This is a genomic window from Modestobacter caceresii, from assembly GCF_000761485.1.
Taxonomy (GTDB): domain Bacteria; phylum Actinomycetota; class Actinomycetes; order Mycobacteriales; family Geodermatophilaceae; genus Modestobacter; species Modestobacter caceresii.
In genome coordinates this window covers 1-57671 of sequence record NZ_JPMX01000030.1, presented here as the reverse complement: position 1 = coordinate 57671, position 57671 = coordinate 1, and the positions used below count along the sequence as shown (strand labels likewise).

The following is a 57671-nucleotide window of genomic DNA, read 5'->3' as shown; positions in this document are numbered from 1 at the left end:
GTAGGCCGACAGCGCCAGCCCGGCGACGGCCGGCCGGCCCTCCGCGTCGGCGAAGCCCACCACGACGACGTCCATCGCCCCGAACACCGCGCCCATGGCCAGGTAGGTGACCGCGACGGCGATCAGCCCCGCGGTGAGCACCCGGATCCGCACGTGCGGCTGCCCGGCCACCCGGGGGGTGACCGGCGGCGCGGTCGCCTCCAGCCGGGACATGACCAGGCCGCCGATGACCCCGACCAGCAGCCCGGTCAGGAAGCCGGCGGGCGGGGAGACCAGCGCGGCCAGGAAGGTGACCAGCGGCGGTGCGGTGACGAAGACGACCTCGTCGGCGACCGACTCGAAGGCGAAGGCCGTCTGCCGCTGGGCCGGGTCGTCCAGCGCGTGCGCCCAGCGGCTGCGGACCACCGAGCCGATGCTGGTGCCGCTCGCCCCGGCCAGCACGGCCAGCGCGAACCACGTCCAGACCGGGGCGCCGGACACCACCACCCCGACGAACGACAGCCCCAGCAGGAGGTAGGCCAGCGCCGTCCAGCGCAGCACCTGGCTCTGGCCGTACCGGTCCATCACCCGGGCCCACTGCGGGCTGGCGACGGCGAAGGCGAGCGACAGGGTGCCGGCGATGGCCCCGGCGAGGGCGTAGCTGCCCGACTCCGCCTGGACGAGCAGCACCGAGCCGAGGCCCACGGTGGCCATCGGCACCCGGGCGAACCAGCCGGCGAGGGAGAAGGCCCGGGCCCCGGGGACGGTGAAGAGCCGGGCGTAGGGGGTGAAGACGGCGTGGGGTGACACGGCTGCTCGCGCTTCCTGGCCACAGGCGAGTGCGGGGGTGCCCGCCGGACCCTCGGGTGGCCCCGCGAACGTAGCAGCCGCCGTCCGGTCGAGACGGCGTCCGCCACGACCGCGCCCAGCTGCCCTTCCGGCACTACATTCGGGCCGTGACGACTCCCAGCCCCCTCCCCGACCCGCGGGTGCCCCCGCAGGTGACCCCGGGCAGCGGCGGGCTCGTCGACCGGCACGGGCGCACCGCCACCGACCTGCGGGTCTCGCTGACCGACCGGTGCAACCTGCGCTGCACCTACTGCATGCCCCCCGAGGGGCTCCAGTGGCTGCCCAAGGTCGAGCAGCTGACCGACGACGAGGTCGTCCGGCTGGTCCGGATCGGCGTGGAGCACCTCGGCATCCAGGAGGTCCGGTTCACCGGCGGTGAGCCGCTGCTGCGGCCCGGGCTGCCCGGCATCGTCGCGGCGACCACGGCGCTGCGCCCCCGCCCGGAGGTCAGCCTGACCACGAACGCCATCGGGCTGTCCCGGATGGCACCGGCGCTCGCGGCCGCCGGCCTCGACCGGATCAACGTCAGCCTGGACACCCTGGACCGGGAGCGGTTCAAGCAGATCACCCACCGCGACCGGCTGCCGGACGTGCTGGCCGGCATGCAGGCGGCCCGGGACGCCGGCCTGACGCCGGTCAAGGTCAACGCCGTCCTGATGCGCGGGATCAACGAGGACGACGCCGTCCCGCTGCTGGAGTACTGCCTGGAGCACGGCTACGAGCTGCGCTTCATCGAGCAGATGCCGCTGGACGCCCACCACGCCTGGACGCGCGGGGAGATGGTGACCGCCGAGGACATCCTGGCCCGGCTCACCGCCACGCACGCGCTGACGCCGGACGTCGAGGAGCGGGGCGCCGCCCCGGCCGAGCGCTGGCTGGTCGACGACACCGGGCTGACCGTCGGCGTCATCGCCTCGGTGACCCGGTCGTTCTGCGGCGCCTGCGACCGGACCCGGCTCACCGCCGACGGGCAGATCCGCAACTGCCTGTTCGCCCGCGAGGAGTCCGACCTGCGCAGCGCCCTGCGCGGCGGGGCCGACGACGCGGAGATCGCCGACCGCTGGCGGATCGCGACGCTGTCCAAGCTGCCCGGACACGGCATCGACGACCCGAGCTTCCTGCAGCCCGCCCGCCCGATGTCCGCGATCGGGGGCTGATCGTGCCGGTCACCGTGCGGTACTTCGCCGGCGCTCGCGCCGCGGTCGGCGTGGACACCGAGACCCGGGAGGCCGGCACCCTGGCCGAGCTCGTCGGCCAGCTCGCCGACGCCCACGGCGAACGGCTGGAACGGGTGCTGCCCGCCTGCTCCTTCCTGATCGACGGAACCTCCACCCGGGATCGCGCGTTGGTGCTGGCGCCCGGCTCGGTGGTGGACGTCCTGCCCCCGTTCGCCGGCGGATGAGGAGGCTCCGATGAGCGTGTTCGACAAGGCCAAGGCGAAGGCCGAGGAGCTGTTCGGCCGCGCCGAACAGGTCTACGGCGAGTCGCACGGCGATGCCGCGGCCACCATCGACGGCGAGGCCCGCCAGCTGGAGGCCGAGGCCGAGGAGGAGCGTGCCGAGCGCGAGCGCCGTGGCCGGGACGACGACGGACTGGCCGGCGCCGGCGCGCACTGACGCGACCGGCCGGCCAGCCGGTCGCTATCCGCGCAGGCGGATGGCGACCAGGGCGACGTCGTCCTCGGGCTGGCCGTGCACGAGCCGGTCGAGCAGCTCGTCGCAGAGCTCGTCCAGTGATCTGTCGGCCAGCTCCGCCGCGGCCGTCCGCAGCCGGGCCATGCCCTGGTCCAGGTCGCCGCCGCGGCTCTCGATGAGCCCGTCGGTGAACAGCAGCACCGTCGTCCCGCCGTCCAGCGTCACCACCGACTCCCCGCGGGAGGTCTCGGCGTCGACGCCGAGCAGCAGCTCGCCCCGCCAGTCGGCCAGCGCGGCCAGGGTGCCGTCGGGGTTGATCACCAGCGGCGGCAGGTGCCCGGCGTTGCTCCAGCGCATCCGGGTGACCCCGCGAGTCAGCTCGTCGGGGGTCTGCTCGAACCGCGCCACCGCCGCGGTGGCGTAGGTGCCGACGTCCAGCTGGGCCATCGACGCGTCCAGGCCGCGCAGCACCTCACCCGGCCCCGCGTCGCTGTAGGTCGCGATGCCGCGCAGCAGCGAACGCAGCTGGCCCATCGCCGCGGCCGCCGCGGTGTCGTGGCCGACGACGTCGCCGATGACCAGCATCGTCGCCCCGCACGGCTGCAGGAAGGCGTCGTACCAGTCGCCGCCCACCCGGGCCGCCTCGGCGGCCGGGGTGTAGCGGACGACGACCTCGGCCTGGTCGTGGGTGAAGGCCCCGGTGAGCAGGCTGCGCTGCAGTTCCTCGGCCAGCTGCCGCTGCTGGGAGAACAGCCGCACGTTGTCCAGCGCCAGGCCCGCCCGGTCGGCCACCTCCTGGGCGGTGGCCAGGTCGGCCTCCTCCATGACGCGGTCGCCGTCGAAGTACAGCGTCAGCGCACCGAGCGTCCGCCCCCGCCCGCGCAGCGGGAGCGTCACCCCGGAGTGCGGCCCGAGCAGCCCCAGCAGGTCCCGGGCCTCACCCTCGGGCATCAGCGCAGCCACGTCACCGGCGGCGGCGACGACGGTCTCGCCGAGCAGCGCCCGCACCACGGGGGAGGTGACCGGCATCGAGGTCAGCCGCACGGCGGCGTAGCGCTCCACCAGGGCACGGCGGGACGGGTCGACGTGCCACCAGCCGACGTCCCGGGGGCGGCCGTCGTCGTCCAGCACGGTCAGCACGCACCAGTCGCCCAGCACCGGGACGATCAGCCGTGGGATGCGGGCGGCCGCGGAGTCGACGTCCAGGGTGCCGGCCAGCTCGGCGCTGACCCGGGCCATCATCGCCAGCCGCTCCCGGCCGGTGCGGCGGTCGGTGACGTCGGAGAAGTAGCAGAGCAGACCACCCTCGGCCGGGATCGCCTGCACCTCGAACCAGCGGTTCAGCGGCGCCGGGTAGAAGCCCTCCACGCTGACCGGCTCGCCGGTGGCGACCGCGCGCCGGTAGGCCCGGCCGAACTCGTTGTCCAGGTTGGCCGGGAAGACCTCCCAGAAGTCCCGGCCGATCAGCTCTTCGCGGGAGAGGCCGAGGATCGCCACCCCGGCCTGGTTCACGTAGGTGATCCGCCAGTCGGCGTCCATGGACAGGAAGCCGGAGGGCATCGCCTCGACGACACGTTCACCAGCCCGCCAGGGCATGTGGGACCTCCCGGTCATTCCGCCACCCGCGGCACACCGGAGGAGCACTCGCCCCGTGCTTGGAGTCGAGTCGGTCAGTTATGCCATGCCGGTGGCCGGCGGGCAAGGAGCGACGTCACAGCCGACCCACCCGTCACGGGCAGGCGACCCACTCTTCCTCGCCGTCGGAGAAGACCTGCCGCTTCCAGATCGGCAGCCGCGCCTTCACCTCGTCGACGAGCTCCGCGCAGGCGGTGAACGCCTGGCCGCGGTGTGCGGCGCTGACCGCGCAGGCCAGCGCGACGTCGCCGATGCCCAGCAGGCCGATCCGGTGGGAGACGGCGACCGCCTGCACCTCCGGCCGGGCGGCGAACTCGGCGGCGATCTCGGCGATCAGCTCCGGCGCGGTCGGGTGCCCGGTGTACTCCAGCTCGGTGACCGAGCGGCCACCGTCGTGGTCGCGGACCACTCCGGCGAAGGAGACCACCGCACCGGCCGCCTTGTCAGCAACGGCCGCCTCGTGCTCGGCGACCGACAGTGGCTCCTCGGTCACCCGGGCCAGGATCGTCTCCACGGCCGCGAAGGTACTCGTCGGCCGGGCCCGGGCGGGCGGTCACGCCGTCGGCGGGACGTCCAGGTCGGTGGGGTCGGCCAGCCCGGTGCAGTCGACCTCGGTGACGTCGTGGGCGGCCAGGTAGGCGCGGGCGCCCTCGTCGCCGGACGCCGTCCCGGCCACCCCCGCCCAGTGCTCGCGGCCGAGCAGCACCGGGTGGCCGCGGACGCCGTCGTAGCTGGCGACGGCCAGGGCGTCGGGGGCCGCGAGCTCGGCCAGCCGGGCCAGCGCCGCCGGCGTCATCCCCGGCATGTCGACCAACTGCACCAGCACGGCGTCGACCCGACCGGGCCAGCCGCGCAACCCGTCGAGCCCGGTGCGCAGGCTCGAGGCCATCCCGGTCTCCCAGTCGCGGTTGGCCAGCACGGTCGCACCGGTCAGGTCGGCGGTGCGCCAGACGTCGACCGCCTGCGCGCCGAGGACGACGAGCACCGGGTCGCAGACCGCGGCCGCCGTCCGCACCGCCCGTTCGACCAGCAGGGTGCCCTCGTACTCGACCAGGGCCTTCGGCATGCCGTACCGGCGGCCACCACCGGCGGCGAGCACGAGCCCGGCAACGGGCGCATCCGACGTCACTCCCCCACTCTCTCAGCGCGGGTAGACGGTGAGCTCGCTGGCCTTGACCGACGCCCACACCTCGGCGCCGGGGGCCAGCCCCAGCTCGGCGAAGGACGTCGCCGTGACGTCGGCGGTCAGCGGCACCTCCCCGGCCAGGTCGCAGCGCACGACCGAGCCGTGCGGGGTGGCCGCCGCCAGCCGCAGCGGCCAGACGTTGCGTGGACTGCCGACCGGCCGCTGCAGGTAGAGCGCCACCGACTCGGGCCGGACGGCGACGAACACCGGCCCGCCGACGTCCTCGGCGACCGCGACCGTCCCTCCGCCGTCCAGCGCGACCTGGGTCCCGGCGCCCTGCCCGGCCAGCAGCACGAGCCCGACCAGCCGGGCCACGTAGTCGGTGCGCGGCCGGCGGGCGACCTCGGCCGGGGTGCCGGCCTGCACGACCCGTCCCTCCTCGATGACGACGACCCGGTCGGCCAGCGCCATCGCGTCGACCGGGTCGTGGGTGACCAGCACCGCGCTGCCGGGGTAGTCGCCGAGGTGCCGGTGCAGCTCGGCGCGCACGGTGAGCCGGGTGCGGGCGTCGAGCGCGGACAGCGGCTCGTCGAGCAGCAGCAGCTGCGGCCGGCCGACCAGGGCCCGGGCGAGCGCGGCGCGCTGCGCCTGCCCACCCGAGAGCTGTCCGGGACGCCGGTCGCCGAGCCCGGCCAGCCCGACCCGTGCCAGCCAGTCCTCCGCCGCGGCCCGGGCCGCCGGCCGGGAGGTGCCGCGGGTGCGGGGCCCGAAGGCCACGTTCTCGGTGACCGAGAGGTGCGGGAACAGCAGGTGGTCCTGGAACACCATGCCCAGCGACCGCTCGTGTGCGGGCAGGTGCGCGTCGGGGGAGTTCCAGACCTCGTCGTCGACCTCCACGCGGCCGCCGTCCGGGCGCAGCAGGCCGGCCAGCACCCGCAAGACGGTGGACTTGCCGGCGCCGTTCGGCCCGAGGACGGTGAGCACCTCGCCGTCGGCCACGGCCAGCTCCACATCCAGCGCCAGCGTCCCGCGCCGGACGACGACGTGCGCGACCAGGCTCACGTGACCGCCCCCCGCCCCAGCCAGCGGTCGCGCAGCAGCAGCAGGGTGGCCAGGGAGACACCGAGCAGCACCAGGCTCAGCACGATCGCCGCCTCCGGGTCGCGCTGCAGGGTCAGGTAGACCGCCAGCGGCATGGTCTGCGTCGTCCCCGGGAAGTTGCCGGCGAAGGTGATCGTGGCGCCGAACTCCCCCAGGGCGCGCGCCCAGCACAGCACCGCGCCGGCGGCGATCCCGGGTGCGACCAGGGGCAGGGTGACCCGGCGGAACGTCGTCCACCGGTCGGCGCCGAGGGTGGCGGCGGCGTCCTCGAAGCGGGCGTCGGCGGCGCGCAGGGCGCCCTCCACGCTGATCACCAGGAACGGCATCGCCACGAACGTCTCGGCGACGACCACCGCGGCGGTGGTGAACGGCAGCGAGAGACCGGTGGCCTCGAACAACCAGCGACCGATGATCCCCTGCCGGCCCAGCACCAGGAACAGCGCGACCCCGCCGACGACCGGCGGCAGCACCAGCGGCACGGTCACCAGCGCGCGCAGCACCGACCGGCCACGCAGCTGCGACCGGGCCAGCACCCAGGCCAGTGGGACGCCGAGCAGCAGCGAGACGACGGTGGCCAGGGTGGCCGAGACGAGCGACAGCCGCAGCGCCTCACCGACGCCCGGCCGGGCCAGCTGCGGGCCGAGGTCGGACCAGGGCGCGCGCACCAGCAGCCCGAGCAGCGGCAGCACCAGGAACGCCACCCCGAGCAGCGCCGGCACCAGCAGCGGCGCCGGCACCCCACCGCCCCGCCCTCGCCCCCCTCTCCGCCACCAAGATGGCCATCTCGGTGGCGCTGGGTGGGTCACGGGAGGCGGAAGCCGGCGTCGGCGAGGGCCTGGCGGCCGGTGTCCGAGCGCACCAGGTCGACGAAGAGCTCTGCCGCCGCCGGGTTGCGAGCCGCCGCCAGCACCGCCAGCGGGTAGCGGTTCACCACGTCGGCGGCCTCCGGGACCTCGATCGCCTCCACCGCAGAGCCGGCCGCCGCGACGTCGGTCGCGTAGACCAGCGCGGCGTCGACCTCGCCGAGCTGCACCTTGGTCAGCGCCGCCCGCACGTCCTGCTCCAGGGTGTCCGGCGCGGGGGTCAGGCCGGCGGCGTCGAACACCCGCGCGGCCGCCGCCCCGCACGGCACCTCGGCGGCGCACAGGGCGATGCTCTTCCCCGGGTCGGCGAGGTCGGCCAGCCCGCGCACGTCGGCCGGGTTGCCCGCCGGGACGGCGATGAGCAGCGTGTTCTCCGCGAAGACGGCGGGGTCGCCGGCGACCAGGTCGGCGACGGCGTCCAGCTGCTCCTCGTCGGCGGAGGCGAGGACGTCGGCCGGCGCCCCCTGCACCACCTGCGTCGCCAGCGCGGAGCTGCCGGCGAAGTTGAACTGCACGTCCAGTCCCGGGTGCTCGGCCGTGAGCTGGTCGCCCAGGTCGGTGAAGACGTCGGTCAGCGAGGCCGCCGCGAAGACGGTGAGCGTGCCGGAGACCTCGCCGTCCGTCTCGGTCGCCCGCCCGCCGTCGTCGACCCCGCAACCAGCCAAGGCCAGCAGCAGGGCGCCGGCGACCAGCTGCCTCACGGCACGAGGCCTCTGGCGATGCGCGCTCGCTCCGCTCCTCGCTCGCTGGCGCTCGCTGCGATGCTCACTCACGGCACGTCCACGCTGACCTGGGTGGCCTTGACCGTGGCCACCGCCCGGACGCCGGGCTCCAGCCCCAGCTCGTCGGCGGCCTCGCGGGACATCAACGAGACCAGCCGGAACGGCCCGGCCTGGATCTCCACCTGCGCCATCACGGTGTCCCGCACCACCCGGGTGACGATCCCGGCGAGCCGGTTGCGGGCCGAGGACGAGCGGGTGGTGCCGGGCGGGGGCGTCTCGTGCAGCTCGGTGGCGACCCGGGCCAGCTCCGCGCCGTCGACCTGCGCCGGGCCCCCGTCGCGGGTGGCGGACAGCCGATCGCCGTCGATCCAGCGGCGAACCGTGTCGTCACTGACGCCGAGCAGCGCAGCTGCCTCGGCGATCCGGTAGGAGGTGGACACGCCGGCACCCTAGTTCCGCAGCTGCGGACGGACAACCCGCCGATGACCCGCAGTCGCGGACCAAGAGGTGATCAGGCGGCGACCCGGTGAACCAGCCGCTCGCCGCCCGTGGCCGCCGGCCGCACCGCCGCAGGCGTGGGGCGCCGCGTGGTCAGCGCCCAGGCGGTGACCCGGACCATCGCCTCCCGGATGATCCGCGAGCTCATCTTGCTCTCGCCGAACTCCCGGTTGACGAAGAGGATCGGCACCTCCACCAGCCGCAGGCCCCGTGCCCACACCTGCCGGGTCATGTCGATCTGGAAGCAGTAGCCCTCGCTCTGGACGGCGTCGAGCTCCAGCCGCTCCAGCGTGTGCCGGCGGAAGGCCCGGAAACCCCCGGTGGCATCACCCACCGGCAGTCTCAGCGCAGCCCGCACGTACCGGTTGGCGGTGCGGCTGAGCAGTTCCCGACTGCGCGGCCAGTCGGCGACGGCACCGCCCGGCACCCAGCGCGAGCCCAGCACGGCGTCGGCTCCGGCCAGGGCGGCCAGCAGCCGGGGCAGGTCCTCGGGGCGGTGCGACCCGTCGGCGTCCATCTGCGCCACCACGTCGAAGCCCTCGGCCAGCGCCCAGCGGAAGCCGGCGATGTAGGCCGGCCCCAGCCCCTCCTTGCCCGGGCGGTGAAGCACGTGCACCCGCGGGTCGTCGGCGGCCAGCCGGTCGGCCAGCTCGCCCGTGCCGTCGGGGCTGTTGTCGTCGATCACCAGCACGAGGGCATCCGGGACGGCGCGCAGCACCCCGGCGAGCGTGCGCGGCAGGCTCTCCCGCTCCTGGTAGGTGGGGATGCAGACGCACGTGGACCGAGGATTCACCGTCCCGCCATTACCGGCCCCGACCTCTCGGACACCCCGTTCTTCAACATTGTTTGGCGACACTCGCCGTTACCGGATCGTTGTGCGATTCACTTGCCGAGAGACAATTCATCTCTGTGACCTGATCGTTATGCCCGCTTGGTGTGTGAGGGCGGGGATATGCGGTCATGCCTTTCCGTGACCGTTCACCCGAACTCAGGAGCACCCCATGAACAAGCTCGTCCGCGGCGTCTCTGCCGCCACCTTCTCCAGCCTCATGATCTTCGGTGTCGCCGCCTGCGGTGACGAGGCCGGCGAGGTCGAGGTCACCGAGACCGAGGAGATCACCGAGACCGAGGAGCTCGAGACCGAGGTCACCGAGACCCTCGAGCCGACCGAGACCGAGACCGAGGTCGAGGAAGAGGTCGTCGAGACCGAGACCGAGGTCGACACCGAGACCGAGACCGAGTTCAGCACCGAGACCGAGGGCTGAGTCCCCGGGTGACCGCTGGGGCACGCGACCAGTGAGCGCAACCGCATCCACGGTCGCGCAGCGAGAGACGGGCGGCGCCTCCGGGCGCCGCCCGTCGTCGGTTCGGCGTCTGTCACCGGGGGTCGTGCAGTGGGGCGTGCCACTGGCGCTGCTGGGCCTCGCCGCCGCCATCCGGCTGTGGGACCTCGGCGACCCGGACCGCCTCTACTTCGACGAGAAGTACTACGCCGTCGACGCCTCCGACTACCTGGCCCGAGGTGTCGAGGAGGGTCGCCCGGCGCACCCGCCCATGGGCAAGTGGGTGATCGCCGCCGGGCTGGAGCTGTTCGGTTCCACCCCGTTCGGCTGGCGGGTCGGCGTGGCCGTCGCCGGCTCGATCACCGTGCTGCTGACCTACCTGAGCGGGCTCCGCCTGTTCCGCCGCACCGCGCCGGCCGCACTGGCCGCCGTGCTCGTCGCCCTGGACGGCCTCGCGGTGACGGCCAGCCGGATCGCGATGCTCGACGCGGTCCTCGCCCTGTTCGTCGTCGCCGCGTTCTCGCTCGTGCTGCTCGACCGGGACGCCCGCCTCCGCACCCGCGAGGCCGGGGAGGGGCTGCGCCGGTCCCTCGTCGGCTCCCGCTACCGCTGGCTGGCCGGGGTCACCCTGGGGTTCGCGGTGGCCACCAAGTGGTCCGGCCTGCTCGCCGTCGGCCTGGCCGGGTTGCTGGTGCTGGGCACCGAGCTCAGCGGCCGGGGTGAGCCGTTCCGCCAGGCCACCCGCCGCGCCGTGGCGGTCACCGGCGGCGCCGTGCTGAGCCTGCTGATGGTCCCCGCGGTCGTCTACCTGGCCACCTTCACGGGCTGGTTCGCCAACTACTCGGAGAGCTACGCCGCACAGCAGGCCTGCGAGGCCGGGGACTGCGGCACCTCGGTGGGCGACCGGCTGGGGACCTGGGCGCAGAGCCAGGTCGACCTGGTCGACTACCACGTGGGCCTGGAGGCGAGCCATCCCTATCGCTCGAGCCCGCTCGGCTGGCCCTGGCTGGAGCGGCCGGTGCTGGTCTACGCCGAGAGCTGCACCACCGCACAGCAGGAGGCCGGGGAGTGCGAGGTGCCGCCGGACACCCGGGCGCGCATCGTCATGCTCGGCAACCCCGGCCTGTGGTGGCCGGCCCTGCTGGCCTACCCGGTGCTGCTCTGGCGGGCGGTCGCCCGCCGGGACGGCGTCGCGGCCACCATCCTGGTCCCGCTGGCACTGCTGTGGGTTCCCTGGCTGGCCGCGAACAAGCCCGGCTACTTCTTCTACATGGTGCCGGTGGTGCCGTTCATCGCCCTGGGCCTGGCCCGCGCGGTGCAGGCGACCCGCCGGCCGCGGCTGCTCGGTGCGGTGGCGCTCGCCCTGTCCGCGGCCGGGTTCGCCTTCTTCGCCCCGGTCTGGCTGGGGCTCCCGCTGGAGTCCGACGCGCTGGACCTGCGGTTCTGGCTGGACTCCTGGAACTGACGGCACCGCCACGGACGGCGCCGTGCGGCCTGCGGGTCGTTTGTCGATCTCGGGGGTCGGGAAGTCGCGCTCGGTGACCCAGACCGCCCAGCGCTCCGCCCCCGCCACGACCGCCGCCGGGGGGTCGGCCTCGGTACGCACCCGGCGGATCCGGGAGACCGCCCGGGAGGTGCTCGGGTTCGACGAGTTCCGCCCCGGCCAGGAGGACGCCATGAAGGCGGTCGCGGCCGGCCGCGACACCCTCGCCGTGCTGCCCTCCGGGGCGGGCAAGTCCGCCGTCTACACCGTCACGGGGTTGCTGCTGGACGGCCCGGTCGTCATCGTCTCCCCGCTCATCGCCCTGCAGCGCGACCAGGTCCAGCGCCTGGCGGAGCTGGGTGAGGAGCGGGTCGGCCGGGCGGCGGTGCTCAACTCGGGGCTGTCCGCGCAGGAGCACCGGGACGTGCTGGACGGCGTGGGTGACGGAACGGTCCGCTACTGCTTCCTCGCGCCCGAGCAGCTGGCCAAGCCGGAGGTGGTCCAGGCGCTGCGGGCGGCGTCGCCGGCGCTGTTCGTCGTCGACGAGGCGCACTGCGTCTCCGCCTGGGGGCACGACTTCCGCCCCGACTACCTGCGCTTGGGCGGGGTCGTCCAGCAGCTGGGCCACCCGACGGTGCTGGCGCTGACCGCGACCGCCGCGCCCCCGGTCCGGGCCGAGATCGTGGCACGGCTGGAGATGACCGACCCGGAGGTCGTCGTGGCCGGGTTCGACCGTCCGGAGATCCGGCTGGAGGTCGAGCAGCACGCCGATGCGCACGCCAAGCACACCGCCGTCCTGGACCGGGTCACCGCGCTGACCGAGCGGGGCAGCGGGATCCTCTACAGCGCCACCCGCCGCAGCACCGAGGAGCTCGCCGAGGCGCTCGCCGACCGTGGGCTGCGCTCCCGGGCGTACCACGCCGGGCTGCGGAAGAGCGACCGTGCGGAGGTGCAGCGGCAGTTCATGGCCGACGAGCTCGACGTCGTCGTCGCCACCACCGCCTTCGGCATGGGCATCGACAAGCCGGAGACCCGGTTCGTCGTGCACGCCGAACCGGCCGACTCGGTCGACAGCTACTACCAGGAGATCGGCCGGGCCGGCCGCGACGGCGAGCCGGCGGTGGCGGTGCTCATGTACCGCCAGGAGGACCTCGGGCTGCGCAGGTTCTTCGCGGCCGGCGCCCCGGCCGAGGAGGAGCTGCAGCAGGTCGCCGGGCTGGTGCAGGCCGGGGCGGCTGCCGGGATGGACGGCGTGGACGTCCGCGACCTGCGCGAGGAGACCGGCCGCCCCGCGACCCCGCTGGTCCGCGACCTCAACCTGCTGGAACAGGCGGGCGCCATCGTCCTGGACGAGGAGGGGACGGCGTCACCGGCCCCCGACGCACCGCGTCCCGGCCAGGCCGCCGCTGCCGCGCGAGAGCTCGCCGAGCACCAGGTCAGAGTCGACGAGAGCCGGATCGAGATGATGCGCGGCTACGCCGAGACCACCGGTTGCCGGCGGCAGTTCCTGCTCGGCTACTTCGGCGAGCAGCTGGTCCACCCGTGCGGGAACTGCGACAACTGCAGCGCCGGGCTCTCCCAGGAGCACGCCTCCGACGCGGACCACCCGTTCCCGGTCGACGTGCCCGTCGAGCACACCGAGTGGGGCCCCGGCGTCGTCATGCGGCACGAGGACGACCGCATCGTCGTCCTGTTCGAGGAGGTCGGCTACAAGACCCTCGCCCTGCAGGCGGTGGTCGACCACGGCCTGCTGCACCAGCGCGCCAGCGGCTGACCGGCCCGGGCTCGGACGAGGCCGCAACCGCGCTGCTCGGCGAGGACGCACGGGTGGGTGATCCGTGCCGCTCACCGTGCGGCGCCCGACCTCCGGCGTGATCATGAACGGGGACCGGGCCGCTGGAGCCCGGCCGGGAGGAGTGCACGTGAAGGTCCTGGGCATCAACGCGATCTACCACGACCCGTCGGCGGCGCTGGTCGTCGACGGGGAGGTCGTCGCCGCAGCGGAGGAGGAGCGGTTCAGCCGGCGCAAGCACGGCAAGCGCCCGCTGCCCTGGAGCGCCTGGGAACTGCCCGAGCTGTCCGCGGCCTGGTGCCTGCGGGAGGCCGGCATCCGTCCCGAGGAGCTGGACGCGGTCGCCTACTCCTTCGACCCGGCGCTGATGGGCACCCCGGAGGAGTCGGGGTTGTTCGACGACGGCGACGTCATGCGCAAGAAGTACGCCGAGATGGCCCCGGACTTCCTGGCCCACGCCCTGCCCGGCCTCGACCCGGCGAAGGTCCGCTTCGTCAAGCACCACGTCGCGCACGCGGCGTCGGCCGGGCTGGCCGCCCCGCAGCGGGACAACGCGGTGCTGGTGCTCGACGGTCGTGGTGAGGCGCACAGCCACTTGGCCGGCCGCTACGTCGACGGGCAGCTGGAGGTGCTCGCCGGCCAGGCGCTCCCGCACTCCCTGGGCCTGATGTACGAGGACCTCACCGACCACCTGGGCTTCCTGCGCAGCTCCGACGAGTTCAAGGTCATGGCAATGGCCAGCTACGGCAAGCCGCGCTTCGTCGGCGAACTGGCCGAGCTGATCCGGGCCACCGACGACGGCGGGTTCCGCACCGAGGCGATCGACTACACCGAGTTCGCCCCCCGCCTGGGCAAGGGCGACCAGTGGACCTCCGACCACGCCGACCTGGCCGCCAGCGTCCAGCGGCGGCTGGAGGAGGTGCTGATCGACCTGGCCCGCTGGGTGCACGAGCAGACCGGGGAGAAGACCCTCACCCTGGCCGGCGGCACCGCACTCAACTGCGTGGCCAACACCCGGATCCTGGCCGAGAGCCCGTTCGAGCAGGTCTGGGTGCAGCCGGCCGCCGGGGACTCCGGGACGGCGCTGGGTGCCGCCCTGCACGTGGCCCGCGAACTCGGCGAGGACACCCAGCCGATGCCCGGCGCCGCACTCGGCCGGGGCTGGTCCGACGACGAGATCGAGCAGGTGCTCATCACCGCGGCCATCGACTACGAGCGCCCGGACGACGTGGCCGAGGCCGTGGCCGAGGTGCTGGCCGACAACGGCATCGTCGCCTGGTTCCAGGGTCGCAGCGAGTACGGCCCGCGCGCGCTGGGGCACCGCTCGCTCATCGCCCACCCCGGCTTCGAGGCCAACTTGGAGCGAATGAACGACGTCAAGGGACGGGAGCAGTTCCGCCCGGTGGCCCCGATGGTGCTGCTGGAGAAGGCGCCGGAGATCTTCAGCCGCGGGCCGATCCCCTCGCCGTACATGCTCTTCGTGCACGACGTGGCCCCCGAGTGGCGCGAGCGCATCCCCACGGTCACCCACGTCGACGGGACGGCCCGGATCCAGACCATCGACCCGGAGACGTCCCCGCTGGTGCACCGGATGATCTCGGCGTTCGAGCGGCGCACCGGGCTTCCGGTCGTGGTCAACACCAGCCTGAACACCGCCGGCCGGCCGATGGTGGACGACCCGCGGGACGCGCTGGAGTGCTTCGGCTCGGCGCCGGTCGACCTGCTGGCGATCGGCCCGTTCGTCGTCCGGCGACCGAAGGCGACACCCCGCCCGGCCTGAGGTGACGTTTCGGCAACGGCCGTCACCCCTTCGGGTGGCGGCCGTTTTCGTGTGGACTCCCTGGGAACTCCCTGTGCAGGCCCGCTGGGCACCTGGCGGGCGCACACGAAACGGAGGCCCCCATGTCCAACGCAGACCTGCCCGGCGCCGCCAACCGAGGCATGACCTGGCCGCAGATGCTCGCCATGGCGATCGGTGTCGTCTACACCCTCGTCGGCATCGTCGGCTTCTTCATCACCGGCTTCGACGACTTCGCCGAACACACAGACGAGACCATCCTCGGGTTCGGCATCAACCCGCTGCACAACATCGTGCACCTCGTGATCGGCCTGGCCGGCATCGCGCTGGCCCGGAAGCTGAGCACCGCCCGCACCTACGGCTGGCTGCTGGTCGTCGGCTACGGGGCGGCCTTCGTCTACGGCCTGTTCGCCGCAGGCGAGGACGACTCGCTGAACTTCCTGAGCATCAACTGGGCCGACAACTGGCTGCACCTGGCCAGCGTCCTCGCCGGCCTGGCCATCGCGCTCGGCCCGGTGAAGACCGTGGACACCGCGCACGGGTCGGACCACTCCCTGCGCCGCTGACCCCAGCGGCCGAGGACCGACTCGGCACACCGGCTGCACCACGACCGCCCGGACACCACCTGGTGTCCGGGCGGTCGCGCGTGTGGCACCGAGTGCCGACCCCGATGCGTCCTGCGTCACGTCCGGCGCTAACGTCCGTCCATGGACTTCACCCTCTCCGCCAAGGCCGAGGACGTCAGTGGCCGGATGTGGGACTTCATGCGGGAACAGGTCTTCCCCGCTGAGCCCGTGTACGAGGAGTGGCGCGCCGCGCGCGGCCACGACGACCACGCCCACCCGCCGATCCTGGAGGACCTCAAGGTCGAGGCGCGAAAGCGCGGCCTGTGGAACCTCTTCCACCACGAGCTGGGCGGGATGAGCAACCTCGAGTACGCCTCGATCGCCGAGATCATGGGCTGGTCGCCGACGATCGCGCCGGAGGTGACCAACTGCGGGGCTCCGGACACTGGCAACATGGAGACCCTGATGCTCTTCGGCACGCCGGAGCAGAAGGAGCGCTGGCTCACCCCGCTGCTGGAGGGGGAGATCCGCTCCGGCTTCGCGATGACCGAGCCGGACGTCGCCAGCTCCGACGCCCGCAACATCCAGACCTCGATCGTCCGGGACGGCGACGAGTACGTGATCAACGGGCGCAAGTGGTGGACCAGCGGCGCCGCCGACGAGCGCTGCGAGATCTTCATCCTGATGGGCAAGACCGACCCGGACGGCCCGCCGCACCGCCAGCAGTCGATGGTGCTGGTGCCCCGGGACACCCCCGGCCTGGAAATCGTCCGGCACCTGCCGGTGTTCGGCTACCAGGACCAGCACGGGCACTCGGAGCTGCGGTTCACCGACGTCCGGGTCCCGGTGACCAACATCCTGTCCGGCGAGGGCGACGGCTTCATGATCGCCCAGGCCCGGCTGGGCCCCGGCCGCATCCACCACTGCATGCGGGCGATCGGCATGGCCGAGCGGGCGCTGGCCCTGATGGTCGAGCGGGCGAAGGCCCGGATCGCCTTCGGCCGGCCGCTGGCCGAGCAGGGCACCGTGCGCGAGTCGATCGCGCTGTCCCGGATCGAGATCGACCAGGCCCGGCTCTACGTGCTGCAGACCGCCGACCTGATCGACCGGTTCGGCGCCAAGGGCGCCCGCACCGAGATCTCCGCGATCAAGGTCGCCGCCCCCCGGGTGGCCCTGGACGTCATCGACCGGGCGATCCAGCTGCACGGCGGTGCCGGGGTCAGCGGCGACACCGTGCTGGCCCGCTTCTACGCCAGCGCCCGCACGCTGCGGATCGTCGACGGGCCGGACGCCGTCCACATCCGCGGGGTCGCCAAGGAGGAGCTGGCCCGGGAGCGGCCCTTCAGCGGCTGAGCGATGGGCCCACCGGCGTGCCGGTGGGCCCATCGGACCTCATTCGTCGAAGACGAGGGACGGGGTGTCCTGCCGCAGCGTCTGCCCCCGGAAGAACTCCGGGTGCCGGGCCCGCCAGACGAACATGAGCACCGCGCCGGCGAGGAGCAACCCGATCCCGATGACGAAGACGCTGCCGATGCCGAACACCGACGAGCCGCTGCCGTACGCCGGGTCGAGCGTGTCGACGGCGGTCTGCACGAACACCGCAGTGAGCATCAGCGCCCCCACCAGCGGGAAGATCCCCTTGAACACCAGGTCACGGAGGCTGCGGCGCAGGTCGCGGCGGAAGTACCAGACGCAGGCGTAGGCGGTCAGGCCGTAGTAGAAGCAGATCATCAGGCCCAGCGCGTAGACGGTGTCGATGAGGACGTTCTCGCTGATCAGCGTCATGCCCACGTAGAACACCGCGGTGGCCACCCCGGCCGCCAGGGTCGCGGTGGACGGCGTCAGGAAGCGAGGGTGCACGTCGCCGAACCGCTTCGGGATCGCCCCGTAGGTGCCCATCGCCAGCATGGTGCGGGCCGGCGGCAGGAACGTCGTCTGCAGCGAGGACGCCGAGCTGGCCACGACGGCGAGGAAGAGCAGGAAGGCCAGGCCGGTGCCCATCACCGGGTCCGCGAGCGCGGCGAAGACGTTGGCGCCCGTGTCCTCGTTGCCGAGGCCGGTTCCGTCGTCGCCGATGCCGGCGTACATCTGCACGGCGACCGCCACCACCAGGTAGGTCACGACGATGACGGCCATGCACAGCAGCGCCGCCCGGCCCGGCGTGCGGGCGCTGCCGGCGGTCTCCTCGTTGACCGTCAGGCAGGTGTCCCAGCCCCAGTAGATGAACAGCGAGAGGGAGAGCCCTGCGGTGAACGCGCTGAACGATTCGATCGCGGTCGGGTCCAGCCAGGACAGCTCGAAGGGGATGCTGGCCGGAGCCGAGCCCGCCTTGGCCAGCGCTAGCACCACGAAGAGGGCGAGCACTGCCAGCTGGAACCCGACCAGGACGTACTGCACGCGCGTGGTCGTCTGCACGCCGCGGTAGGCCACCCAGGTGGCCAGGGCGACGAACGCCACGCAGGTGAGGACGTTGACCACCGTGTTGCCGCCGAGCTCGCCCAGCCACTCCGACCCGGTGAGCTCGCCCAGCAGCAGGTAGAAGAACGAGACGGCGACCCCGGCGAGACTGGACAGCACGATGATCGTCGCCAGCAGCGCCCCCCAGCCGGCCAGCCAGCCCACGTAGGGGTTGAAGGCCTTGGTGGCCCAGGTGAACGAGGTGCCGCAGTCCGGCGCGACCCGGTTCAGCTCCCGGTACCCGTAGGCGACCAGCAGCATCGGGAGGAAGCCGGCGAGGAAGATCGCCGGCATCTGCAGGCCGACCTCGGTCACCGTCGGGCCGAGCGTCACGGTCAGGGCGTACACCGGCGCGATGCTGGAGACCCCGAGCACGATGCTGGCCAGCAGGCCGACCGAGTTCTTCGACAGGCCCTTCGTGCGGAGATCGCCCGTCGCAGCGGGTGCCGGCGAGTCGAGTGCCATGCGGTGTCCTCCCTCGGACGCGCCCGGGGGCACGCGGGTGGTCGCAGCGTGGCGGTGTGCCACGTGTCACGTCGAAGCCAGCCACGCGCCGCCGGGACAAGGAAGGTGCCGGTCCGTACACCACCGGGCTCGAAGCCGGACACTCTGGCAGCCCCGCCCGAGGCATGTGAGCGCCTAGGCAGCATAGGTGACGACGGATATCACGGCTGGAAGCCGGTACGTCGACGGTATCCGTTGACAAAAAGGTCTCTCGCAACTGACGCTGTTGCCGACGTCACCGTGGAGGCTTCTCCTCCCATCCCGGCGTCCGCCCCCGCCCCGGCCCGAGGAGGACCACGTGAGCGAGCACCGGAACCTGCGCAACTTCATCGACGGGTCGTACGTCGACGCGTCGGAGGGCCGTCGCGCCGATCTCGTCGACCCGACGACGGGTGAGGTCTTCGGCTCCGCCCCCGTCTCCGGCGCCGAGGACGTCGACCGGGCCTGCGCGGTCGCCGCCACCGCCTTCGAGAGCTGGCGGGACACCACCCCCGCCGAACGGCAGCGGGCGCTCCTCCGGTTCGCCGACGCCGTCGAGGCCTCCGCCGAGGAGCTGGTGGCCCTGGAGAGCCAGAACACCGGCAAGCCGCTGGCCCTCACGGCGACGGAGGAGGTGCCGCCGATGGTCGACCAGATCCGGTTCTTCGCCGGCGCGGCGCGCAACCTGGAGGGGAAGGCCGCGGCCGAGTACCTGCCCGGGCACACCTCGTTCGTCCGGCGCGAGCCGATCGGCGTCGTCGCCCAGGTGACGCCCTGGAACTACCCGATGATGATGGCGGTCTGGAAGTTCACCCCCGCGATCGCGGCCGGCAACACGGTCGTCCTCAAGCCCAGCGACACCACCCCGGTGACCACCCTGCGCCTGGCCGAGCTGGCGGCGGAGTTCCTCCCGCCGGGCGTGCTCAACGTCGTCTGCGGGGACCGGGACACCGGGCGGGCCCTGGTCGAGCACCGCACGCCCCAGATGGTCGCGATCACCGGGTCGGTGCAGGCCGGGATGCAGATCGCCGAGTCGGCCGCGCGGGACGTCAAGCGGGTGCACCTGGAGCTGGGCGGCAAGGCCCCGGTCATCGTCTTCGACGACGCGGACCTGGCCGCAGCGGCCGAGGGCATCGCCACCGCCGGCTACTTCAACGCCGGGCAGGACTGCACCGCCGCGACCCGGGTGCTGGTGGCGCCCCGGCTGCACGACGACTTCGTGGCCGCGCTCAGCGAGCAGGCCCGGCGGACGGCGACCACCTACGCGAACGGCGCCGGCGACCCCGACGCGCTCGTCCCGCCGGTCAACAGCGCCGCCCAGTTGGCCCGGGTGACCGGCTTCCTGGACCGGGTCCCCGACCACGCGGAGGTGACCGCCGGAGGCGGCCGACAGGGCGACCGGGGCTTCTTCGTGGAGCCCACGGTGATCGCCGGCCTGCGGCAGGACGACGAACTGGTCCAGCGGGAGGTCTTCGGTCCCGTCATCAGCGTGCAGCGGTTCACCGACGAGGACGAGGCGGTGCGCTGGGCCAACGGCGTTCCGCTGGGGCTCGCGTCCAGCGTGTGGACCAAGGACTTCGGCCGCGCGATGCGGATGAGCAAGCGGCTGGACTTCGGCTGCGTCTGGATCAACACCCACATCCCGCTGGTCGCCGAGATGCCGCACGGCGGCTTCAAGCACTCCGGCTACGGCAAGGACCTCTCGATGTACGGGTTCGAGGACTACACCCGGATCAAGCACGTCATGGCCAACATCGAGTCATGACGCGCTACGGGGCCCAGTACGGGCCGGACATCACCTACCTCGGCGTCGACCGCTGCGACCTCGACGACCCGGCGTCCTTCGCCGGCGCGGACGTCGTCATCGTCGGCGCCCCCTTCGACGGCGGGACCTCGCACCGCCCGGGCACCCGGTTCGGCCCGCAGGCGATCCGGATGACCGACTACCTGCCGCACGACGGCTCCCGGCCCAGCCTGGCGCTGCGCACCGACGGCCTGCGCGACCTGCGCGTCCTGGACGCCGGGGACGTCGAGATGTTCTCCGGTGACATCGAGACGGCGCTGCCGGCGCTGGAGGCGGCGGTCGAGAAGGTCACCCGGGCCGGGGCCATCCCGGTCGTCCTGGGCGGCGACCACTCGATCGCCTTCGCCGATGCCAAGGGCGTGGCCAACGTGCTCGGCCACGGACGGGTGTCGATGATCCACTTCGACGCCCACGCCGACACCGGGGACATCGAGTTCGGTTCGCTGTGGGGCCACGGCCAGCCGATGCGCCGGCTCATCGAGTCCGGGGCGCTGCGGGGTGACCGGTTCCTGCAGATCGGCCTGCGCGGCTACTGGCCACCACCGGAGACCCTGGACTGGATGGCGGCGCAGCGGATGCGCTCCTACGAGATGACCGAGATCGGGCACCGCGGGCTGGACGCCTGCCTCACCGAGGCCTCCGCCATCGCCACCGACGAGTGCGAGGGCGTCTTCCTCTCCGTCGACATCGACGTCTGCGACCCCGGGCACGCACCCGGCACCGGCACCCCGGAGCCGGGCGGGCTGACCGCCCGCCAGCTGCTGGACGCCGTCCGCCGGCTCTGCCTGGAGCTGCCGGTGGTCGGCGTCGACGTCGTCGAGGTCAGCCCGCCCTACGACCACGCCGACATCACCGCGGCGCTGGCCAACCGGGTCGTCCTGGAGTCCCTCTCGGCGATCGCCCGCCGCCGGCGCGACGCCCGGGACGGCACCCGCTGGGACCCCTCCCTCCCGCTCCTCGCCAACCGGCCCGAAGCTCCCGCCCAACCGAAGGACGCACCATGACCGCCCACCCCCTCGACCCGCTGACCGCCGATGAGTTCCGCGCCGCTGCCGCCGTGCTGCGTCGCGACCGGGGCGTCGACGAACGCTGGCGCTTCGCGGCCATCGAGCTGCGCGAGCCGGCCAAGGACGTCGTGCGTGCCTTCCGGCCCGGCGACCCGATCCGCCGCGAGGCGCGGGTGACCTGCTGGAGCCGCGACGAGGGCACCACCTGCAAGGCACTGGTCTCGCTGACCGACGACGCGCTCCTGTCCTGGGAGGCGGTGCCCGGCGAGCAGGCGAACATGACGCTGGACGAGTGGCACGAGGCGCACGAGGTGCTCATCGCGCACCCCGACGTCATCGCCGCGCTGGGCAGGCGCGGGATCACCGACCTCGACCTGGTGCTCATCGACACCTGGGCCTACGGGCACTCCCTGATCCCGGCGGAGTTCTCCGACCGGCGGGTCGGCTGGACCGACATCTGGCGTCGGTCGACGCCGAACGGGAACCCCTACGCCAACCCGGTCAACGGGCTGCACCTCATCGTGGACCTGAACACGATGGAGCTGCTGCGCATCGAGGACAACGCCCCGCCGGCCGGCGGGTCGCCGATGGGCGAGTACCGGGCGGACCTCGTGCCGGGCCTGGTCCAGCGCACCGACGTCAAGGCGCTGGAGATCACCCAGCCGGAGGGCCCGTCCTTCACCCTGGACGGCAACGAGCTGCGCTGGCAGAACTGGTCGATGCGGCTGGGCTTCAACTACCGCGAGGGCCTGGTGATCCACCGGGTCGGGTACGACGACGGGACCGGCACCCGACCCATCGCGCACCGGCTCTCCTTCGCCGAGATGGTCGTCCCCTACCGGGACCCGGCCGAGGACCACCACCGGCGCACCGCCTTCGACATCGGCGAGTGGGGCCTGGGCTTCATGACCACGTCGCTGAAGCTGGGCTGCGACTGCCTGGGCGAGATCACCTACGTCGACGCGGTCCTGCACGACAGCAAGGGCGAGCCTTACACCATCGAGAACGCCATCTGCCTGCACGAGGAGGACGACGGCGTGCTGTGGAAGCACGTCGACGAGAAGGCCGGCGCCGAGGTGCGCCGGTCCCGCCGGATGGTCGTCTCCTTCCACGCCACCGTCGCCAACTACGAGTACCTCACCTACTGGCGCTTCTACCAGGACGGCACGATCGAGTGTGAGGTCCGCGCCACCGGGATCATGGTCACCAGCGCGTTCGACGGCTCGACCCCGCCGACCGGCACGGTCGTCGACGACCAGACCTACGCGCCGTTCCACCAGCACTTCATCGTGGCCCGGATGGACATGGAGATCGACGGGCCGGAGAACACCGTCGTGGTCTCGGAGAGCGAGGCCGTCCCGGTCTCGCCGACCAACCCGCACGGGCTGGCCCTGGCCCAGCGCAGCCGCCCACTGCTCACCGAGTCCGAGGGCAAGCAGGACCTCGACTGGGCCAGCCAGCGCGGCTGGAAGGTGGTCAACCGCGGCCACCTCAACCGGCTGGGCACGCCCACCGGCTACAAGCTGGTCGCCTCCGCGTCCTTCCCGGCACTGGTCGACCGGAACTCGCCGATCATGCAGCGGGCCGAGGTCATCGACCACACGCTGTGGGTCACGCCGTACGAGGAGGAGGAGCGGTGGCCGGCCGGGGAGTTCTGCAACCAGAGCCGCGGCACGGCCGGCCTGCCGGAGTGGACGAAGGCGGACCGGTCGATCGCCGACACCGACATCGTGCTGTGGCACGTCTTCGGCATCCACCACATCCCGCGCCCGGAGGACTGGCCGGTCATGCCGGTGGACATCGTCTCGTTCTCCCTCAAGCCCTGGGGCTTCTTCGACCGCAACCCGGCCCTGGACGTACCGCCGAACCCGTCGCGGTGCCACTGATGGAGGACCCCGCCCTCCTCATGCCTCGCCGGCTCGGCACGAGCCTCGGGACGGGGCCAGCGAGTGGGCTGCTCGCCCGGGCCGCGGCCACCGCCGCGGCCGCGTGCGCCCTGGTGCACCTCCTCGCCGCGCCCGGTGCCGCCGGCGCCGGCCTGACGGCGGTGGCCGTGGCCTGTCTGCTCTGCGCGGTGCACCTCTGGCGCCGCGGCAGCACCGCCGCCTGGCTGCTGCACGTCGTGCTGACGTCGGTGATGCTGCTGCACTCGACGGCCGGACCGGGGGGCCACCACCACGGCGCGGACGCCGTCACCGGGCCGGCCGCGTGGGCCGGTCCGGTCGGCGGTGCGCTCGCCCTGCTCGCGCTGGTCCTGGCGGCGGTGCACGCGTGCTGGTTGCCCGGACCGCCCCCGCCCCAGCTGGGGCGTCAGAGCGCGGGAGGACCACCCGGCATCGGGTCGGTGCGCCGGGTGCCCCAGGCGTAGGTCTGCTTGCGCAGCCCCAGGTAGAGGTGGGTCTCGGTGGAGGCGACACCGTCCACGGCGCGGATGCGGCCGACGACGTCCAGCAGCTGGTCGTCGTCCTCGCAGACCACCTCGACCAGGACGTCGGCCGAGCCGGCGGTGATGACCACGTAGTCGACCTCGGGGAAGGTGGCCACGACGTCGGCCACCGCACGGGCGTCCCCACGGGTGCGGATCCCGACCATCGCCTGCCGGGCGAAGCCCACCTGCAACGGGTCGGTGACGGCCACGATCTGCATGACCCCGGCGTCGAGCAGCCGCTGCACCCGCTGGCGGACGGCGGCCTCGGAGAGCCCGACCGCCACCGCGATGCGCGCGTAGGGCCGCCGCCCGTCCTCCTGGAGTTGCTCGATGATCGCTCGCGAGACGTCGTCCAGCAGGACGTGACCTGTTCGAACCGCCATGTCACCCACCTCGTGGATACGGATTCCGTCGTCTCAACCTTGCTCGACAGCGGAGAATATCGGTAGTCGGAGGGTGAACCCCGGTTCCCGGGGTGGGCCGGGCTCAGACAGGCGGATGCAGCGCGAGCCACAGCTCGGCTCGGGTGCCCGGCTGGTCCAGGTCGCGGCCGAGCAGGTCCGCTGCCCGTCGCACCCGCTTGCGCAGGGTGTGCCGGTGGACGCCGAGCTGGGTCGCCGCCGGCTCCCACTGGCCGTGGTGGGCCAGCCAGACCCGCACGGACTCCACCAGGTCACCGGCGCTGGTCCGGTCCGCCGCGGTCAGCGGGGCGAGCAGTGCCTCGGCGAACGCCTGCGTCGTGGCCGGGTCGAGCAGCCCGGCGAGCCCGGGGATCGCCAGGTCGGCGAACGCGGTGACCCGGGCTCCCCGGACCCGGCCGTGCTCCGCGGCCTGCCGCGCCTGCCGGACGGCCTCGGCCAGCCGGGACCACGTCCCGGGCACCGAGCTGCCCCACGACGCGCCGGGGACCCGGTCGGCCAGCGCCGCCAGCCGGCCGGACACCGCGCCGTCCGAGGCGACGAGGAGCACCAGCGCGCCGTCCAGCTCCGCGGAGAAGAACGGAGCGCGCTCCCGGGCCGACGCATCAGCGGCGACGTCCACCACCGCGGCCCGCTGGGCGGACGACCCGAGGACGACGACGACGGTCAACGGCTGCCCCGGCAGCTGCCCGCCGAGCTCGGCGACCACCTCGGCGACCGCGGCGTCCTCCCCGGCCAGCAGCAGACGCAGCAGCGCCGCCCGCAGCGAGGCCATCGCGCTGTCCAGGGCCCGGGACTGCTCGAGCCGGAGCGTGAGCAGCAGCACCGCAGCGTTGACGACGTGGCGCTCCGACGCCGGCAGCACCCCCGGGCTGCCCACGGCCAGGAAGCCCCGGATCCGTGCGCCGCTGCCCAGCGACTGCACGAGCACGGTCTCGTCCGGGGAGGACAGCGCCGCGCTGGCCGGCGCCCGCAGCCCGCGCAGCCGGTCCAGCTCCGGCCGCAGCTCCACCGCCCGCCGGGCCGCCGTGGCCGGCACCGCCTCGAGGGGTGCCCCGGCCGCGTCCGCCAGCAGCACCCAGCCACCGACCTGCCGGGCCAGCCGCTCCAGCACGGTCGCCGGCGCACCCGGCGCCAGCGCGGCCCGGGTCAGCTCCTGCTGCGCCGAGGCCGCCCGGGTCACGGCCGCGTACTCGTCGGCCGCCAGCGCCGCCGACACGGTGCGGGAGATCGCGATGAACGGCGTCGGCCGGGGCACCTCCAGCAGGGCCAGGCCGCTTCCCTCGGCCGCCGCGACCAGCTCCGGCGGCACGTCGTCCCGGCCGACCCCCGTGCCGAACCCGAGACCGACGACACCGGCGGCGACCAGGCGGGCGACGTAGTCCTCGGCCTGCGCGCCGTTCCGGAGCGCGACCCCGGTGATGAGCAGGAGCTCCCCGCCCTCGAGGAACGGCGTCGGGTCGGCCAGCTCGCTGACGTGCACCCAGGAGACCGGACGGTCGACGGCTGCCCCGGCGGTCAGCAGGCGCAGGTCCAGAGCCAGGTTGCCGACGAGGGTGGCAACGGTCACCGGCACGAGGCCTCCACGGGCTGAGCGGGACGGGCGGCGGATGCCTCCGCGACGCCGGATTGGACAGTCGGCGCGCCTCCGCGCACCGGTCCGGACACTACCTGCGGGGCGCGCCCGCGCCGAGACTCGTGCACGGGTCGCCGCCCCCGAGAGGTGGGAACCGCGGGACCCCGATCCCCGGAGGAACACCGTGACCGATCTGCTCACCCCTCCCGTCGCCCTGCCTCAGGAGCGGCGGCAGGTCACCGAGATCCCCGGGCCGCGTTCCCGCGAGCTGCTGGCGCGCCGGGCAGCGACCGTCTCCGCCGGCGTGGGCACCACGCTGCCGGTCTTCGTCGCGCGTGCCGGCGGCGGCGTGCTGGTCGACGTGGACGGCAACTCGCTCATCGACCTCGGCTCGGGCATCGCCGTGGTGAACGTCGGCAACGCCGCCCCCCGGGTGGTCGCCGCGGTGCAGCAGCAGGTCGCGGAGTTCACCCACACATGCTTCATGGTCACGCCCTACGAGGGCTACGTCGCCGTCTGCGAAGAGCTGGCGGCGATCACCCCCGGCGACCACGAGAAGCGGTCGGCGCTGTTCAACACCGGCTCGGAGGCCGTGGAGAACGCCGTCAAGATCGCCCGGTCCGCCACCGGCCGGCAGGCCGTCGTCGTCTTCGACCACGCCTACCACGGGCGCACCAACCTGACGATGGCGATGACCGCCAAGTCGATGCCCTACAAGCAGGGCTTCGGCCCGTTCGCGCCCGAGGTCTACCGGGTGCCGATGTCCTACCCGTTCCGCGACCCCGCGGGCATGACCGGCGCCGAGGCCGCGGCCCGCGCGCTGGCCCAGATCGAGGCCCAGGTCGGCGCCGGCAACGTCGCCGCCGTGCTGATCGAGCCGGTGCAGGGCGAGGGCGGCTTCGTCGTACCCGCGCCGGGCTTCCTGCCGGCGATCGCCGAGTGGTGCCGGGCGGCCGGCGCGGTGTTCATCGCCGACGAGGTGCAGACCGGTTTCTGCCGGACCGGCGACTGGTTCGCCTGCGCGGACGAGGGCGTCGTCCCCGGTCTGATCACGCTGGCCAAGGGCATGGCGGGTGGCCTGCCGCTGGCGGCGGTGACCGGACGTGCCGACCTGATGGACGCCGTGCACCCCGGTGGGCTCGGCGGGACCTACGGCGGCAACCCGGTCGCCTGCGCGGCGGCGCTGGCCTCGATCGGCACGATGCGCGACCTGGACCTCGCCGCAGCCGCCCGCGCCATCGGGGCGACCATGCTGCCGCGGCTGCGTGCGCTCCAGCAGGAGACGCCGGCCATCGGGGACGTCCGCGGCCGGGGCGCGATGATCGCGGTGGAGATCGTCCGGCCGGGCACCACCGAGCCCGACCCCGGGCTCGCGGCCAGCATCGCCCGCGCCTGCCACGCGCAGGGCGTCGTCGTCCTCACCGCCGGCACGTACGGCAACGTCCTGCGCTTCCTGCCGCCGCTGGTCATCGGGCAGGACCTGCTCACCGAGGCGCTCGACGTCCTGGCCGCCGCGTTCGCGGCCGCCGCCCCGGCCTGATGGGCGCCCCGACCGCCGTCCGGCCCGACGGTCGGGTGACGCTCCGCCCGGCCCCGGACGGCGCGGCCGACCACGGGCGGCTCAGCGTGGTCGCGACCTGGCCGGCGGGCCGTCCGCTGCTCGCCGACGTCGTCCCGGTCTTCGAGCGGCTCGGCGTGCGGGTGGCCGACGCCGTGGCACTGCCGGAGGTGGCACTTCCGGGGGTGGCACTCCCGGCCCCCCCGGACGACGACGGGACGGCGCCGTACCGCCTGGAGCTGCTGCTCCCCCCGGGGGTCGACGCCACCACGGCGCTGCCGGCGCTCGATGCGGTCCTGGCCGCAGCGTGGGCCGGCGAGACCGAGCTCGACGGGCTCTCCCGGCTGACCGTGACCGCCGGCCTCTCCGTGGCGGACGTGACGGTGCTCCGCGCCGCCTGCCGGTTCCTCGCCCAGACCGGCCTCGGGCTGTCCCGCGGCTACGTCGAGCGGACCGTCCTCGCCGCCCCTGACCTCGCCCGCGCGCTGGTGCACCACTTCACCGCCCGCCACGACCCCGACCGCGTCGATCCGGTGGTCGCCGAACGGGTGGCCGGCGAGATCGAGGACCTGCTGGCCCGGACGACGACCCTCGACGAGGACCGGATCCTCCGCGGGCTCCACCTCGTCCTGTCCGCCGTCCTGCGCACCAACGCCTTCCGGACCGACGCCACGGGCCGGCCGTGGCGGCAGCTCACCCTCAAGATCGACTCGCAGCAACTGCCGTTCCTGCCCGCGCCACGGCCCTGGGTGGAGACGTTCGTCTGCTCCCCCACCATGGAGGGGCTGCACCTGCGGGGAGCACCGGTGGCCCGCGGCGGGATCCGCTGGTCCGAGCGTCCCGACGACTTCCGCACCGAGGTGCTCGGCCTGTTCAAGGCCCAGCAGGTGAAGAACGCGGTCATCGTCCCGGCCGGGGCCAAGGGCGCCTTCGTGCTGCGCGAGGACGTCCGCGACCTCGATCGGGAGGCGCTGCGCGAGAAGGTGTCCGCGGCCTACCGCACCTTCGTCGAGGGGCTGCTGGACGTCACCGACGACCTCGTCGACGGCGCCGTCGTGCACCCGGACCGCACCGTGGTGCACGACGGCCCGGATTCCTACCTGGTGGTCGCCGCGGACAAGGGGACGGCCACCTTCTCCGACCTGGCCAACGCCGCGGCGGTCGAGCGCGGGCACTGGCTCGGCGACGCATTCGCCTCCGGGGGGTCGACCGGCTACGACCACAAGGCCATGGGCATCACCGCGCGCGGCGCGTGGGTCCCCGTGCGCCGGCACCTGCGCGAGCTGGGCACCGACGTGGACACCGACCCGGTGACGGTGGTCGGCATCGGCGACATGTCCGGGGACGTCTTCGGCAACGGCATGCTGCTGTCCCCGCAGCTCCGCCTGGTGGCCGCCTTCGACCACCGGCACGTCTTCCTGGACCCCGACCCGGATCCGGATGCGGCCCTCGCCGAGCGCCGGCGGCTCGCCGACCTGCCCACGTCGTCCTGGGCGGACTACGACCCGGCCGCGATCTCCACAGGTGGGGGCGTGCACCGGCGGGACGCGAAGAGCGTGCCGCTGTCCGCGCAGGTGCAGCGGCGACTGGGGGTGTCCGCGACCGAGCTGTCACCGGCGGAGCTGATCCGGGCGGTGCTCCGCGCGCCCGTCGACCTGCTGTGGAACGGCGGCATCGGCACCTACGTCCGGGCCGACGACGAGACCGACGCGGAGGTGGGCGACCGGGCCAACGACCCGGTGCGGGTGACCGCCGGCGAGCTGCGCTGCCGGATCGTCGGCGAGGGGGGCAACCTGGGCCTCACCCAGCGGGCGCGGGTCGCGGCGGCCCGGGCTGGGGTGCGAGTGAACACCGACTTCATCGACAACTCCGCCGGCGTGGACACCTCCGACCGCGAGGTGAACCTCAAGGTGCTCCTCGGCGGGCCGGTGGCCGACGGCGAGCTGACCGTGGCGGAGCGCGACGAGCTGCTGCGCGCGATGACCGACGAGGTGGCCGTGGCCGTCCTGGCGGACAGCGCGCTGCAGGCACGCGCCCTGTCCGTCTGCGCCGACCAGGCGCCCTTCCTCCTCGACCGGCACGCCGGGCTCATCCGTGACCTGGAGCGGCAGTCGAGCCTGGACCGCCGGCTGGAGCACCTGCCGTCGGAGGCGGAGGTCGACCGGCTCCGGCAGGCCGGCGGCGGGCTGACCCGCCCGGAGGCGGCCGTGCTGCTGGCCTACTCCAAGAACCTGGTGCGGGCGGAGCTGCTGGCCAGCTCGCTGCCCGACGACCCGGCACTGGGCACGGTGCTGCTGGGGTACTTCCCGCAGGCGGTGCGCGAGCGCTGGCCCGACCGCATCGCCGCCCACCCGCTGGCCCGGGAGATCACCGCGACGCAGTTGGCCAACGACCTGGTGAACCGGGTCGGCCCCGGGTTCCTCCACCGGCTGGAGGAGCGGCACGGGGTCGGCACGCCGATCGGCGCCCGGGCGTTCGCCGCAGCGGCCCAGGTGCTCGGCCTCGACCCGCTGTGGGCCCTGGTCGACGACGACGTGCCGCTGGCGGTGGAGCGGCTCGCCCTGCCGGAGCTGCAACGGGCCGTCGAGCACGCAGCGGACCGGCTGCTGCGCCGCTTCCCGGAGCCGGCGCAGCTCACCGCGGCCGCTCCGCGGCTGGCCGGGCTCGTCGGGCAGCTGGGGACCGACGGCTGGCTGGCGCGCCCAGGTCTGGACGCCAACCGGGCGCGGCGCCTGCACGCCGACCTGCTCGCTGCCGGCGCCGGTGCGGAACTGGCCGCAGGGATCGCCGCCCTGGGCTGCCTGACCGACGTGCTGGAGCTCGGCGAGCTGGCCGAGGAGACGGGCATCCCGATCGCCGCGGTCGTCGACGCCCACGTGGAGTTCGGTGAAGCGCTGGGTCTCCCGGCCGCTCGCGCCGGCGCCGGCGATGCGCCGACCGACTCGCACTGGGTGCTGGCGGCGAAGGCGGCGCTCCGCGACGAGCTCGACACCCACCGGCTGACGCTGACCCGCGCGCTCATGCGGACGGCGGCCGGGGACGTCGCCGGCCTGCTCCGTCGCCACGGCGCAGCCGCCGCCCGGTTCAGCGGCGCCCGGGATGCGGCCTCCGCCGCCCGGGACGACGTGGTGGCGGTGCTCGCCGTGCTGACCGCCGAGCTGCACCGCCTGGCCCAGGCCGTGGCCCGGGGCTGATCCGGTCCTCCGTGCGCGCGGGGCCCCGGTCCACCCGGACCGGGGCCCCGCGCCCTGCCGGAGGGGTCAGAGCTCGATGCCGGTGAGCACCAGCACGCGCTCCTCGGTCAGGTCCTCCATCGCCGAGTGGACGCCCTCCCGGCCGGTGCCGGAGTCCTTGACCCCGCCGTAGGGCATCTGGTCGGCACGGAAGCTCGGCACGTCACCGATGACCACGCCTCCCACGTCCAGCACCCGGGCAGCGTGGAAGGCGACCTGGAGGTCGCGGGTGAAGACCCCCGCCTGCAGGCCGAAACGGCTGTCGTTCACCCGCGCGAAGGCCTGGTCCAGCGAGTCGACGGCGTCCACCACCACGACGGGGCCGAAGACCTCCTCGCAGGCCACCCGGGCGTCCGCGGGGACCTCGGTGAGCACCGTGGGCGCGTAGGTCGCACCGTCACGGGTGCCGCCGGTCAGCAGCCGGGCACCTGCTGCCACGGCCTCGTCCACCCAGGTCTCCACCCGCCGGGCCGCGGCCTCGTCGACCAGCGGACCGACGTCGGTGGCCGGGTCCGTGGGGTCGCCCGTCGCCAGCCGGCCCACCGCGTCGACCAGCCGTTCGGTGAGGCCCTCGGCGACGTCCCGGTGGGCCAGCACCCGCTGGACCGAGATGCAGGACTGGCCGGCCTGGTACATGGCGAACGTGGCGATCCGCGTCGCGGCCCAGGACAGCGACTTCTCGTCGTCCTGGTCCGGGCCGACCACCACGGCCGCGTTGCCACCGAGCTCCAGGGTGACGTGCTTGCGCGGCACCGAGTCCCGGATCGACCAGCCGACCGGGACGGAGCCGGTGAACGAGACCACCGGCAGGCGCGGGTCCTGCACCAGCTGGGCGGCGACGTCGTTGGGCACCGGCAGCACCGACCAGGAGCCGGCCGGCAGGTCGGTCTCGGCCAGCACCTCGCCCAGCAGGAGCGCCGTCAACGGCGTCGCCGGCGCCGGCTTGAGGACGATCGGGGTGCCCACCGCGATCGCCGGGGCCACCTTGTGGGCGACCAGGTTCAGCGGGAAGTTGAACGGCGCGATGCCCAGGACCGGCCCGCGGGGAGCACGCCGGACCAACGCCATGCGGCCGGTGGCGGACGGGTCGGTGTCCAGCCGCTGCAGCGTCCCCGACCAGCGGCGGGCCTCCTCGGCGCCCCAGCGGAACGTCGAGACCGCGCGGGCGACCTCCAGCCGGGACCACTTCAGCGGCTTGCCGGACTCCGCCGTGATGAGCGCGGCGATCTCCTCGCTGCGCTCGGACAGCCGCCGGGAGACGTGGTCCAGCGCGGCAGCCCGCACGTGGGCGGGCGTCGCGGCGAACTCGTGCCGGACCCGGTCTGCGGCCGCGACCGCCGCCTCGACGTCACTCGCGGTCGCGACCGTCGTCCGTCCGGCGACGGCACCGTCGTAGGGCGAACTGACCTCCAGCATCTCGTTGCCGGTCATCGGCCGGCCGGCGACCCAGTACGGGGTGGTCGGTGTGGACATGCGTCCTCCTCGGGATGTGCGCAGGGCTCACCGCCGAATGTCCTGGACCCGGGCCTCTCCGACGAGAGCCGGTCTGTCCATCGTGGCGCGCTGCGCGCACCGCCCCGGCACGTCCGCGGTCACCGCGTCGCCACGGTGCTGGCTCCACTGCCGGGTTCCACCGCGAGGCCGGGAGCGATGGGCGGGGCGTTCCGCTCAGTAGGTGAAGCGGGCCACCGTGCTGCGCAGGTCGCCGGCCATCTGCGACAGCTCGTCCACCGCCTGCCGGGTCTGCCCCAGGGCCTCGTTGGTCGAGGACGCCGCCGCCGACACACCCACGATGTTCGTCGCGATCTCCGTCGATCCGCCGGCCGCCTCCTGCACCGACCGCGACATCTCCTGCGTGGTCGCCGTCTGCTCCTCCACCGCGCTGGCGATCGTCAGCTGGAAGTCGTTGATGCTCCCGATCACCCCGCTGATCCCGCCGATCGCATCGATCGCCCGCGTCGTGTCGGCCTGGATCGCCTCCACCCGCCGCGCGATGTCCTCCGTCGCCCGCGCCGTCTCCTGCGCCAGCTCCTTCACCTCGTTCGCCACCACCGCGAACCCCTTGCCCGCCTCACCAGCCCGCGCCGCCTCGATCGTGGCGTTCAGCGCCAGCAGGTTCGTCTGCTCCGCGATGCTCGTGATCGCCTTCACCACCGCACCGATCTCCCGCGACGAGGTGCCCAGCTTCTCGATCGTCTCCGTGGTCGCCTGCGCCTCCCCCACCGCCTGCGCCGCCACCCGGGTGGCCTCGTTCACGCTCTGGGAGATCTCCCGGATCGCCGATCCCATCTCCTCAGCGCCCGCGGCCACCGTCGCCACGTTCCGCGACACCTCCTCCGCTGCCGCGGACACCACGGCCGACTGCGCCGAGGTCTCCCCCGCAGAGGACGAGATCTGCGCCGAGGACGCCGACAGCTCCGTCGATGCGGCCGCCACCGCCTCCGCCGACCCGGCCAGGTGCTGGACGAGGACCCGAACCTCGCTGATCGCGGAGTCCAGCGCCGCACCGGTACGCCCCACCTCATCGGTGGACGTGAGCCCCGTGGTCCGCGTCAGGTCCCGCTGGCGCAGGGCGTCGGCGACCTCACGGATCCGGCCGAGCGGTCGCACCAGCGATCGGGTGACCGTCCAGGCCAGCAGAGCAGCCAGCACGACCGCGAGCGCGCCCGCCAGCCAGAGAAGGCGCGTGGCCCGGTCCTGCGCCCGTTCCTGCTCCGTCTGGAGGTCCGTGAGCCGTGCGTTGGCCGACGCGTCGATCTCGTCCGCGATGCCCAGCACGATGCCGTAGGCGGCCCCGGCGTCCCCGCCGTTGATGCTCTCCATCGCCGTGGCGAGGCCCTCCCGGCTCCCGTCGCGCACCCAGGCCACCACCTGGTCGTCCCACGTGTAGTAGCTGTCCCACGCCGGGAGGAGCTCGGCGAAGGCCTCCTTCTCGTCCGGGGACATCCCGGCGGTGTCCACCTGGTCCAGCCAGGCGTAGATGTCAGTCTTGCTCGTCAGGAAGCCGGCTCGGTTGTAGGAGTCGTCGGCCAGGGCGACCTGCGGGCCGAACGCAGCGACGTCGCCCAGCACGAAGCCCTGCCAGCCGGTGGCGTCCGCGATCTGGAAGCGCATGGTCTCGGCATCACGGATCACCTCGCCGGTCGAGGCGATCTCCTGCGCGTAGTGCTGCTGCTGCCCCATCGCCGCCACCCCACCGGCGGCGCTGACCACCACGAGGGCGCCCACCCCACCGAAGGCGAGACCGAGCTTGCTCCGGATGCTCATGTTCCGGAGGCGACCCCGGCTGCGCTGGGTGGTGTTCATGGACGTGCGGGCTCCTAGGGAGAGGACCAGACGGGTCTCGCGGAGGGCAAGCATCGTCGGCGTTCCGCACGTGGGGCTCGTCGGACGGGCGTGTCCGGCCAGGTCGCCGGAGATACCTCGATCACCCGTCACAGGAGGGCACTTGTCGACCGGCGAAGTCCGTTGGCTGCGGCGGTGGCGGGGCTCCGACCGCCGAGCGGGCTACGGGCTCAGCGTGCCGCCGAACGCGCCGCCGGCCAACTTCGCCATCAGCTGGGTGCGGTCGAGCCCCGCCGCGGCCAGCGCGTCGCCGTCCCGGTCGGTGTCGATCTGCTCCGGCAGGTCCCCCTCCACCTTGTCCGCGGTGTCGTTGTCCCCCTCGGTGCGCAACACCTGGACCAACTGTTCCCTGCTGATCTGCACGGCCACCTCCACTGCTCGACGTGTCGTGGATCACAGTGCCGTCTGGCCGCCGAGAACGCCAGATGGTCACGATCAGGTCACGGAGGCACCCCTCCGGCACGGCTCATCGCGTCCTAGGGGGTGACGACGGGGGGAGACCGGTGAGAGCCCAGCACGAGGCAGCGTTCGAGGCGTTCGTCGCCGCGCGCTCCGACGACCTGCTGCGGGTCGGCTTCCTGCTGACCGCCGACCGCGGCCACGCCGAGGACCTGCTGCAGACGGCCCTGCTCAAGGCCTACCGGCACTGGGGCCGGATCTCCGGCGAGGACGCCTACCCCTACGTGCGCAAGGTGCTGGTGACCAGCGCCGCGAGCTGGCGCCGCCGGCGCGCCACCCAGGAGATCGTCTCGCTCCCGGCACACGACGCCCCCGAGCCCGACCAGACCGACGTGTTCGCGGAGCGAGACGTCATGGCGACGGCGCTGGCCGCCCTGCCGCCGCGGATGCGCGCGGTCCTGGTGCTCCGCTACGGCGAGGACCTCGGCGAGGCCGCCACCGCGGCCGCGCTGGGCTGTTCGGTCAACACCGTGAAGAGCCAGACCACCCGCGGCCTCGCCCGCTTGCGCGCCGTCCTGCCCGCCCGTGCCCTCGAGGAGCGCTGAGATGGACCTGATCGACGTCGAGACCGAGCTCCGGTCCCACCTGGCCGCATGCCCGGCCCTCCGCGCCCCCGACGACCTGGCCGAACGCACCCGGGTGCGGCACCGGCGGCAGCGCCGCCAGCAGGCGGCGGTGGTCGGCATCGGGCTGGCCGTGGTGCTGGTCTTCGGCTCGGTGCCGGTGCTGCGCGGCCTGCTGCCCGACACCGGGACGACGCAGGACGTCGCCGCGCCGTCCCGCGGGGTGAGCACGCAGAGCCTCTACGACCTGCCTCCCCGCGGTGCGCTCGCGGGTGAGGAAGCCTGGCTGCAGGCGGTGGCCGCGCTGCCGTGGGAGGCCGGCGAGTTCGACCCGGACACACCGCCGGCCGTGACCAGCCACCGGGTGGCCTGGGCCGGCGACGAGGCCGGGCTGCGGATCGCCTTCGTGCTGGGCCAGGCGGACGGCCGGCTCAGCGGTACCTGGTTCACCGGCCCGGCCGGCGCGGAGCCCGGCGAACTGACCCAGGCGACCGGCGTCCAGCGGCTGGTCCGCAACCAGCCACTGGCGTTCGTCGACCTCCTGGAGGGCGGGTCGGCCGGCGTCCTCGTCGTGGTGGGCCTCCCCGGCGACACCGTCGAGTACCTGGCCGGCACCACCGTGACCGCGGCCGGTGAGGAGCAGGTGGACCGGCGGCAGCTGCCCGGGGTGGACGGCGTGGCCGCCGGGGTGATCAACGACCCGCGCGCATCGGCGCACAGCCTGCAGGTCGTCGTCTCGCGGGACGGTCAGGAGATCGAGGCGATGAGCTACGTGCTCAGCGACCGCGCCGAGGCCGCGGCCCGGGCCCCGATCGAGGGGATCGCCGACCCGCGGGAGGTGGGCTCACGGATCTCCGAGGAGACCGTGCAGAACACCCTGCAGCTCCCGCTCAGTGCCTACGGTCCCGGCCTGGAGGGCGCGAGCACGGTGCTGCTCGCCGCGGGGCCGACCGCGGACGGCCGCGGAGAGATGGTGCTGGCCGGCGTCACGTTCCGCTCCGGCGCGACGGTGCTGGTGGTGGGCACCACCCAGCGACAGGCCGACGGGTCGACGACCAGCTCGATCTCGACCGACGACCCGCAGCCAGCCGGGACACCGCTGACCGACCAGGTGCTGGCCGTGCGGCTGGACGGGGACGTCGCGGTCCAGGGACCGGCGGACGCCGCCCTCGCGGAGGTGCGGGACGGCGAGGCGTCGCTGCTCGCCACCCTGCCGCTCACCGCCGGGAGCGGGGTGGGCAGCGCCGGCGACGGGCCGCTGACGGTTCGACTCCTGGCCGCGGACGGCACCCTGCTCACCGAGGTCCCGGTCAGCGAGCTCGGCCAGTGACCGGGGAGCCGGCGTCGGTCATCGCGATGCGGCAGCTGGCCGCCGAGGCCGCAGGGCGACGGCGGGTGTCAGCGCGGCTGCGCCCGACGCACCAGGAGGCCGCCCACCGCCGCCACCACCAGGCCGACCGCCACCTGGGCGATGCCGATCGCGCCACGGTCGCTGCCGAACCAGGTGACGCTCGAGACCAGCAGGACGAGGGCGATCCCCAGCAGGAGCAGTCCGACCAGTCGCTGCCGGGGGGCGCGCGGCTCCGGTGACGTCATGCCGCCGACCCTCTCAGACCCGGCTGAGAACGGTTCCAGTGCGCTGGTCCCCCCGGCGCCGGCCGGCCGGTGACAGGGTGGGCGGCATGCGTGAGGACCACCGGCCTGCGGTGACCATCGAGCACGTGGCCCGTGCTGCCGGGGTCTCCCGGGCCACGGTCTCCCGGGTGCTCACCGGCTCCGGTCCGTCCTCCGCCGACGCCGGGCAGCGGGTGCGTGCCGCAGCCGAGCGGCTGGGCTACACCGCCGACCCGGTGGCCCGCGCGCTGGTCCACGGCCGCGGCACGCGCCTCGTGGTGGCGGTGACCAGCGCGTCCCCGACCGAGCTGGTCGACTGCCCCTACGTCTCCCGGGTGGTCGGCTCCACCGCGCAGCGCTGCGCCGGCGAGGGGCTCGGGGTGGCGCTCCAGTGGCTGCCCCTCGGCGCGCCGGAGCCCACCCTCGAGGCGCTCGCCCGGGACCGCTCGGTCGCCGGGGTGGTGCTGGTGAACACCACCCGCCGGGTGCTCGCCGCCGTGCCGCCCCGACTGGCCGGGCGGGTGACCTCCATCGGCGCCGGCTCCCCCACCGTGCCCCTGGTCGACGTCGACACCGGCGCCGCGGCAGCGGCGCTCACCGCACACCTGCTCAGCACGGGTCGCCGGCGGATCGCGATGCTGGCCGGGCCGCCGTGGCTGCCCTGCGCCGAGCGCCCGATCGCCGCGCACCGGGCCGCGGTCCGCGCCGCGGGGCTGCCGGAACGGGTGCTGGCCGGGGACTTCACCACCGAGAGCGGTCGGCGGGGCGCCGTCGAGGCGCTGCGCCGCTGGCCGGACACCGACGCCCTGTACGCGATCTGCGACGAGACCGCCCTCGGCGCGATCCAGGCGGTCCGGGCGCTGGGCCGCCGGGTGCCGGACGACGTCGCCGTGACCGGCTTCGACGACCTGCCACTGGCGGCCTTCAGCGGGCCGACGCTCACCACGGCGACGCACCCGGTCGAGCAGATCGCCGCCCGGGCGGCGGGCAGCCTGCTCGACCGGGACCGCACCCCGGTCACCCTGTTCCCCTCCGAGCTGGTGGTCCGGCAGAGCGCCTGACCCGGCTCGGCCGCCGCTCAGATGGCGGCGGGGTACCGGGAGTGCTCGGGGAAGTTGCCGTGGAGCAGCTCGTTCTCCGCGCCCTGGGTGACGGCCTGCACCAGCAGCTCCCCGCCGACGAAGCAGCCCAGCCAGGACGCGCCGCGGCCACCGAACGGCTCGGCCCGGTCGCCGCGGGAGCGGGGCTTGTTGATCCCCACCTTGAACGCCTGCACCTCCCGGGCCAGCCGGCGGGCCTTGTCCTCGTCGTCGCACGCGAGGCTGGCGACCAGCGCGCCGTTGGAGGCGTTCATCTGGGCCAGCAGCTCCGCCTCGGAGTCGACGACGACGATCGTGTCGATCGGCCCGAACGGCTCGGCGTGCATGAGGGAGCTGGCGCCGGCGGGGGACAGCAGCGCGGCGGGTGCCACGTAGGCCGAGGTGTCCTGGCCGGTGATGAACCGGCCGTCGGAGACGCTGCCCCGGTACAGCGGCACCGCGCCCCGGTGCATCGCGTCGGAGACCTGGCGGCCGAGCTCCTGGGCCTTGGCCGCGCTGATCACCGGACCGAAGTCCAGCGTCGGGAGGTCGTCGCCGTCGGCCTCGACGGCCAGCGGGTGCCCGAAGCGCAGCGACTGCACGACCGGCAGGTAGGTGGCCAGGAACTGGTCGACGAGCTCCCGCTGGACGACGTAGCGCGGGTAGGCGGTGCACCGCTGCTTGCCGTACTCGAAGCCCTTCTTCAGGTGCGCGGCCAGCCCGGCCCAGTCGGAGAACTCCCAGATCCCCCAGGCGTTGAGGCCCTCCTGCTCGAGCATGTGCCGCTTGCCGGTGTCCAGCAGGTCCGCGGCGACCTTGCCGCCGTTGGAACGGCCGCCCACGAAGGCCAGCGCGCCGATCTCAGGGGAGCGCACCAGCACGCTGGACAGCTCCGCACCGCCGCCGGAGAGCAGCGTGACCGGCAGCCCCTCCCGGGCCATCAGCGCATGGGCCAGGGTCAGGCAGGCCGCGCCGCCCTGCGACGGCGTCTTGGCCAGCACCGCGTTGCCGGCCAGCAGCTGCACCAGCTCGGCGTGCACCAGCACCGACATCGGGTAGTTCCAGCTGGCGATGTTGGACACCGGGCCGGCCAGCGGGGCCCGGTCGCCGAGCATGGTGTCGATCTCCTCGACGTACCAGCGGACGCCGTCCAGCGCCCGGTCGACGTCGGCGCAGGCCAGCTTCCACGGCTTGCCGATCTCCCAGGCCAGCAGCAGCGCGAGCTCGTCGCGGGCGGCGACCATCGCCTCGACGGCGGCGGTGACCCGGGCCTTGCGCTCGGCGAGCGGGGTCTGCGCCCACTCGCGGTGGGCGGCGGCAGCGGCCAGGACGGCGTGCTGCGCCTCGCCGGCCGACAGGCGGGGGAGGCCGATCAGCTTGGTGCCGTCGACCGGGGTGACCAGCGGCTCGGGGCTGCCGATCGGTCGCCAGGCGCCGTCCACGAGGTTGTGCAGCCGGTCGGTGCCGAACGCCTCGGGCACGAGGTCTGCGGCGCGGCCGAGGACCGCGGCCCACTCGGTGCCGGGCTTGACGTGCAGGGCGGGGGGCGACGACGCGGCAGCCATGGCGGCACTCTGCCAGTCGTCTTGGACGTCTGGCGAGTGAACTGGCTCACACGGGCCCCGGGATCGTTGCCCGACCGTGATCCAGCGGCCGGGCGACCCCCGGTGAGTCAAGGCACAGTGAGCCAGGCCACTGCCCTGGGACACGCGCCCTCGAACACGACGGAGGTAACCGATGCAACGACGCCGGCTCACCCTTCCCGCACTCCTCGCCGCATCCGCACTGACCCTGGCCGGCTGCGGCGGCACCGAGGACGAGCCCACGACCGGGGGTGGCGGCGGGGACGACGCCGCCGCGGCGGACTACCCGACCGACGACATCACCCTCTACGTGCCCTACGCCGCGGGCGGCCCGACCGACCTGGCCGCGCGGACGATCGGCGACTGCCTGTCCACGGAGTTCGGGCAGACCGTCGTCGTGGAGAACCGTCCCGGCGCCTCCGGGTCGCTCGGCATGCAGGCGATGCTGGCCGGCGGCAACGACGGCTACAGCCTGTCGCTGATCGCCGTCCCGGCCACCGCGACCAACCCGCTCCAGCAGGACGTCGGCTACACCAACGAGGACTACGTCCCGATCGCCGCCGTCACCGAGATCCCCTCCGTCCTCGCGGTCGGGGCGGACTCCGAGTACGCCGACGCCGAGGCGTTCTTCCAGGCCGCCGAGGAGAACCCCGGCCAGCTGAACGTCGGCGTCCCCGGGGCGACAACGTCCCAGGCGATGGAGCTGCAGCGGCTGGCCGAGGAGTACGACGTCCAGGTGACCGCGGTGCCGTTCACCGGGAACGCCGAGATGACCACGGCCCTGCTCGGCGGCAACGTGGACGCCGTCTTCATCAACGCCTCGGAGGACGTGCTGGCGAACATCGACGCCGGCGAGTTCGTGCCGCTGGCGGTGAGCCCGGCCGAGCAGGTCGACTACCTGGAGGGCGTGCCCACGCTCGCCGAGTCGGGCTTCCCAGAGCTGACCAACAGCGTGTCGGTGTTCGGCCTCGCGGCCCCGGCCGGCACGCCGGACGACGTCGTCTCCACCCTGGAGGAGACGGTGAACGGCTGCCTGGAGCAGCCCGAGGTGATGGACCAGCTCGGCGAGGAGTACGTGCCCGACGAGTTCATCGGCACGGACGCCTTCGCCGACCGGATCGACGAGATCGTCGAGACGTACGGCCCGATCCTGCAGGAGTGAGCCCTGGTGGCCGGCGCCGTCCGCAGCTGGGGACGGCGCCGGTCACCGGTCACCTCGTGGCGGGCTGGGCAGTACCTCCTCGGCGGTGGCCAGAAACCCGGCCAGCACCGGGGAGGGGTCCTCCCGTCGCCAGGCCAGCGCTATCGGCACCCGCACGTCGACACCTCCGGCGATCGGGCGGAAGACCACCCCCTCCAGCTGCAGCCGCTCGGCCGACGCGGGCATGAGCGTGACGCCGACCGCGGCGCCGACCAGGGCGACCACGGTGTGCGTGTCCGGGGCCTCCTGGACCACCCGCGGGGTGAACCCGGCGGAGAAGCACGCGTGCACCGCCGCGTCGCGCAGTGCCGAGCCGTGCCGCGAGGGATAGGTGACGAAGGGCTCGCCGGACAGGTCCGCCAGGTCCACGGCGTCCGCGCCGGCGAGCGGGTGGCCCAGCGGCAGCACCGCCATCAGCGGCTCGTTGAGGATGACCCGGCTGGCCAGCGGTCCGTCGGGCACCGGCGCCCGGAGGAACCCGACGTCGATCCGCCCGTCCAGCAACGAGCTGACCTGGGTGCCACTGAACACCGCCGGGTGCAGGTCCAGCCGGACGAGGGGATAGCGCTGCCGGTAGGCGCGGGCCATCCGGGGGAGCAGCCGCCAGGTGATGGCACCGGTCACCCCGACCCGGATCTCACCGCGGGCGCCCCGCTCCGTGGCCAGCACCGACTCCCGCGCCCGGTCGACCTCGGCCAGCACCCGGTGCACGTGCTCCAGGAAGACCACGCCCGCCGCGGTCAGCCGCACCTGCCGGGTGGTCCGCTCCAGCAGCAGCGTGCCGACGTCCTGCTCGAGGTGCTTGATCTGCTGGCTGAGCGCGGGCTGGGCGGCGTGCAGCCGGAGCGCCGCCCGCCCGAAGTGCAGTTCCTCGGCCACGGCGGCGAACGCGCGCAGGTGTCGCAGCTCCATCGGACTCCTCCGACCATTGATGCACGGCCGCTCTGGATCAGCGGGTCATTCCGTATTGGACCACTCTCAAAGCCGGCCCTAGTGTCCTGGCTCACACGCGGCGTCAACGAGGACGAGGTGAGCACGTGCACGGCTCGACATCGGCGTCCGGCACCCCGGCCGAGGGGACGACGGACCGGGGGCACCGGTGGCGGCAGCTGCACCGGATCGCGCCGCTGCTGCTCCTCGTCCTCGGGGTCGTCGCGGTCTTCGGCTCCCGCCGGCTGGGCCTGGGCGAGCTGACCGCACCGGGGCCGGGGCTGTGGCCCTTCATCGTCTCGCTGCTGCTCACCGGCACCGCGGCCGTGCTGGTCCTCCTCGACCCGGCCGAGGACTACGAGCCGTGGACCCGCGGCACGGTGCGGATCATCGCCGGGCTGGTCAGCCTCGGGGTCTTCATCCTGCTGTTCCAGACCTTCGGCTTCGTCGTCTCGGCGTTCCTGATGCTGGTGCTGTGGCTGCGGGTCTTCGGGGGTGAGTCCTGGCGGTGGACGCTGGGGCTGGCCGCCGGCGGCACGGCCGTGATGTACCTGCTGTTCGTGGAGCTGCTCGGGGTGCCCTTCCCCGACGGCCTCGTCGACGCCGTGATCGGGGGCTGACGTGGACAGCTGGAGCGGCATCGTCCAGGGCTTCTCCGTCGCCCTGACCCCGACCAACCTGCTGTACGTCTTCCTCGGCGTGCTCATCGGCACCGTCATCGGGGTGCTGCCGGGCCTCGGGCCGACGGCGACGATCGCCCTGCTGCTGCCGATCACCTACACGGTCGAGCCGGTGACCGCGGTGATCCTGCTGGCCGGCATCTACTACGGCTCGATGTACGGCGGCACGATCACCTCGGTGCTGCTGCGGCTGCCCGGCGAGGCGGCGTCGGTGGTGACCACCTTCGACGGCTACCAGATGGCCAAGCAGGGCCGGGCCGGACCGGCGCTGGGCATCGCCGCGGTCGGGTCGTACATCGGCGGCACGGTCTCGGTGATCGGGATGATCCTGCTGGCGCCCCCGCTGGCCCAGCTGGCGGTCTCCTTCGGGCCGCCGGAGTACGTCGCGCTGACCGTGCTGGGCATCCTGCTGGTCACCTACCTGGGCACCGGCTCGGTGCTGAAGAGCCTGTCCATGGCCGCCCTGGGGCTGCTGCTGGCCACGATCGGCCTGGACCCGATCACCGGCACCGCGCGCTTCACGTTCGGGGAGGTCGCGCTCTTCAACGGCCTGGACTTCGTCGCGGTGGCGATGGGCCTGTTCGGCGTCGGGGAGATCCTGCACAGCCTGGAGCGCACCGACAAGGTCCAGGCGGTCACCTCGAAGATCAAGGGCATCTGGCCGACCCGGAAGGACTTCCGCGACTCCTCCGGCGCGATCGGCCGCGGCTCGCTGCTCGGCTTCGCGATCGGGGTGCTGCCCGGCGGCGGCGGGGTCGTCTCCTCGCTGGCCTCCTACGCCATGGAGAAGCGCCGGGCCAAGGACCCCAGCCGCTTCGGCAAGGGCGCCATCGAGGGGGTCGCCGGCCCGGAGACGGCGAACAACGCCTCCTCCACCTCGGCGTTCATCCCGCTGCTCACCCTGGGCATCCCGCCCAACGTGGTGCTGGCGCTGATCTTCGGCGCCCTGCTGGTGCAGGACATCACCCCGGGGCCGCAGCTGATCGAGCAGGAGCCGGAGATCTTCTGGGGCGTCATCGCCTCGATGGTCATCGGCAACCTGATGCTGCTGGCGCTGAACATCCCGCTGGTCGGGTTCTTCGTGCAGATGCTCCGGGTGCGGGCGGGCATCCTCGCCGCGTTCGCCCTGCTGGTCACCATGGCCGGCGTCTTCTCGGTCAACAACAACGTGTTCGACATGTGGGTCGTGCTGGGCTTCGGCGTGATCGGCTGGCTGATGAAGAAGACCGGCTTCGAGCCGGGCCCGCTGGTGCTCGCCTTCGTGCTCGGGTCGATCCTCGAGCGGGCCTTCCGGCAGTCGATGCTGCTCTCCGGCGGCAGCTTCGACATCTTCGTCACCCGCCCGATCTCCGGCGGCATGTTCGCCTTCATGGCGTTGATCATCATCGTCAGCGCGATCACCAGCCGGCGGCGCAAGGCGGTCTTCGGCCGGGTCGACCCCGCCGACGTCGACGAGACCGACGAGACCGACCCGGACGCCGACCGGCAGGTCGCCGCCGAGGGCAGCCCCGGCGCCGACTCGACCACCGACACCCCCACCGACGGCCCCTCGGGCTCCACCTCCACCACCCCAGGAGAACGATGACCACGCGCCGCACCCTCGCCGTCCTGCTCGCCACCGGTGTCGCCCTGACCGGCTGCGGCGGCGCGGAGGAGACCACCGAGGCCGGCGGGGCCGCGGCGGACTACCCGACCGAGGACATCCGGTTGCTGGTGCCCTACACCGCCGGCGGCCCGACCGACATCGCCGCCCGGGCGCTGGCGGCGCACATGGAGAGCGAGCTCGACCAGCCCGTCGTCGTGGAGAACGCGCCCGGGGCCTCCGGCGCGACCGCCTACCAGCAGCTCATCAACGCCGAGGCCGACGGCTACACGCTGTCGATGACGGCGCTGCCCACGGCGGTGCTCAACTACCTCTCCAACGAGGTCGGCTACACCCGGGAGGACTTCGCGCCGGTCGGGGTGGTCACCCAGGTGCCCTCGGGGATCCTCGTCCCGGCCGACTCGCCGTACCAGTCGCTCGAAGACCTGTTCGACGCCGCCCGGGAGGACCCCCAGGCGGTCACCGTCGGCACGCCGGGGGCCACCAACACCCACGCCGCGGAGACCCAGCGGATCACCGAGCTCTACGACGTCCCGCTCACCGTGGTGCCGTTCAACGGCAACGCGGAGGTGCAGACCGCGCTCCTGGGCGAGAACGTCACCGCGGGCTTCGCCAACCTGTCCCAGGACATCCTGCCCGCGATCGAGTCCGGCGACCTCCGGGTGCTGGCCGTCGGCAGCCCGGAGCCGCTGCCCTACGTGGACGCCCCCACCTTCGTCGAGCTCGGCTACCCGGAGCTGGTGCAGAGCACCACGACCTTCGGGGTGATCGCCCCGGCCGGCACGCCGGACGAGGTGGTGCAGACGCTGGAGGAGACGCTGCGCAGCGCCACGGAGGACCCCCAGGTCGTCGAGACGCTGGACGAGCGGTACGTGCCGGAGGAGTTCATCGGCGCCGACGGCCTGGGCGAGCTGTTCGTCGAGACGGAGGAGACGTTCCGCGATGTCCTCGGTGACTGAGGCGGCGGTCCCGACCGGCCTGCGCACCGGCGCCGACGACCTGGTCGCCGCCCTGCAGGAGCTGGGCGTGGAGATCGCCTTCGGCCTGCCCGGGGTGCACAACCTGGCGATCTGGGAGGCGGCCGCCGCCGCGGGGCTGCGGCTGGTCGGGGTGCGGCACGAGCAGACCGCGGTCTACGCCGCCGACGGGTACGCCCGCGCCACCGGCCGGCTGGGCGTCGCCGTGGTCACGACCGGCCCCGGGGCGGCCAACACCCTTGGCGCCACCGGCGAGGCGATGGCGTCGGGCGTGCCGGTGCTGGTGGTCGCCACCGACATCCCCAGCACGCTGCGCCGCCCCGGCGTCCACCGCGGCGTGCTGCACGAGACCCGGGACCAGGGTGCGATGTTCGCCCCGGTCACCAAGACGACCGTCACCTGCGATGCGGCCGATCAGCTGGGCGCGGAGACGGTGCGGGCCGGCGCGGTCGCGCTGACCCCCGCCACCGGGCCGGTGTACCTGGGGGTGCCGACCGACCTGCTCAGCGCCCCCGTGGACGGCGACCGGCCGGCCGCCCCGGCCGTCCCGCCACCGGCTCCCACCCCCGAGGCGGACGTCGCCCGCGCGCTGGAGCTGCTGGCCACGGCCCGGCGTCCGCTGCTCTGGGTGGGTGGCGGTGCGCTCCGCAGCGGTGCCGGTGAGGTGCTCGGCCGGCTCGCCGAGCAGCTCGCCGCACCGGTGGTCACCACCTACAACGCCCGCGGCGTGCTGCCGCCCGACCACCCGTGCCTGGCACCGGGCCTGGCCCACGTGCCCGCGATCGGGGCGCTGTGGGACGACGCCGACCTGGTGGTCGCCGTCGGCAGCGACCTCGACGGCCTGTCCACCCAGAACTGGGCGATGCCCCAGCCGCCCACCCTGCTGGCGGTGAACGTCGACGCCGCCGACGCGAACAAGAACTACCCGGCCGACCTGACCGTGGTCGGGGACGCCACCGCCGTGGTCGGCCAGCTCCTCGCCGGCGCCCCCCACCGTGCGGGCCTGCCCGAGCTGCGGGAACGGCTGGCCCGCCTGGGCAGCCGGGTGCGCGAACTCGTGGCGGCCGACGAGCCGCAGGCCGCCCAGCTGCTCGACGTCCTGGATCGGGTCGCCGTGCCGGACGGGGTGCTGGTGGCCGACATGTGCATCGCCGGCTACTGGGTCGCGGCCTTCGGCCGGATCCCCGGTCCGCGGGCGCTGGCCTTCCCGATGGGCTGGGGCACGCTCGGCTACGCCTTCCCGGCCGCACTCGGCGCCGCGCTGGCCGGGCAGGGCCGCACCCTGGCCCTGGTGGGCGACGGTGGCTTCCTCTTCGCCTGCGGCGAGCTGGCGACGGTCGCCCAGGAGCAGCCAGAGCTGACCGTGGTGATCGTCGACGACGGCGGCTACGGGATGCTCCGCTTCGACCAGGTGCACAGCGGGACGCCGACCCGCGGCGTCGACCTGGTCACCCCGGACTTCGTCGCCCTGGCCCGCTCCTTCGGCGTCCCCGCCGAGTCCGTCGACGGCTTCGGGCCGGAGTTCGAGCAGCAGCTGACCGCGGCGCTGGCGGCGACGGGCCCGAACGTGCTGGTGGTCCGGGCCGCCCTCACCCCGCCGCCGTCGACGTCCCCGCGCTGGTACCGGCGGCAGGGGCCACGGTGATCGACAAGCGGGTGGGGAGCCTCGCCGACGCCGTCGCCGGGATCTCCGACGGCGCCACGGTGCTGGTCGGGGGCTTCGGGGACTCCGGCGTCCCGGTGGAGCTGGTGCACGCCCTGCTCGACCAGGGCGCCCGGGACCTGACCGTGGTCACCAACAACGCCGGGGCGGGGGAGAGCGACGTCGCGGCGCTGATCCGGGAGCGCCGGGTCCGCCGGATCGTGTGCTCCTACCCCCGGTCGATGGGCTCGATCTGGTTCGAGGAGCTGTGGCGGGCCGGCGAGATCGGGCTGGAGCTGGTGCCCCAGGGGACGCTCAGCGAGCGGATGCGGGCCGCCGGCGCCGGGCTGGGCGGCTTCTTCACCCCCACCGGCGCGGACACCCTGCTGGCCGAGGGCAAGGAGGTCCGCACCATCGGTGGGCGCCCGCACGTGTTCGAGCACCCGCTGCCCGGCGACGTCGCACTGGTCAAGGCACACCGGGCCGACCGGTGGGGCAACCTGGTCTACCGCAAGGCGGCCCGCAACTACGGCCCCACCATGGCCACCGCCGCGACGCTGACGGTGGTGCAGGTCGAGGAGTTCGTCGAGCTCGGCGACCTGGACCCGGAGACGGTGGTCACCCCCGGGATCTTCGTGGACCGGGTCGTGCAGGTGGCGGCGTGATCGACCCGCTGAGCGACGTCGCGGTGGCCCGCCGGGTGGCCCGGGACATCCCGGACGGCGCGTACGTGAACCTGGGGATCGGCATGCCGATCCTGGTCGGCGACGTGGTCGGCCCGGACAAGGAGATCGTCTACCACAGCGAGAACGGGATCCTCGGGATGGGACCGGCCCCGGCGCCCGGCGAGGAGGACCGGGAGCTGATCAACGCGGGCAAGCAGCCGGTCACCCTGCTGCCCGGCGGCTCCTACTTCCACCACACCGACGCCTTCGTGATGATGCGCGGCGGGCACATCGACATCTCCGTGCTCGGCGCCTTCCAGGTCTCCGAGGGCGGCGACCTGGCCAACTGGATCACCGACGTCGCCACCATGCCGCCCGCGGTCGGCGGGGCGATGGACCTGGCCGTGGGCGCCCGGCGGGTGCTGGTGATGACCACGCACACCACCCGGGACGGCCGCCCCAAGCTGCTGCCCCGGTGCACCTACCCGCTCACCGCCGCCGGGGTGGTGGACCGGGTCTACACCGACCTGGCGGTCCTCGACGTCGGCCCCGGCGGGTTCGTCGTCCGGGAGATGGCCCCGGGGCTGACCCGCGCGGAGCTGCAGTCGGTCACCGCCGCCCGGCTCACCTTCGCCGACGACGTCGTCGAGCTCGACCCGCACTGACCGGCCCCACCCCACTCCCGGAGGCAACGATGCCCCTGTCCCGCACCGCCCGCGCCCGCGCCCGCACCGCCCGCGCCCGCACCGCCCGCGCCCTCGCCGCCTGCACCGCCCTCGGCCTGCTCACCGCCTGCGGCGGGACGGAGGAGACGACGTCCGGCTCCGCCGAGCAGGCCGCGGAGTACCCGACCGAGGAGATCCGGCTGCTGGTGCCCTACGGGGCCGGCGGTCCCACGGACCTGACCGCCCGCGCCTACGGCGCCTCCCTCGAGGAGCAGCTGGGCCAGACCGTGGTGGTGGAGAACCTGCCCGGCGGCTCGGGCGCGCTCGCGACCCAGGAGCTGATCGGCGCCGACCCCGACGGGCACACCCTCTCCCTCGCCACCCCCGGCACGCTGGTGCTCACGCCGCTGGCCAACGAGGTCGGCTACACGAAGGACGACGTGACGCCGATCGGGGTGATGAGCGAGGTGCCGTCGGTGCTCGCCGTCGGCGCGGACTCGCCGTACGCCACCGCCGAGGAGTTCTTCGCCGCCGCCCGGCAGCAGCCCGGCTCGCTGAACGTCGGCACGCCCGGCGCCTCCACCCCGCAGGCGATCGAGCTGCAGCGGCTGGCCGAGGAGTACGACGTCGAGGTCACCGCCGTGCCGTTCAACGGCAACGCCGAGATGACCACCGCCCTGCTGGGCGGCAACGTCGACGCGGTGCTGATCAACGCCTCCTCCGACGTCACCGCGAACATCGACGCCGGCCAGTTCCGCCCGCTGGCGGTCTCCTCCGCGGAGCCACTGCCCTGGCTGCCGGACACCCCCACCCTGGCCGAGTCCGGCTTCCCGGAGCTGACGCTGTCCGGGTCGACGTTCGGGCTGATCGGCCCCGGTGACCTGCCCGAGGAGATCGTCACCGAGCTGGAGGACGCCCTCCGGACGGCGTCCGAGGACCCGGCGATCGCCGAGCAGATCGGCGCGGAGTACGTGCCGGAGGAGTTCCAGGGCGCCGAGGAGTTCCAGCAGCTCCTCGACCGCACCCAGGAGGTCTACGAGCCGATCCTGCAGGGCTGACGGGGCCGCCCACCCGCCCGGGAGCGGACGGCCGGGCACGGCCCGATCGCGCACCATCGACAGCTCACGGTTTCGTACGACAGGGAACGGGTTTCGGACGACCTTCACTTCTTGACGTTCGATTTCGATCTCCTTAGCTTTGCGGCCTGCATCACAGCCGATGCAGACACTCGCCGCTGACGCCGAGGAGACCCACCCGTGACCGCACTCGACGAGTTCGCCCGTTCCCGGGTGATCCTCGAGCAGCTGGACAGCCACGGCCGGGTGCTGGTCGCCAGCCTGGCCGACCAGCTGGGCGTCTCCACGGTCACGATCCGCAAGGACCTCGAGGCGCTCGAGCAGCGATCGGTGCTGCGCCGGGTCCGCGGTGGCGCGGTCCCGGCGGCCGTCTCGGACGAGGGCTCGTTCGAGAGCCGGCTCCGGCACCGGCGGGCCGAGAAGGAGGCGATCGCCGACGCGGTCGCCCCGCTGGTCCGGGACGGCGACGTGATCGCCCTCGACTCCTCCAGCACCTGCCACTACCTGGCCCAGCAGCTGCTGGACCGGCGCGGGCTGGTCGTGGTCACCAACAGCCTGCCCACGGCCACCCTGCTGTCCGAGCGCACCGACGCGAACGTGCTGCTCCCCGGCGGGGTCGTCCGCCGCTCCGCCCGCTCGCTGGTCGGGCTGGTCGGCGACGTCCTCGCCGGCCGCGGCCGGATCGCCCGCGGCTTCCTCGGCGGCCACGGCATCTCCGTCGAGCACGGGCTGCTCGACCTGGCGAACGAGGAGGCCCAGGCCAAGCGCTACCTGGCCGACGCCTGCACCGAGGTGTACGGGCTCGTCGACTCAGCGAAGTTCGGCGGCTTCTCCATCCACCCGTGCGTGCCGATCGACCGGCTGGCCGCCGTGTACACCGACGACGGCGTCGACCCGGCCCAGGCCGCCGCGATCACGGCCGCCGGCGTCCCCGTGCACGCCGTCGCGATGGAGCGTCGCCCGTGAGCCCCCGACCGGCCGCCCGCACCGTCGCCGCCGTCGACCTGGGCGCCGAGAGCGGCCGGGTGGTCGCTGCCACCTTCGACGGGCACCGGCTGGACCTCGACGTCGTCGGCCGCTTCCCCAACGGCGCCCGCCCGGTGGACGGGGTGCTGCGCTGGGAGTTCGAACGACTGTGGGGGCACGTCGAGGAGCAGCTGGGCACGCTCGGGCGGGACCGGTCCGTCGCCTCCGTCGGCGTCGACACCTGGGGCGTGGACTACGGCCTGCTGCGCGCCGACGGCTCGCTGCTGGACGAGCCGACCTGCTACCGCGACCCCCGGCAGGTCCGGGCGATGGCCGAGGCCATCAGCCTGGTCGGCCGGGAAGCCCTCTACGCCGCCACCGGCTGCCAGACCATGGAGATCAACGGGGTCTTCGCGCTGCTGGACGACGCCCACCACACCGACCGGCTGGCCGACGCGGCGACGCTGCTGATGGTCCCGGACCTCTTCCACCACCGGCTCTCCGGCCTCCGCGCCACCGAGCACACCGCCGCCTCCACCTCCGGCATGTACGACACCGCCAGCGGGACGTGGGCCACCGGACTGCTGGACGCCCTGCAGGTCCCCACCCACCTGCTGCCCGAGGTCGTCGCGCCGGGGACCGACGTCGGCCCCGTGGTCGGCGCGCTCGGCGAGGGGCCGCTGGCCGGCACCCGGGTCGTCGTCCCGACCGGTCACGACACCGCGGCCGCCGTGGTGGGCACCCCCTTCGGCGGCCCGGGCGGGCTCTTCATCTCCTCGGGCACCTGGTCGCTGATGGGGGTCGAGCGGGACGAGGCCCTGGCGACCCCGGCGACGGCGGCCGCCAACCTCACCAACGAGGGCGGCTACGCGGGCACCGTCCGGCTGCTGCGCAACGTGATGGGGCTGTGGATCCTGCAGGAGTGCCGGCGGCAGTGGGCGCGCGAGGGGACCGACCTCAGCTACACCGACCTGGTCGAGCTGGCCACCGCCGAGCCGCCGCTGCGCAGCGTGGTGAACCCCAACGCCACCGACTTCCTCGCCCCCGGCGACATGCCCAGCCGGCTGCGCGCCTACTGCGCCCGGCACGGCGACCCGGTGCCGGAGACGGTCGGGGCGGTCGTCCGCTGCGTGATCGACAGCCTGGCCCTGACCTACCGCGCCACGGCGGAGGACCTGGCGGCGGTGACCGGGGAGCCGGCCACCTCGATCAGCGTCACCGGGGGCGGCTCGCAGAACGCCCTGCTGGCCCAGGCGACGGCCGACGCGACCGGCCTGCCGGTGCACTGCGGTCCCGTGGAGGCCACCGCGCTGGGCAACGCCGGCGTCCAGCTGATCGCGCTGGGCGAGCTCGCCGACCTGGCCGACCTCCGCCGGGTCGTGGCCGCCTCGGGCCGGCTGCGCACCCACCAGCCACGGGCGTCCCCCGCGTGGGACGCCGCCGCGGCGCGACTGCGGCAGCTGATGACCGCCGACGACCAGGCGCGCGGCCTGCGCGACGGCTGAGTCACCGCACGAAGGAACACGGACTTCCGGGCAGGTGCCCGGTCCCCGCCGCTCTCCCGAGCGGCGGGCTCACCGCGGGGAACACCCCGCATCACGATGGAGTGAAGATGAGCGCAAGGCGTCACAGGGCCACGGTCGCCGTGGTCGGTGTCGGGATGGCCCTCACCCTTGCCGGGTGTGGCCAGGGCAGCGGCGGTTCCGCCGGGAGCAGCGGCGGGTCCGATGGCGGCGGCGGCGGCGGCGACACGCCCAGCATCGCCTTCGTCCCGAAGCTGCAGGGCATCCCCTACTTCGAGGCGATGAACGCCGGCGGCGAGGCCGCCTGCGAGGAACTGGGCTGCGAGTGGCTCTACCAGGGCCCGGTCGAGGCCGACGCCGCCGCCCAGGCGGACATCGTCCGGTCCTTCATCCAGCAGGGCGTCGACGTGCTGTTCGTCGCCCCCAACGACCCCGACTCGATGGCCCCCCTGCTGCAGGAGGCCGCCGACGCAGGCATCGCCGTGGGCACCACCGACACCGACGCCCCGAACTCGGTCCGCGAGGTGTTCGTCAGCCAGGCCTCCACCGAGGGCATCGGCCAGACGCTGACCGACCAGATGGTGGAGGCGATGGGCGGCGCGGGCCGCTACGCCATCGTCTCCTGCGGTGAGACGGCGGAGAACCTGAACAGCTGGATCGAGGTCCAGCGGGAGTACACCGCCTCCGAGTACCCCGAGGTGGAGATCACCGAGGTCGTCTACGCCGGTGAGGACCAGGCGGTGGCGACCCAGATGGCCACCGACCTGATGAACTCCGACCCGACGCTGACCGGGCTGGTCGGCGAGTGCACCTCCTCGGCACCGGGCGTCGCCCAGGCCGTGCGGGACGCCGGCCGGATCGGCCAGGTCTCCACAGTCGGCCTCGGCACCCCCAACTCGATCGCCCCGTACCTGGAGGACGGTTCGGCCTCCTCCAGCGTGCTGTGGGACGTCGAGGCGCTGGGCTACCTGACCGTCTGGGCCGGCATGCAGCTGGCCGAGGGCGCCGAGTTCGAGGCGACCAACGACGTCAACTCCGACCTGTCCGCAGTCGAGTACGACGAGGAGACCAAGACCCTGCTCCTCGGCCCGCCGCTGGTGCTGACCACCGAGAACGTCGGCGACTTCGACTACTGAGCCACCGGATCCCCGCCGCGGGTGGGCCGGCCTCCCGGCCCGCCCGCGGCACCCCACCCGTCGCACACCCCCTGAGAGTGGAGGCCGCGAGGTCATGACCACGCCCCAGCCCGACACCCCGAGCACGCCCACCCGCCTCTCGGTGTCCGGCGTCTCGAAGCGCTTCGGCGCGGTCCGGGCCATCCGGCACGCCGACATGGCGGTCCAGCCCGGCACGGTGCACGCCCTGGTCGGGGAGAACGGCGCGGGGAAGTCCACCCTGATCAAGATCCTCGCGGGCGCCGAGACCGCCGACACCGGGACGATCACCTTCGACGGCGCGCCGGTCACCATCTCCTCGACCCACGACGCGATGGCCCTGGGCATCGCGACCGTCTACCAGGAACCCCAGCTGTTCTCCGAGCTGACCGTCGCCGAGAACGTCTTCACCGGCCGCGAGCTCACCCGCGGCGGCCGGGTCGACTGGGCGGCCCAGAACGCCAAGGTCGTCGAGCTGCTCGACCTGCTCGGCCTGCCCGCCCGGTACGCCACGGCCACCGTGGGCGGGCTGTCCATCGCCGAGCAGCAGCAGGTCTCCATCGCCAAGGCGCTGGCCGGCGACGCCAAGGTGCTCATCCTCGACGAGCCGTCGGCCATCCTGACCGACCGCGAGGTCGAGGTCCTGTTCGGCGTGGTCCGCCGGCTGACCGCCGCCGGCGTCTCGATCATCTACATCTCCCACCGCCTCGACGAGCTGTTCGTCATCGCCGACGAGGTCACCGTCATGCGTGACGGGCAGACGATCGGCACCCACCCGATCGCCGACCTCAGCGTCCGGCAGATCGTCGAGCTGATGGTCGGCGGCATCCTGGACGACGCCCGCCCGGACCGCACCGTGCCCCCGGGCGACCCCCGGCTGGAGCTGCGGGGTCTCGGGCTGACCGGCCACTTCCACGACGTCGACGTCGACATCCGCGCCGGCGAGATCGTCGCCCTCTACGGCCTGATCGGCTCGGGGGTGGCCGAGATCGGCGCCACGGTCTACGGGATGGCCCGAGCGACCGCCGGCACGGTCCTCGTGGACGGGGAGGAGGTGCGGCCCCGCTCACCGCGAGAGGCCAAGGACCTCGGCATCGCCCTGCTCCCGGCCGACCGCAAGCAGCAGGGGCTGTTCAGCTTCCAGCCGATCTCGTTCAACATCTCTGCCGGCCACCTGCCGCTGCTGTCCAAGTTGCGGGTCTGGGTCGACCGGCGCCGCGAACGCGAGGTCGCCCGCTCGATGATCAGCCGGTTGTCGGTGAAGACACCCCACGAGCGGCAGGCCGTCTCCGCCCTCTCCGGCGGCAACGCGCAGAAGGTCGTGCTGGCCCGCCAGCTGGTCGACCGACCCCGGGTCCTGGTCCTCGCCGAGCCCACCCAGGGCGTCGACGTGGGGGCCAAGGAGGAGATCCACCGCATCATCACCCAGCTCGCCGACGAGGGGACCGCCGTGCTGATCGTCACCTCCGACCTCGCCGAGGCGATCCGGATCGCCGACCGCCTGCAGGTCGTCCGCGCCGGTACCACCACGGCCGAGTTCGGGCCGGGCGCCACCCAGGTCGACGTGCTGGCCGCCGCGGCCGGCGCCGAGGAGCAGCAGGAGGTGACCGCGTGAGCACCGCGACCCTCACCCCCGCCGGACGACCGGACGGGGAACCGGCCGCCCCCGCCCCGAAGGGCAGGCAGCGCATCCTCCCGCCCCCGGTCACCGGGCAGGAGATGGTGCTCATCGTCGTCATCGCCCTGCTCTGGCTGGCCCTGAGCCTGGCGACCCCGGCGTTCTTCACGTCCGGCTCGATCGTCCCGCTGCTGGTCGGGATGACGCCGATCGCGCTCATCGGCATCGGCATGACGATCGTGATCATCACCGGCGGCATCGACGTGTCGGTGGGCAGCATCGTGATGGTCTGCTCGGTCATCGTCGCCCAGACGATGGTCGGGAGCGGGCTCCCGCTGCCGCTGGCGGTGCTGCTGGCCGTCGCCATCGGCGGCGTCCTCGGCCTGGTCAACGGCGTGCTGATCGCCTACGGGCGGGTGCACGCCATCATCATCACCTTCGGCACGCTGAACCTCTTCCGGTTCATCGGGCTGCAGGTCTTCGACTCCTCCACCGTCGAGGGCATCCCCCGCACGCTCAACTTCTTCGGGCGCGGCGAGGCCGGGCGCACCCTGGGCATCCCGCACAGCTTCGTGATCATGCTGGTGCTCGCCGCGCTTGTCTGGTGGTACCTGCGGCACACCGCCGGGGGGCGGCACTTCTACGCGATCGGGAACGACCAGCAGGCCGCGCGGCTGGCCGGGATCTCCGTGCGCACCCGGGTGCTGATGGCCTACGTCGTCACCGGGCTGCTCGCCGGGCTCGCCTCCTGCTTCGTGCTCGCCCAGGGCACCTCCAGCCTGGCGGCGAACGTCGGGTCCGGCCTGGAGCTCGCCGTCATCGCCGCCGTGGTGATCGGCGGGACGTCGATCATCGGCGGCCGCGGCTCGGTGCTCGGCACCGTGCTCGGCGCGCTGCTCGTGCAGACCGTCGCGACCGGGGTCACCCAGCTGGGCTGGCGCTCGCAGCTGTCCGACCTGTTCGTCGGCCTCTTCATCCTCATCGCCGTCGGCGCCGACCTCATCCGCCAGCGGACCCGGAGGGCCTCGTGAGCACCCAGACCACCCCCGGAACGGAGCCCAGCGCGGCCTCCGGCAGCACCGTCGAACCGACCGCCGGCGGCACCGAGAGCCTCCCGGCCAAGGTGCTGCGGATCCTGCTCACCCAGCGGATCGCCCTGCTGGTCCTGCTGCTGGCCACGGTGCTGATCACCATGTCGCAGCTCAGCGCGAACAACTACCTGAGCGCGCCGTACAGCACCTCCTACCTGGCGGCCACGCTGATCAACGCCGTCCCGCTGGTGATGCTCGGGCTGGCCGAGCTGCTGGTGATCACCTCCGGCCGCGGCGGGATCGACCTCTCGGTCGGGGCGATCGTCTCGCTGACCGGCATGGTCTTCGGCTTCGCCTACGGCGAGTGGGGCTGGTCGCTGTCGACCGCGATCGTGCTCGCGGTGGTCTTCGGCGGCCTGTGCGGGGCGGTCAACGGCGCGCTGATCGCCTACCTGGGCTTCCCGGCGCTGATCACCACGCTGGCCACGTACTACGGCTTCAGCTCGCTGGCCCTGGTGGTCAACGACCAGCGGCCGATCAACAGCCAGCCGGTCCAGGACCTGTACTCGACCGCCTCGGCGGTCTCCCTGCCCTTCCTGCCCGAGGCGTTCCCCCGCATCCCGCTGGGCGTCTTCACGTTCCTCATCCCGACCGCCCTCGTGGTGTGGCTGGTCCTGGCCCGCACCACCTACGGCCGGCGGCTGTACGCGATCGGCACCAACGACGTCGCCGCCGAGTGGACCGGCATCAACGTCGCCCGTACCCGCTTCACCGCCTACGTGGCCGCCGGCGCCATCTCGGGTCTGGTCGCGGTGGTCACCGTCGCCCAGTTCGCCTCCGCCCGCCCCGACTCCGGGGTGTCCGGCAACGGCATGGCGCTGCCGGCCATCACCATCGCCGTCCTCGGCGGGGTGGCCATCACCGGCGGCATCGGCCGGGTCGCCGGGGTGGTGCTGGCCGCGCTGCTGATCGTCTGGCTCAACGCCGGGATCCTGCTGGCCGTCCCGGGCAACGCCGGCAGCCAGTTCCAGCTCTTCGCCCTCGGCGTCGTGCTGATCTTCGCCGCCCTGCTGAACGGCTTCTCGAACCGACGCTACGGAGGAACCTCATGACCGCCATCTGGGACCCGTCCCTGGCCAGCACCGAACTCGTCCAGCTCACCCGGGCCCTGGGGGAGCCGGGCCGGGACCTGGCCATCCTCGCCGAGGGCAACACCTCGCAGCTGCTGGACGACGGCCGGGTGGTCGTCAAGGCCTCGGGGTCGGGCATGCGGGACGTCGATGCGCAGGACTTCGTCGTCGTCGACGTCGACCCGCTGGTCGAGCTGATCCGCGACCCGCGGAGCACCCAGGCCGACCTCACCGCGGCGCTGGACGCCGGCGAGCACGAGGGCCGGCGCCGGCGGGCCTCCATCGAGACGCTGGTGCACGTCGCCGCCCAGGCGTTCACCCCCACGCCGTTCGTCGGCCACACCCACCCGACTGCGGTGGTGGCCCTGCTGGCCAGCGTGCACGCGGCCACCGCCTACGACACCTACGTCTACTCCGACGAGGCCGTCGTGATCGGCCGGCCGCTGTTCGTGCCCTACGCCCAGCCGGGGGTCGAGCTCGGCCGGGTCTACCTGGAGGGCCTCACCCGGCACTGGGAGACCCACGGCGAGCTGCCGCAGCTGGTGCTGCTGGGCAACCACGGGATCGTGGTGAACGCCCCCAGCACCGCCGGCGTGGAGGGTGTCTCCCAGATGGCCGTCAAGGGCGCCCAGGTCCGTTCGGCGGCCTACGCCATGGGCGGGGTGGTGCCGCTGCCGGCCACGTCGGTGGAGACGTTCTTCGCCCGCGACGACATCGAGGAGCGGCGCCGGATCCTGGCCGGCGGCTCCCGATGACACTGCCGCAGGACCTGCGCGCGGTCTTCCTCGACGTCGGTGGACCGGTCTACGACGACGAGAACTTCGTCGCCGCCGTGCTGCAGGCGCTCGACGAGCTGCGCGCCGACCAGGGCCGTGGACCGGTGGAGCGCAGCGACTTCCGCGCCGTCTACGACCGGATCCGGGCCCAGCAGGGCGGCTCCCTGCGCCGGGCGCTGGCCGCCGAGCTGCTGGGCGACCCGCAGCTGCGCGACGCCCTGCACGAGCGCACCCGGGCGCACTGGCACCACCCCGCGGGCACGCTCTACCCCGACGTGCTGCCCTTCCTCGCCCAGCTGCGCGGCCGCGTGACCGTCGGCGTGCTCGCCAACCAGGAGCGGGCCGTCGTCGACGCGCTCACCCGGGACGGGGTGGCCGACTCCGTCGACGTCTGGGGCGTCTCGGCCATCGTCGGGCACGAGAAGCCCAGCCCCGAGCTGTTCACCTGGTGCCTGGCGCAGGCCGGGGCGCGCCCGGAGCAGGCCGTGCACATCGGCAACCGGCTGGACACCGACGTCCGGCCCGCCGCGGCGCTGGGCCTGGGCACCGTGTGGGTGCTGCGCGGCGAGGCCCCCGACGAGCCCACCCCGGCGCAGCTGGCCGAACCGGACCTCGCCGTCCGCGGTCTGGACGGCCTGGCCGCCCGGCTGCTGGCGGGCACGGCGGTCTGATCGTGGGCACCGACCCGGTCGTCCTCGGCATCGACCTGGCCACCGCCGCGGTGCGGGTGGTCGCCGTGGACGCCGGCACCGGCCACGTGCTGGCCACCGCCGACACCGCGCTGCCCGCGCCGGTCACCCCCCGGCCCGGCTGGGTGGAACAGCGTCCCGAGCACGCCGCCGCCGCGCTGCGGTCGACGGCCGACGTGGTGTCCGCGCTGGGCCGCAGGGCCGCCGCCGTGTGCGCACTGTCGGTCACCGGCACCTCCGGCACGGTGGTGGCCGCCGACGCCGCCGGACGGCCGGTCGGGCCGGCGCTGCTCTACTCCGACGACCGCGGCCGCGCGCTCACCGCGGCGCTGGCCGAGCGCACCGGCGCCGGCCTCGGCTCGGCCGGCACGGTCGGCCGGCTGCTGTGGCTCCCCCGCCCGCCCGGCC

Annotated in this window: 53 protein-coding genes and 1 pseudogene (1 of these 54 running past the window's edge); 35 read left to right on the top strand and 19 right to left on the bottom strand. The window is 73.8% G+C overall.

All coding sequences use genetic code 11. The annotated features are described in order from the left end of the window. Positions 1–789 carry the 5' portion of an MFS transporter gene (locus tag IN07_RS09115; protein WP_036335335.1) on the bottom strand. 453 nt of this gene lie to the left of the window's left edge, so the window shows 789 of its 1242 coding nt (coding positions 1–789); the start codon lies at positions 787–789; its stop codon lies beyond the left edge, outside the window. Positions 790–935: 146 nt separating this feature from the next. Here IN07_RS09115 and moaA point away from each other — a divergent pair, with 146 nt between their 5' ends. Genes moaA through IN07_RS09100 form a run of 3 tightly spaced genes read left to right on the top strand, consistent with a single transcriptional unit; the run spans position 936 to position 2444 of the window. Next, a complete protein-coding gene (gene moaA / locus IN07_RS09110) occupies positions 936–1985 on the top strand; it encodes a GTP 3',8-cyclase MoaA (RefSeq protein ID WP_197058410.1) in 1050 nt (349 codons plus the stop codon). A gap of 2 nt (positions 1986–1987) precedes the next feature. Continuing rightward, positions 1988–2230, top strand: coding sequence for a MoaD/ThiS family protein (locus IN07_RS09105; protein ID WP_036335334.1), 243 nt, complete (start codon positions 1988–1990; stop codon positions 2228–2230). Between the two features lie 10 nt (positions 2231–2240). Next, on the top strand, positions 2241–2444 hold the full coding sequence (locus IN07_RS09100) for a hypothetical protein (RefSeq protein WP_036335332.1): 204 nt from the start codon (positions 2241–2243) through the stop codon (positions 2442–2444). 24 nt (positions 2445–2468) lie between these two features. Here IN07_RS09100 and IN07_RS09095 read toward each other — a convergent pair whose 3' ends face one another. The 9 genes and pseudogenes from IN07_RS09095 to IN07_RS09060 all read right to left on the bottom strand — a co-directional run bounded on the left by IN07_RS09095 (position 2469) and on the right by IN07_RS09060 (position 9200). Further along, positions 2469–4058, bottom strand: a complete 1590-nt coding sequence (locus tag IN07_RS09095) for a SpoIIE family protein phosphatase (RefSeq protein ID WP_052091060.1) — start codon at positions 4056–4058, stop codon at positions 2469–2471. A gap of 133 nt (positions 4059–4191) precedes the next feature. Further along, positions 4192–4611, bottom strand: coding sequence for a molybdenum cofactor biosynthesis protein MoaE (locus IN07_RS09090; protein WP_231558070.1), 420 nt, complete (start codon positions 4609–4611; stop codon positions 4192–4194). Positions 4612–4650: 39 nt separating this feature from the next. After that, positions 4651–5226: a nucleotidyltransferase family protein gene (locus tag IN07_RS09085; protein WP_036335331.1), complete on the bottom strand. Its 576-nt coding sequence runs from the start codon at positions 5224–5226 to the stop codon at positions 4651–4653. A gap of 12 nt (positions 5227–5238) precedes the next feature. Continuing rightward, positions 5239–5694, bottom strand: a complete 456-nt coding sequence (locus IN07_RS27040) for a TOBE domain-containing protein (protein ID WP_456237858.1) — start codon at positions 5692–5694, stop codon at positions 5239–5241. Between the two features lie 120 nt (positions 5695–5814). Continuing rightward, positions 5815–6252: pseudogene (locus IN07_RS27035) on the bottom strand (ATP-binding cassette domain-containing protein); the annotation flags it as partial. A gap of 29 nt (positions 6253–6281) precedes the next feature. Beyond that, positions 6282–7061, bottom strand: coding sequence for an ABC transporter permease (locus IN07_RS09075; protein WP_036335329.1), 780 nt, complete (start codon positions 7059–7061; stop codon positions 6282–6284). Positions 7062–7126: 65 nt separating this feature from the next. Further along, on the bottom strand, positions 7127–7888 hold the full coding sequence (modA, locus tag IN07_RS09070) for a molybdate ABC transporter substrate-binding protein (protein WP_036335327.1): 762 nt from the start codon (positions 7886–7888) through the stop codon (positions 7127–7129). A gap of 68 nt (positions 7889–7956) precedes the next feature. Further along, positions 7957–8349, bottom strand: coding sequence for a TOBE domain-containing protein (locus IN07_RS09065; protein WP_036335325.1), 393 nt, complete (start codon positions 8347–8349; stop codon positions 7957–7959). Between the two features lie 71 nt (positions 8350–8420). Next, the gene (locus tag IN07_RS09060) at positions 8421–9200 is read right to left on the bottom strand and encodes a polyprenol monophosphomannose synthase (RefSeq protein WP_036335324.1); all 780 of its coding nucleotides are present in this window, start codon (positions 9198–9200) and stop codon (positions 8421–8423) included. A gap of 208 nt (positions 9201–9408) precedes the next feature. Between IN07_RS09060 and IN07_RS25140 the strand changes: the two genes are divergently transcribed. The 6 genes from IN07_RS25140 to IN07_RS09030 all read left to right on the top strand — a co-directional run bounded on the left by IN07_RS25140 (position 9409) and on the right by IN07_RS09030 (position 16682). After that, the gene (locus IN07_RS25140; protein ID WP_036335322.1) at positions 9409–9672 is read left to right on the top strand and encodes a hypothetical protein; all 264 of its coding nucleotides are present in this window, start codon (positions 9409–9411) and stop codon (positions 9670–9672) included. A 136-nt stretch (positions 9673–9808) separates the two neighbouring features. Beyond that, the gene (locus IN07_RS09050; RefSeq protein WP_036335320.1) at positions 9809–11155 is read left to right on the top strand and encodes a phospholipid carrier-dependent glycosyltransferase; all 1347 of its coding nucleotides are present in this window, start codon (positions 9809–9811) and stop codon (positions 11153–11155) included. Positions 11156–11228: 73 nt separating this feature from the next. Then, positions 11229–12947: a RecQ family ATP-dependent DNA helicase gene (locus tag IN07_RS09045; RefSeq protein ID WP_052091059.1), complete on the top strand. Its 1719-nt coding sequence runs from the start codon at positions 11229–11231 to the stop codon at positions 12945–12947. A 148-nt stretch (positions 12948–13095) separates the two neighbouring features. After that, on the top strand, positions 13096–14745 hold the full coding sequence (locus IN07_RS09040; RefSeq protein WP_036335351.1) for a carbamoyltransferase family protein: 1650 nt from the start codon (positions 13096–13098) through the stop codon (positions 14743–14745). A 122-nt stretch (positions 14746–14867) separates the two neighbouring features. Next, positions 14868–15329 (top strand): DUF4383 domain-containing protein, encoded by a 462-nt coding sequence (locus IN07_RS09035; protein ID WP_036335318.1) that lies wholly within the window; start codon positions 14868–14870, stop codon positions 15327–15329. A 141-nt stretch (positions 15330–15470) separates the two neighbouring features. Continuing rightward, positions 15471–16682, top strand: coding sequence for an acyl-CoA dehydrogenase family protein (locus IN07_RS09030; RefSeq protein ID WP_036335317.1), 1212 nt, complete (start codon positions 15471–15473; stop codon positions 16680–16682). A 39-nt stretch (positions 16683–16721) separates the two neighbouring features. Here the strand turns inward: IN07_RS09030 and IN07_RS09025 are convergent, their stop codons facing one another. Beyond that, positions 16722–18251, bottom strand: a complete 1530-nt coding sequence (locus IN07_RS09025; RefSeq protein WP_036335316.1) for an APC family permease — start codon at positions 18249–18251, stop codon at positions 16722–16724. A gap of 337 nt (positions 18252–18588) precedes the next feature. On the opposite strand from IN07_RS09025, the gene IN07_RS09020 reads away from it, so the two are divergent. From IN07_RS09020 to IN07_RS25135, 4 genes are read left to right on the top strand one after another with little or no spacing between them, the layout of a single operon-like run. Next, the gene (locus IN07_RS09020; RefSeq protein ID WP_036335315.1) at positions 18589–20034 is read left to right on the top strand and encodes a gamma-aminobutyraldehyde dehydrogenase; all 1446 of its coding nucleotides are present in this window, start codon (positions 18589–18591) and stop codon (positions 20032–20034) included. Next, positions 20031–21077 carry an agmatinase gene (gene speB, locus IN07_RS09015; RefSeq protein WP_036335314.1) on the top strand — a complete coding sequence of 349 codons (1047 nt, stop codon included), beginning with the start codon at positions 20031–20033 and terminating at the stop codon, positions 21075–21077. The genes IN07_RS09020 and speB overlap by 4 nt, the downstream gene beginning before the upstream one ends. Next, entirely contained in the window at positions 21074–22966 is a 1893-nt protein-coding gene (locus tag IN07_RS09010) for a primary-amine oxidase (RefSeq protein ID WP_036335313.1), read from the top strand. Before speB ends, IN07_RS09010 begins: the two co-directional genes overlap by 4 nt. Then, positions 22966–23448, top strand: a complete 483-nt coding sequence (locus tag IN07_RS25135; RefSeq protein ID WP_052091058.1) for a hypothetical protein — start codon at positions 22966–22968, stop codon at positions 23446–23448. Before IN07_RS09010 ends, IN07_RS25135 begins: the two co-directional genes overlap by 1 nt. Here IN07_RS25135 and IN07_RS09000 read toward each other — a convergent pair. Continuing rightward, on the bottom strand, positions 23391–23891 hold the full coding sequence (locus tag IN07_RS09000) for an Lrp/AsnC family transcriptional regulator (RefSeq protein WP_052091057.1): 501 nt from the start codon (positions 23889–23891) through the stop codon (positions 23391–23393). The genes IN07_RS25135 and IN07_RS09000 overlap by 58 nt on opposite strands. A 103-nt stretch (positions 23892–23994) precedes the next feature. Next, a complete protein-coding gene (locus IN07_RS08995; RefSeq protein ID WP_197058409.1) occupies positions 23995–25497 on the bottom strand; it encodes a PucR family transcriptional regulator in 1503 nt (500 codons plus the stop codon). 190 nt (positions 25498–25687) lie between these two features. On the opposite strand from IN07_RS08995, the gene gabT reads away from it, so the two are divergent. Beyond that, complete coding sequence (gene gabT / locus IN07_RS08990; protein WP_036335311.1) at positions 25688–27043, top strand: 4-aminobutyrate--2-oxoglutarate transaminase; 1356 nt, start codon at positions 25688–25690, stop codon at positions 27041–27043. Beyond that, on the top strand, positions 27043–30255 hold the full coding sequence (locus tag IN07_RS08985) for an NAD-glutamate dehydrogenase domain-containing protein (protein ID WP_052091056.1): 3213 nt from the start codon (positions 27043–27045) through the stop codon (positions 30253–30255). Before gabT ends, IN07_RS08985 begins: the two co-directional genes overlap by 1 nt. A 66-nt stretch (positions 30256–30321) precedes the next feature. Here IN07_RS08985 and IN07_RS08980 read toward each other — a convergent pair whose 3' ends face one another. The 3 genes from IN07_RS08980 to IN07_RS08970 form a co-directional block, all read right to left on the bottom strand. Continuing rightward, positions 30322–31767: an aldehyde dehydrogenase family protein gene (locus IN07_RS08980; RefSeq protein WP_036335310.1), complete on the bottom strand. Its 1446-nt coding sequence runs from the start codon at positions 31765–31767 to the stop codon at positions 30322–30324. A gap of 195 nt (positions 31768–31962) precedes the next feature. After that, positions 31963–33561 carry a methyl-accepting chemotaxis protein gene (locus IN07_RS08975; protein ID WP_052091061.1) on the bottom strand — a complete coding sequence of 533 codons (1599 nt, stop codon included), beginning with the start codon at positions 33559–33561 and terminating at the stop codon, positions 31963–31965. Between the two features lie 240 nt (positions 33562–33801). Beyond that, a complete protein-coding gene (locus IN07_RS08970) occupies positions 33802–34002 on the bottom strand; it encodes a hypothetical protein (protein ID WP_036335345.1) in 201 nt (66 codons plus the stop codon). A 140-nt stretch (positions 34003–34142) separates the two neighbouring features. Here IN07_RS08970 and IN07_RS08965 point away from each other — a divergent pair, with 140 nt between their 5' ends. Both IN07_RS08965 and IN07_RS08960 read left to right on the top strand, forming a co-directional pair. Further along, positions 34143–34643 (top strand): SigE family RNA polymerase sigma factor, encoded by a 501-nt coding sequence (locus IN07_RS08965; RefSeq protein ID WP_036335307.1) that lies wholly within the window; start codon positions 34143–34145, stop codon positions 34641–34643. A 1-nt stretch (position 34644) separates the two neighbouring features. After that, complete coding sequence (locus tag IN07_RS08960) at positions 34645–35991, top strand: hypothetical protein (protein ID WP_036335306.1); 1347 nt, start codon at positions 34645–34647, stop codon at positions 35989–35991. Between the two features lie 68 nt (positions 35992–36059). Here the strand turns inward: IN07_RS08960 and IN07_RS08955 are convergent, their stop codons facing one another. Further along, positions 36060–36257, bottom strand: a complete 198-nt coding sequence (locus IN07_RS08955; protein ID WP_036335305.1) for a hypothetical protein — start codon at positions 36255–36257, stop codon at positions 36060–36062. An 86-nt stretch (positions 36258–36343) separates the two neighbouring features. On the opposite strand from IN07_RS08955, the gene IN07_RS08950 reads away from it, so the two are divergent. Continuing rightward, entirely contained in the window at positions 36344–37336 is a 993-nt protein-coding gene (locus tag IN07_RS08950) for a LacI family DNA-binding transcriptional regulator (RefSeq protein WP_036335344.1), read from the top strand. Between the two features lie 17 nt (positions 37337–37353). On the opposite strand, the gene IN07_RS08945 is transcribed toward IN07_RS08950, so the two are convergent. Continuing rightward, a complete protein-coding gene (locus IN07_RS08945) occupies positions 37354–38919 on the bottom strand; it encodes an aldehyde dehydrogenase family protein (RefSeq protein ID WP_036335304.1) in 1566 nt (521 codons plus the stop codon). 172 nt (positions 38920–39091) lie between these two features. On the opposite strand from IN07_RS08945, the gene IN07_RS08940 reads away from it, so the two are divergent. Continuing rightward, a complete protein-coding gene (locus tag IN07_RS08940; protein ID WP_036335302.1) occupies positions 39092–40099 on the top strand; it encodes a tripartite tricarboxylate transporter substrate binding protein in 1008 nt (335 codons plus the stop codon). Between the two features lie 42 nt (positions 40100–40141). Here IN07_RS08940 and IN07_RS08935 read toward each other — a convergent pair whose 3' ends face one another. Continuing rightward, complete coding sequence (locus IN07_RS08935) at positions 40142–41050, bottom strand: LysR family transcriptional regulator (protein WP_036335300.1); 909 nt, start codon at positions 41048–41050, stop codon at positions 40142–40144. Between the two features lie 125 nt (positions 41051–41175). Between IN07_RS08935 and IN07_RS08930 the strand changes: the two genes are divergently transcribed. The 16 genes from IN07_RS08930 to IN07_RS08855 all read left to right on the top strand — a co-directional run. Next, on the top strand, positions 41176–41688 hold the full coding sequence (locus IN07_RS08930) for a tripartite tricarboxylate transporter TctB family protein (RefSeq protein ID WP_081975287.1): 513 nt from the start codon (positions 41176–41178) through the stop codon (positions 41686–41688). A 1-nt stretch (position 41689) separates the two neighbouring features. Beyond that, positions 41690–43333 carry a tripartite tricarboxylate transporter permease gene (locus IN07_RS08925; protein ID WP_052091055.1) on the top strand — a complete coding sequence of 548 codons (1644 nt, stop codon included), beginning with the start codon at positions 41690–41692 and terminating at the stop codon, positions 43331–43333. Beyond that, positions 43330–44310: a Bug family tripartite tricarboxylate transporter substrate binding protein gene (locus tag IN07_RS08920; RefSeq protein WP_036335297.1), complete on the top strand. Its 981-nt coding sequence runs from the start codon at positions 43330–43332 to the stop codon at positions 44308–44310. The genes IN07_RS08925 and IN07_RS08920 overlap by 4 nt, the downstream gene beginning before the upstream one ends. Further along, a complete protein-coding gene (locus tag IN07_RS08915) occupies positions 44294–45973 on the top strand; it encodes a thiamine pyrophosphate-binding protein (RefSeq protein ID WP_052091054.1) in 1680 nt (559 codons plus the stop codon). Before IN07_RS08920 ends, IN07_RS08915 begins: the two co-directional genes overlap by 17 nt. Next, positions 45970–46635 (top strand): 3-oxoacid CoA-transferase subunit A, encoded by a 666-nt coding sequence (locus IN07_RS08910; RefSeq protein WP_036335294.1) that lies wholly within the window; start codon positions 45970–45972, stop codon positions 46633–46635. The genes IN07_RS08915 and IN07_RS08910 overlap by 4 nt, the downstream gene beginning before the upstream one ends. Further along, positions 46632–47300, top strand: a complete 669-nt coding sequence (locus IN07_RS08905; protein ID WP_081975286.1) for a 3-oxoacid CoA-transferase subunit B — start codon at positions 46632–46634, stop codon at positions 47298–47300. The genes IN07_RS08910 and IN07_RS08905 overlap by 4 nt, the downstream gene beginning before the upstream one ends. A 29-nt stretch (positions 47301–47329) precedes the next feature. Further along, the gene (locus IN07_RS08900; protein ID WP_052091053.1) at positions 47330–48358 is read left to right on the top strand and encodes a tripartite tricarboxylate transporter substrate binding protein; all 1029 of its coding nucleotides are present in this window, start codon (positions 47330–47332) and stop codon (positions 48356–48358) included. Between the two features lie 198 nt (positions 48359–48556). Continuing rightward, complete coding sequence (locus tag IN07_RS08895; protein WP_052091052.1) at positions 48557–49342, top strand: DeoR/GlpR family DNA-binding transcription regulator; 786 nt, start codon at positions 48557–48559, stop codon at positions 49340–49342. Beyond that, the gene (locus IN07_RS08890; RefSeq protein WP_036335292.1) at positions 49339–50847 is read left to right on the top strand and encodes a rhamnulokinase; all 1509 of its coding nucleotides are present in this window, start codon (positions 49339–49341) and stop codon (positions 50845–50847) included. Before IN07_RS08895 ends, IN07_RS08890 begins: the two co-directional genes overlap by 4 nt. Before the next feature lie 107 nt (positions 50848–50954). Then, positions 50955–52001: an autoinducer 2 ABC transporter substrate-binding protein gene (locus IN07_RS08885; protein WP_036335289.1), complete on the top strand. Its 1047-nt coding sequence runs from the start codon at positions 50955–50957 to the stop codon at positions 51999–52001. A 94-nt stretch (positions 52002–52095) separates the two neighbouring features. Continuing rightward, positions 52096–53634: a sugar ABC transporter ATP-binding protein gene (locus tag IN07_RS08880; RefSeq protein ID WP_036335287.1), complete on the top strand. Its 1539-nt coding sequence runs from the start codon at positions 52096–52098 to the stop codon at positions 53632–53634. After that, positions 53631–54668 (top strand): ABC transporter permease, encoded by a 1038-nt coding sequence (locus IN07_RS08875; RefSeq protein ID WP_036335285.1) that lies wholly within the window; start codon positions 53631–53633, stop codon positions 54666–54668. Before IN07_RS08880 ends, IN07_RS08875 begins: the two co-directional genes overlap by 4 nt. Beyond that, a complete protein-coding gene (locus IN07_RS08870) occupies positions 54665–55780 on the top strand; it encodes an ABC transporter permease (RefSeq protein WP_231558069.1) in 1116 nt (371 codons plus the stop codon). Before IN07_RS08875 ends, IN07_RS08870 begins: the two co-directional genes overlap by 4 nt. Beyond that, a complete protein-coding gene (locus IN07_RS08865; RefSeq protein WP_036335283.1) occupies positions 55777–56553 on the top strand; it encodes a class II aldolase/adducin family protein in 777 nt (258 codons plus the stop codon). Before IN07_RS08870 ends, IN07_RS08865 begins: the two co-directional genes overlap by 4 nt. Then, a complete protein-coding gene (locus IN07_RS08860) occupies positions 56550–57245 on the top strand; it encodes an HAD family hydrolase (RefSeq protein WP_036335282.1) in 696 nt (231 codons plus the stop codon). The genes IN07_RS08865 and IN07_RS08860 overlap by 4 nt, the downstream gene beginning before the upstream one ends. 2 nt (positions 57246–57247) lie before the next feature. Continuing rightward, on the top strand, positions 57248–57671 hold a 424-nt coding region (locus tag IN07_RS08855; RefSeq protein WP_036335280.1), incomplete at its 3' end, for an FGGY family carbohydrate kinase.

Bases quoted from the DNA above. Each gene is read 5' to 3' on its own strand.
- IN07_RS09100 (WP_036335332.1), top strand. From the start codon at position 2,241: ATGAGCGTGTTCGACAAGGCCAAGGCGAAGGCCGAGGAGCTGTTCGGC.
- IN07_RS09095 (WP_052091060.1), bottom strand. From the start codon at position 4,058: ATGCCCTGGCGGGCTGGTGAACGTGTCGTCGAGGCGATGCCCTCCGGC.
- IN07_RS27040 (WP_456237858.1), bottom strand. From the start codon at position 5,694: ATGGCGCTGGCCGACCGGGTCGTCGTCATCGAGGAGGGACGGGTCGTG.
- IN07_RS25140 (WP_036335322.1), top strand. From the start codon at position 9,409: ATGAACAAGCTCGTCCGCGGCGTCTCTGCCGCCACCTTCTCCAGCCTC.
- IN07_RS09035 (WP_036335318.1), top strand. From the start codon at position 14,868: ATGTCCAACGCAGACCTGCCCGGCGCCGCCAACCGAGGCATGACCTGG.
- IN07_RS09030 (WP_036335317.1), top strand. From the start codon at position 15,471: ATGGACTTCACCCTCTCCGCCAAGGCCGAGGACGTCAGTGGCCGGATG.
- IN07_RS09025 (WP_036335316.1), bottom strand. From the start codon at position 18,251: ATGGCACTCGACTCGCCGGCACCCGCTGCGACGGGCGATCTCCGCACG.
- speB (WP_036335314.1), top strand. From the start codon at position 20,031: ATGACGCGCTACGGGGCCCAGTACGGGCCGGACATCACCTACCTCGGC.
- IN07_RS09010 (WP_036335313.1), top strand. From the start codon at position 21,074: ATGACCGCCCACCCCCTCGACCCGCTGACCGCCGATGAGTTCCGCGCC.
- IN07_RS25135 (WP_052091058.1), top strand. From the start codon at position 22,966: ATGGAGGACCCCGCCCTCCTCATGCCTCGCCGGCTCGGCACGAGCCTC.
- IN07_RS09000 (WP_052091057.1), bottom strand. From the start codon at position 23,891: ATGGCGGTTCGAACAGGTCACGTCCTGCTGGACGACGTCTCGCGAGCG.
- IN07_RS08985 (WP_052091056.1), top strand. From the start codon at position 27,043: ATGGGCGCCCCGACCGCCGTCCGGCCCGACGGTCGGGTGACGCTCCGC.
- IN07_RS08980 (WP_036335310.1), bottom strand. From the start codon at position 31,767: ATGTCCACACCGACCACCCCGTACTGGGTCGCCGGCCGGCCGATGACC.
- IN07_RS08975 (WP_052091061.1), bottom strand. From the start codon at position 33,561: ATGAGCATCCGGAGCAAGCTCGGTCTCGCCTTCGGTGGGGTGGGCGCC.
- IN07_RS08960 (WP_036335306.1), top strand. From the start codon at position 34,645: ATGGACCTGATCGACGTCGAGACCGAGCTCCGGTCCCACCTGGCCGCA.
- IN07_RS08955 (WP_036335305.1), bottom strand. From the start codon at position 36,257: ATGACGTCACCGGAGCCGCGCGCCCCCCGGCAGCGACTGGTCGGACTG.
- IN07_RS08950 (WP_036335344.1), top strand. From the start codon at position 36,344: ATGCGTGAGGACCACCGGCCTGCGGTGACCATCGAGCACGTGGCCCGT.
- IN07_RS08945 (WP_036335304.1), bottom strand. From the start codon at position 38,919: ATGGCTGCCGCGTCGTCGCCCCCCGCCCTGCACGTCAAGCCCGGCACC.
- IN07_RS08940 (WP_036335302.1), top strand. From the start codon at position 39,092: ATGCAACGACGCCGGCTCACCCTTCCCGCACTCCTCGCCGCATCCGCA.
- IN07_RS08935 (WP_036335300.1), bottom strand. From the start codon at position 41,050: ATGGAGCTGCGACACCTGCGCGCGTTCGCCGCCGTGGCCGAGGAACTG.
- IN07_RS08920 (WP_036335297.1), top strand. From the start codon at position 43,330: ATGACCACGCGCCGCACCCTCGCCGTCCTGCTCGCCACCGGTGTCGCC.
- IN07_RS08915 (WP_052091054.1), top strand. From the start codon at position 44,294: ATGTCCTCGGTGACTGAGGCGGCGGTCCCGACCGGCCTGCGCACCGGC.
- IN07_RS08900 (WP_052091053.1), top strand. From the start codon at position 47,330: ATGCCCCTGTCCCGCACCGCCCGCGCCCGCGCCCGCACCGCCCGCGCC.
- IN07_RS08885 (WP_036335289.1), top strand. From the start codon at position 50,955: ATGAGCGCAAGGCGTCACAGGGCCACGGTCGCCGTGGTCGGTGTCGGG.
- IN07_RS08880 (WP_036335287.1), top strand. From the start codon at position 52,096: ATGACCACGCCCCAGCCCGACACCCCGAGCACGCCCACCCGCCTCTCG.
- IN07_RS08865 (WP_036335283.1), top strand. From the start codon at position 55,777: ATGACCGCCATCTGGGACCCGTCCCTGGCCAGCACCGAACTCGTCCAG.
- IN07_RS08860 (WP_036335282.1), top strand. From the start codon at position 56,550: ATGACACTGCCGCAGGACCTGCGCGCGGTCTTCCTCGACGTCGGTGGA.